Origin of the sequence: Paenibacillus sp. YPG26, from assembly GCF_023704175.1 — a bacterium.
Taxonomy (GTDB): Bacteria; Bacillota; Bacilli; order Paenibacillales; family Paenibacillaceae; genus Fontibacillus.
The window spans coordinates 240,172-297,842 of the sequence record NZ_CP084530.1; the positions used below are offsets into that span (position 1 = coordinate 240,172).

33 protein-coding genes, 1 other RNA gene and 1 pseudogene (2 of these 35 only partly in view) are annotated in these 57,671 nt (G+C 55.0%); 28 read left to right on the forward strand and 7 right to left on the reverse strand.

All coding sequences use genetic code 11. The features are described from left to right. The 6 genes from rnr to LDO05_RS01275 all read left to right on the forward strand — a co-directional run. Positions 1-1,653 carry the 3' portion of a ribonuclease R gene (gene rnr / locus LDO05_RS01250; protein WP_251377087.1) on the forward strand. Its footprint begins 1,020 nt before the window's first position, so only the last 1,653 of its 2,673 coding nucleotides appear in the window; the start codon falls outside the window, past its left edge; the stop codon is at positions 1,651-1,653. A gap of 149 nt (positions 1,654-1,802) precedes the next feature. Next, positions 1,803-2,234: an SRPBCC family protein gene (locus LDO05_RS01255; protein WP_251377088.1), complete on the forward strand. Its 432-nt coding sequence runs from the start codon at positions 1,803-1,805 to the stop codon at positions 2,232-2,234. A 161-nt stretch (positions 2,235-2,395) separates the two neighbouring features. After that, positions 2,396-2,875 carry an SsrA-binding protein SmpB gene (smpB, locus tag LDO05_RS01260; protein WP_251377089.1) on the forward strand — a complete coding sequence of 160 codons (480 nt, stop codon included), beginning with the start codon at positions 2,396-2,398 and terminating at the stop codon, positions 2,873-2,875. A gap of 228 nt (positions 2,876-3,103) precedes the next feature. Then, positions 3,104-3,468: a transfer-messenger RNA gene (gene ssrA / locus LDO05_RS01265) on the forward strand. 406 nt (positions 3,469-3,874) lie between these two features. Then, on the forward strand, positions 3,875-4,072 hold the full coding sequence (locus LDO05_RS01270) for a hypothetical protein (protein ID WP_251377090.1): 198 nt from the start codon (positions 3,875-3,877) through the stop codon (positions 4,070-4,072). Then, entirely contained in the window at positions 4,065-4,643 is a 579-nt protein-coding gene (locus LDO05_RS01275) for an ATPase (RefSeq protein ID WP_251377091.1), read from the forward strand. Before LDO05_RS01270 ends, LDO05_RS01275 begins: the two co-directional genes overlap by 8 nt. Before the next feature lie 154 nt (positions 4,644-4,797). Here the strand turns inward: LDO05_RS01275 and LDO05_RS01280 are convergent, their stop codons facing one another. Then, positions 4,798-4,983 carry a hypothetical protein gene (locus LDO05_RS01280; protein ID WP_251377092.1) on the reverse strand — a complete coding sequence of 62 codons (186 nt, stop codon included), beginning with the start codon at positions 4,981-4,983 and terminating at the stop codon, positions 4,798-4,800. 154 nt (positions 4,984-5,137) lie between these two features. Next, positions 5,138-5,446, reverse strand: a complete 309-nt coding sequence (locus LDO05_RS01285; RefSeq protein ID WP_251377093.1) for a hypothetical protein — start codon at positions 5,444-5,446, stop codon at positions 5,138-5,140. A 460-nt stretch (positions 5,447-5,906) separates the two neighbouring features. Between LDO05_RS01285 and LDO05_RS01290 the strand changes: the two genes are divergently transcribed. The 9 genes from LDO05_RS01290 to LDO05_RS01330 all read left to right on the forward strand — a co-directional run bounded on the left by LDO05_RS01290 (position 5,907) and on the right by LDO05_RS01330 (position 40,490). Then, positions 5,907-9,785 carry an amino acid adenylation domain-containing protein gene (locus LDO05_RS01290; RefSeq protein ID WP_251377094.1) on the forward strand — a complete coding sequence of 1,293 codons (3,879 nt, stop codon included), beginning with the start codon at positions 5,907-5,909 and terminating at the stop codon, positions 9,783-9,785. 23 nt (positions 9,786-9,808) lie between these two features. Beyond that, positions 9,809-10,879, forward strand: a complete 1,071-nt coding sequence (locus tag LDO05_RS01295) for a BtrH N-terminal domain-containing protein (protein WP_251377095.1) — start codon at positions 9,809-9,811, stop codon at positions 10,877-10,879. Between the two features lie 200 nt (positions 10,880-11,079). After that, positions 11,080-14,532, forward strand: coding sequence for an amino acid adenylation domain-containing protein (locus tag LDO05_RS01300; RefSeq protein WP_251377096.1), 3,453 nt, complete (start codon positions 11,080-11,082; stop codon positions 14,530-14,532). A gap of 64 nt (positions 14,533-14,596) precedes the next feature. After that, positions 14,597-16,507 (forward strand): cyclic peptide export ABC transporter, encoded by a 1,911-nt coding sequence (locus LDO05_RS01305; protein WP_251377097.1) that lies wholly within the window; start codon positions 14,597-14,599, stop codon positions 16,505-16,507. Beyond that, positions 16,504-17,220, forward strand: a complete 717-nt coding sequence (locus tag LDO05_RS01310) for a thioesterase II family protein (protein ID WP_346657603.1) — start codon at positions 16,504-16,506, stop codon at positions 17,218-17,220. The genes LDO05_RS01305 and LDO05_RS01310 overlap by 4 nt, the downstream gene beginning before the upstream one ends. 68 nt (positions 17,221-17,288) lie before the next feature. Further along, positions 17,289-26,573 carry a non-ribosomal peptide synthetase gene (locus LDO05_RS01315; protein WP_251377099.1) on the forward strand — a complete coding sequence of 3,095 codons (9,285 nt, stop codon included), beginning with the start codon at positions 17,289-17,291 and terminating at the stop codon, positions 26,571-26,573. Next, positions 26,570-28,135, forward strand: coding sequence for an ACP S-malonyltransferase (gene fabD / locus LDO05_RS01320; RefSeq protein WP_251377100.1), 1,566 nt, complete (start codon positions 26,570-26,572; stop codon positions 28,133-28,135). Before LDO05_RS01315 ends, fabD begins: the two co-directional genes overlap by 4 nt. Continuing rightward, on the forward strand, positions 28,132-29,760 hold the full coding sequence (locus tag LDO05_RS01325) for a type II CAAX endopeptidase family protein (RefSeq protein ID WP_251377101.1): 1,629 nt from the start codon (positions 28,132-28,134) through the stop codon (positions 29,758-29,760). The genes fabD and LDO05_RS01325 overlap by 4 nt, the downstream gene beginning before the upstream one ends. Before the next feature lie 50 nt (positions 29,761-29,810). Beyond that, positions 29,811-40,490 carry a non-ribosomal peptide synthetase gene (locus LDO05_RS01330; RefSeq protein ID WP_251377102.1) on the forward strand — a complete coding sequence of 3,560 codons (10,680 nt, stop codon included), beginning with the start codon at positions 29,811-29,813 and terminating at the stop codon, positions 40,488-40,490. A gap of 87 nt (positions 40,491-40,577) precedes the next feature. Here LDO05_RS01330 and LDO05_RS01335 read toward each other — a convergent pair whose 3' ends face one another. The 3 genes from LDO05_RS01335 to LDO05_RS01345 form a co-directional block, all read right to left on the reverse strand. Beyond that, on the reverse strand, positions 40,578-41,096 hold the full coding sequence (locus tag LDO05_RS01335) for a hypothetical protein (RefSeq protein WP_251377103.1): 519 nt from the start codon (positions 41,094-41,096) through the stop codon (positions 40,578-40,580). Between the two features lie 76 nt (positions 41,097-41,172). After that, positions 41,173-41,766, reverse strand: a complete 594-nt coding sequence (locus LDO05_RS01340; RefSeq protein WP_251377104.1) for a uracil-DNA glycosylase — start codon at positions 41,764-41,766, stop codon at positions 41,173-41,175. Between the two features lie 266 nt (positions 41,767-42,032). Beyond that, a complete protein-coding gene (locus LDO05_RS01345; RefSeq protein ID WP_251377105.1) occupies positions 42,033-42,527 on the reverse strand; it encodes a DUF6022 family protein in 495 nt (164 codons plus the stop codon). 174 nt (positions 42,528-42,701) lie between these two features. On the opposite strand from LDO05_RS01345, the gene LDO05_RS01350 reads away from it, so the two are divergent. The 10 genes from LDO05_RS01350 (at position 42,702) to LDO05_RS01395 (ending at position 52,439) form a co-directional block, all read left to right on the forward strand. After that, complete coding sequence (locus tag LDO05_RS01350) at positions 42,702-43,406, forward strand: MerR family transcriptional regulator (protein WP_251377106.1); 705 nt, start codon at positions 42,702-42,704, stop codon at positions 43,404-43,406. Positions 43,407-43,468: 62 nt separating this feature from the next. Next, entirely contained in the window at positions 43,469-44,077 is a 609-nt protein-coding gene (locus LDO05_RS01355) for a TetR/AcrR family transcriptional regulator (protein ID WP_251377107.1), read from the forward strand. Positions 44,078-44,100: 23 nt separating this feature from the next. Further along, the gene (locus tag LDO05_RS01360; RefSeq protein WP_251377108.1) at positions 44,101-44,865 is read left to right on the forward strand and encodes a prolipoprotein diacylglyceryl transferase; all 765 of its coding nucleotides are present in this window, start codon (positions 44,101-44,103) and stop codon (positions 44,863-44,865) included. A gap of 188 nt (positions 44,866-45,053) precedes the next feature. After that, a complete protein-coding gene (locus LDO05_RS01365; protein ID WP_481857008.1) occupies positions 45,054-45,380 on the forward strand; it encodes an ArsR/SmtB family transcription factor in 327 nt (108 codons plus the stop codon). Positions 45,381-45,401: 21 nt separating this feature from the next. Then, the gene (locus LDO05_RS01370; RefSeq protein ID WP_251377109.1) at positions 45,402-46,694 is read left to right on the forward strand and encodes an arsenic transporter; all 1,293 of its coding nucleotides are present in this window, start codon (positions 45,402-45,404) and stop codon (positions 46,692-46,694) included. Positions 46,695-46,725: 31 nt separating this feature from the next. Continuing rightward, positions 46,726-47,148, forward strand: a complete 423-nt coding sequence (gene arsC, locus LDO05_RS01375; RefSeq protein WP_251377110.1) for an arsenate reductase (thioredoxin) — start codon at positions 46,726-46,728, stop codon at positions 47,146-47,148. Between the two features lie 277 nt (positions 47,149-47,425). Then, positions 47,426-48,076, forward strand: coding sequence for a TetR/AcrR family transcriptional regulator (locus LDO05_RS01380; RefSeq protein WP_251377111.1), 651 nt, complete (start codon positions 47,426-47,428; stop codon positions 48,074-48,076). After that, positions 48,069-49,340 carry an MFS transporter gene (locus LDO05_RS01385; RefSeq protein WP_251377112.1) on the forward strand — a complete coding sequence of 424 codons (1,272 nt, stop codon included), beginning with the start codon at positions 48,069-48,071 and terminating at the stop codon, positions 49,338-49,340. Before LDO05_RS01380 ends, LDO05_RS01385 begins: the two co-directional genes overlap by 8 nt. A 16-nt stretch (positions 49,341-49,356) precedes the next feature. Next, positions 49,357-51,675, forward strand: coding sequence for an ABC transporter permease (locus LDO05_RS01390; protein ID WP_251377113.1), 2,319 nt, complete (start codon positions 49,357-49,359; stop codon positions 51,673-51,675). Positions 51,676-51,680: 5 nt separating this feature from the next. Beyond that, positions 51,681-52,439, forward strand: a complete 759-nt coding sequence (locus tag LDO05_RS01395; RefSeq protein WP_251377114.1) for an ABC transporter ATP-binding protein — start codon at positions 51,681-51,683, stop codon at positions 52,437-52,439. Between the two features lie 4 nt (positions 52,440-52,443). Here the strand turns inward: LDO05_RS01395 and LDO05_RS01400 are convergent, their stop codons facing one another. After that, positions 52,444-53,115, reverse strand: coding sequence for a DUF2306 domain-containing protein (locus LDO05_RS01400; protein WP_251377115.1), 672 nt, complete (start codon positions 53,113-53,115; stop codon positions 52,444-52,446). Positions 53,116-53,951: 836 nt separating this feature from the next. On the opposite strand from LDO05_RS01400, the gene LDO05_RS01405 reads away from it, so the two are divergent. Both LDO05_RS01405 and LDO05_RS01410 read left to right on the forward strand, forming a co-directional pair. Next, the gene (locus tag LDO05_RS01405) at positions 53,952-54,188 is read left to right on the forward strand and encodes a hypothetical protein (RefSeq protein ID WP_251377116.1); all 237 of its coding nucleotides are present in this window, start codon (positions 53,952-53,954) and stop codon (positions 54,186-54,188) included. Positions 54,189-54,390: 202 nt separating this feature from the next. Continuing rightward, positions 54,391-54,921, forward strand: a pseudogene (locus LDO05_RS01410) (DUF3267 domain-containing protein). Between the two features lie 75 nt (positions 54,922-54,996). Here LDO05_RS01410 and LDO05_RS01415 read toward each other — a convergent pair. Beyond that, on the reverse strand, positions 54,997-55,818 hold the full coding sequence (locus LDO05_RS01415) for an AraC family transcriptional regulator (protein WP_251377117.1): 822 nt from the start codon (positions 55,816-55,818) through the stop codon (positions 54,997-54,999). Positions 55,819-56,038: 220 nt separating this feature from the next. Here LDO05_RS01415 and LDO05_RS01420 point away from each other — a divergent pair, with 220 nt between their 5' ends. Beyond that, positions 56,039-57,671, forward strand: the 5' portion of a protein-coding gene (locus LDO05_RS01420; protein ID WP_251377118.1) for an alpha-galactosidase. The gene runs 542 nt beyond the window's last position; only the first 1,633 of its 2,175 coding nucleotides appear in the window; it begins with the start codon at positions 56,039-56,041; its stop codon lies beyond the right edge, outside the window.

Sequence of the window (57,671 nt, forward strand, 5' to 3'; positions counted from 1 at the left end):
CTGTCCTGCGAGATGGAATTCAACGAACAGATGCGGGTAGTGAAGCATGATGTCTTCACCAGTGTGATTCGGACGAAAGAGCGGATGACTTACACGAATGTACGCAAAATTTTGCAAAATGAAGACCCTGAGGTTACAGAGCGCTACAGCGATCTGGTGCAGAACTTCAAGGACATGCAGGAGCTCGCGCTGAGACTGCGCGGGAACCGGATCCGGCGCGGAGCGGTGGACTTCGACTTCGAGGAATCCAAGGTGATCGTGGACGAGACCGGTAAAGCGGTAGACATTGTCAAGCGGGAACGCTCGATTGCGGAGCAGATTATCGAGGAGTTCATGCTTGCCGCGAATGAGACGGTAGCTGAGCATTTCCACTGGCTGAAGGTGCCGTTCCTCTACCGGATTCATGAGGACCCGGATCAGGAGAAGCTGCAGAATTTCATGGCGTTCATCGCCAATTTCGGATACTCGGTGAAGGGCAAGGGCAACACGGTTCATCCGCGTGCGCTGCAGACTCTTCTTGAGGATATTAAGGGAACGAAGGAGCAGACGGTTATCAGTACGATGATGCTCCGCTCCATGAAGCAAGCGAAGTATGACTCCGAGAGCACCGGGCACTTTGGTCTGGCTGCCGAGTTCTACTCCCACTTCACCTCGCCGATCCGGCGGTATCCGGACCTTGTCATTCACCGGATTATCCGGGAAGTGATTGAGGGTGGGGGAGCCCTGACCCCGGCGCGCCAGGAATATCTGGCCAGCCGGATGCAGGACATTGCGCAGCAGTCCTCCGAGCGTGAGCGGGTCGCTGTTGAGGCTGAGCGGGATACCGAAGCGCTGAAGAAAGCGGAATTCATGCTGGATAAGGTCGGGGAGGAGTTCCCGGGTATTATCAGCAGTGTGACCAGCTTCGGCATGTTCATTGAGCTGGAGAACACGGTAGAAGGTCTAATTCGTCTGAGCGCGATGACGGACGATTACTATAACTTCCACGAACAGCATATGGCGCTGATCGGCGAGCGTACTTCGAAGATCTACCGCATCGGTGATGAGGTGAAGATCCGCGTTGTGCGGGTGAACATGGACGACCATACCATCGACTTCGAGATGGTCGACATGAAGCCGCGCCGCGAGGGCGGTAGACCGCGCGGCGAGGGCTTTGGCGGCGGCCGTGGCGGCAAGGCCGGCGGCAGGGATGACCGCGGCGGCGGCTTCGGCGGCCGCGGGGATAAAGGCCGCGGCAAGGACAAGGGCCGCGGCGGCTCTGGCGGCTCCGGCGAGAGCTTCGGAGCCGGTGGCGGCACTGCGGCGCGCGGCAAGCGCCGCGGCGGGGATGCGGCTTCCGCGCAAGGCGGGAAGCCGGGCAAGGGCGCGTCCGGCGTACGGACGGACGCGAGTGCCGCCCCGGCCCGAAGCTTCGGCTTCGGTTCGGGCAAGGGCGGCTATGGCGGCGGCTCGTCTGCGGGAGCGACGGGCCAAGGCGGCTCGCGGCGGAAGCATACGACCGCGAGCGGGATCTTCACCCCCGGCGGCAGTGAGGCCGGGGGCGAGGGCGGCGCGCCGAAGCGCAAGAAGCGCAAAGGCGGTGGCAAGAAGAACGGCAGAAGCAAAGGTGACGCGAACAATGCGACGGCCGCTTTTGTGAGGAAGAAGAAGTAAGGTGTAACTTGAGTTAGATTAACCGTCAGGGTTTGCTTGTTGAGCTCTGGCGGTTTTGATTTTTTTGCGATAAGTAATTAATTGAAAGTGTATACTGTCAAATGATTAGGCAGGCAGTCTCACTCAGTGTAGGGAGGGCATGATAGAGGATGAACAATGTAACCAAAATGAGAATATCCAGGCCTGCACAGGAGGTGTTCGATGCTTTCGTTGAGCCTTCAAAGATCGGGAACTTCTGGTTCTCTTCCAGTTCTGAGCGCTGGGAGCAAGGCAGGACGATCACCTTGAGATATGATGAGTATGACGCGCAAGGGGATATTTATGTGAAGGAGATGGAGTTGAATAGAAGGATTGTGTTTGAATGGGGCGCTAGTGGAGAAGGGCATGTAGTGATAATTACCCTAAGTCCCACTGGTAACGACGAGTGTATAATTGAAGTCATTGAAGAGGGTTTTGACGCGGGTGATCAGGATGTGATCCCTCAAATGCTGGACAACAAAGAGGGCTGGGTCTATATGCTGACTTGCTTGAAGGGATATTTGGAATACGGTGTTAATCTCAGAGCAGCTTTGGTGAAATAAGTAGAGGAACCAGTGGTCACGGCGCACTGGCAGATGTCGGCTTGATTTTGACTGGGCACATTTGATACAATGATTTAACCTGTATGTATGCTGCAAGTGAGCAGGCATGTGCTCTGCAGCTGCATCATAGGATGCCGAGTAACGTTTGAAGGAGTGAGAACATGGGTAAGAAAAGTGACGGGAAGGTTCTGGCCCAGAACAAGAAAGCTTCCCATGACTACTTCATTGAGGATACTTTTGAAGCGGGAATGGTGCTGACGGGAACCGAGATCAAATCCATCCGGAATGCCCGCGTCAACATTGGGGATGCTTTTGCCACCATACGGAACGGTGAAATTCACATCCACAACATGCACATCAGCCCGTTCGAGCAGGGCAACCGCAGCAACCCTTCGGACCCTACACGGACACGCAAGCTGCTGATGCACAAAGCCCAGATTCATAAGCTGCTTGGTCTGTCGAAGCAGGAAGGCTATTCGATCGTGCCGCTGAAGATCTATATCCGCAACGGTTACGCGAAGCTGCTAATCGGTCTTGGTAAAGGTAAGAAGCAGTACGACAAGCGCGATACTGCGGCCAAGAAGGATGCTCAGCGCGATATCCAGCGCGCACTGCGCGAGAGGCAGAAGGTGGCTCGCTAAGAGCTTTAGGCAAGGGACGACGCGTCGGTCCTACAGTACAATCCGGCAACATGCACCTTAGCAGTGAATGCATTACCGGGGATTGACTTGATTAGGTGAAACTGTACGCTTTTCCAACAAGTCCATAAGCCATTCAGCATGAAGTTATGCTATACTAATTCATGTAACACAGGATTACAGCACTTGTGCTTGCTAATCCGTTAATCCAGGCACCACCCTTTCTATTGAGGGGGCGTTTATGGATTCGACGGGGGTAGATCGAGCATGGGTAGCGGGTAGTGGGGACGCGTCCACTTCATCAACGCTAAAGCCAATTAAACGGCAAACAATCAACTAACTACGCTGTAGCAGCTTAATAACCTGCTCACGTGCTCCTCTCCTGCATCGCCCATGTGCCGGATGTAGGGGCTAACTCTTAGTGGGATACGCTGTCACATCTCCGCCTGGGGTGTGCTGAAGAAGACAATCAGGCTGACCCAACGTATAGCCGGTTACAGGGCGATACTCGGGTGACATCAAATCTGTGACTACACCCGTAGAAGCTTATGTGGCGTTGCCTTCGGACAGGGGTTCGACTCCCCTCGCCTCCATATGTAACATTTAAAAAAGCGACCTTAGTAGGTCGCTTTTTTCGTAAGCAGATTTCTTCAAATTGAATGGAAGCAAGTTTACCCTTTATGGAAATCATCACAGCAGTAATAACAGTCGTATCCTGAATTATGGATTAATGGCTAGAATCTTTAATGCGGAAGAAGTGAAGAGTTACTGGGAGTACTCGAAAGGGTTAGGAAAACGATGGAAGCAAGATGAGGGACTACAGTTATCTTTTTTTAATTGAGAATGCAAAGATCTACACACTGGATTAAATTAGCTTGGAGCTGCGGAGCAATTGTTTTAGACAGGAGTCTAAGGCATTTACATCATCAACCTGTGTACTGGTCGGTGGTAATTCATTTTATGATATAATAAGTTTAATTTTAAAGCTGGAGGGGATTGAGGATGTTTGCGAATCGAGAACAACTCCAAGAAGTTTTGAAAAAAGCGAATCAACAAGCCCGGAAGCAAGCCAGAGAGTCAGGTGCCTCTATTTATTATATAAAGAATAACAAGCGTGTTCGTGAAGACGCAGAAGGTAATAAGTTTGTGATCGTTTTTGATGCAACCGGAAAGCGTCAGGAATTTGAATATCATGAGTGATATCAAACCTATCATGACGGTTTTTGCTGGTACTAATGGAGCTGGCAAAAGCACGATTAGTTTGCAAATGAGAGAGTGGATCGGCGAACTGGTTGACCCGGACCAGATTGCACGAGAATTAAGACCAGATGACCCGCGTAGCGCTGATCTGTCTGCTGGAAGGGAAGCTGTGAAAAGAATCCGTTCTCTCATCAAAAGCGGACAGCACTTTGCCATTGAAACTACATTATCAGGTACCTTTGTTTTGAAGCATATGCAAATTGCCAAAGATACCGGTTATAGCGTTGTCGTGTACTATATCGGTCTGCAAGACGTTCAAATGCATATAGATCGTGTAGCTTCTCGTGTTGAGCAGGGTGGGCATTGGATTGCAGAAGAGGATATTCGCTTTCGATATGGTCAATCATTGCAAAATCTAAAGCCTGCTTTAGCTATCGCAGACCAAGTTATCATCATTGATAATACATACGAGCCTTCTATTGTGGCTGAAATTATGAATGGGAAGATGATCTATTGTGTTGAGTCGATACCTGCTTGGTCTGAGACTGTTCTCTTGGGATACCCTTCCTAGTGTGACATTAAATCTGTGATTACATCCGTAGAAGCTTATGTGGCGTTGCCTTCGGACAGGGGGGTGGGCTCCCTCGCCTCCATACATTAAATCCACAACCGATCCGGTTGTGGATTTTGCATTTCAGGGATATGGGTCACAAAATACCTGACTTTTAGTCCGTCTCCCCGCTCAGTTCCCGCATGACCGTCTCGTATGGAACGTAGTAGAGCTTATAGTAATAGAACACTCTGTGATTGGGGTATTCCTTCTCCAGTTGTGTGATGATGTGGAACCATTGATTCTGTGCCTCTTCAGGCGGCAGACGGACAAACTCCTCCTCATTTATCGCGCCATCCATAACTTTAAGCATACTTATGATGGTCGCTGCGCGTTCCTTATAACCTGATTGTCTGCTGTATTTAAAATTTGGTTCGGGATATCGTTGTTCACATACTGTCTGACCGCCTCAAAAAAGTGCTCCGCATAATCAAAACCATGATGTCCCCTTGTAATCAGCCCCGGATTGCTGACATGTATATAATTTCACCGTCTCCTAGGACACCTAGAATCCTCTCTTTGTGAAGCTGCATAGCCTCTTGACTTGCTCCGGGTGTGAGGTGTAGTAACTGATTGTCAATTTCATCCCTGGCATTAATAAGTCCCTTCTGTAAGCCAAAGACGGCATAGTGTCTGCTTTGACCCAAATAGTCGCTCTGCAGGTTGTGATAACGGAGGTATGTCCAGATACTGGATACTACCAGAACGCTAAAGAGGACATAGCCTACATACTTATATCTTTTTCCCCGACCAGACTCCTTCATCCAATAAGGTCCTCCTTTATCAATGGGTAGTGAGCTTGTTAACTGGCTGTCCTTGGCAGCAGTTAATGTTGTACACCCTTGAATTACTCTTCGGGAATTCTGCAAAGTACTGCATACTCGGTGGATATCATAGCACTGAAAGGTAGTGGTATGCACCCTGCCATCTAATATTACATAGCCAAACCCCATGCTTGGCAAGGGTAAATAAGCCCAATAAAACTTCCATAAAACAGGTGGATTCGCGGCCAATGGTCCTGCAATTCAGCCGCTTAGATTAACAAAATTGCACTATTGACCGATAACCAAGGCGGTGTTAACCTGAAAAGAGAAAACGATTTACGTAAAATATCCAATTGAGTATATTATTATGGAAAATGTCACTTCGTGTAATTATTTGTCGAATTACGTCAGTTTTATCGTCAGTTCAATTCCTAATCGAATAGTAGGGAGATGATGTCTGGTGTCATCCAACACGGTAGAAGAGCGGTTGTCTGAACATGAAGCGTTCGGATTTTGGGACAAGGTGTTGGCTGAATGGGCTGGGGAGCCCCCTATACAGCCAGACGGGATTGAAGGGGAAGTCCGGAAGACCAGGCTGGAGATGCGAATTCCCGCACAGGTTACGGAGAAGCTGGGCGTTTATGACCGCTTTCGCGACGATCTGCGAATGATTGTATACTTTGCTGTTTGGGCCGCAACGCTAAGAGCCTATTCCCGCTCGGAGAGCAGGTTCGCAGTGATGCTTCCGCCGCTGGATGATCGTGCTGGCGCCCGGAACGTGCCTGTACTGATCGGGAAGCCGGACAGAGACAGGAGCTTCAAAGCAGCGCTTGGTGAATGGCGCGAGACATTACGGGAAGCCTATCGGGCTTCGAAAGGATGGGATACGGGTCCGGGTGATCCGGCATTGCACAATAAGTGGAGAGAACTTGAACAGTTTGCTTATTCATATGAACCGATACATGGGAGGGAATTTGTAAGATCGTTCGCGCAGACGAACGAAAGGAAAGTGTTATTACATATCGGGAAAAGCCCGGAAGGGGAAGCTGCGCTTGCCCTGCATTATGACGAGAGCTTGTATGGAACGAAGCTGATGCAGGCATTGGCGGATAGCTTCATCATCCTGCTGGAGCAAGCCGCTGAGCAGCCTGACTGCGACATGTCTGCACTGGAGCTGAGAACCGGCGAGGAGATCTCAAGACAGCGCGCATGGAATGATACGCAGGCGTCTTATGCCCGGGACATGACCATCCACGGTTTGTTTGAACGTACTGCGGAGAAGCTGCAGGACCGGATTGCCGTAGCAGCCGGAGAGGACAGGCTGACTTATCTGGAATTAAGCCAGCGGTCGGATGGCTGGGCCCGGCGGCTGCAGGAGGAAGGAATCGCTCCAGGTGACCGCGTTGCGGTCATGATGAGCAGATCTGTTGACTGGCCGGCAGCTTTCTTGGCTGTCCTCAAATCGGGTGCTGTCTATGTGCCGATCGATCCAGCATATCCGGCAGAGCGGATCGCTTATATGCTGTCCGACAGCATGGCATCTGCAATAATTGTGTCCGACAGCAGCAAATGTAATGAACTCCAGCAATTTGAAGGCGCTATCATTGACATATCTGGAATTTCTAGATTGAGTGAAGACAACTTATCCGGACCGTTGCCCGTCACATCTGCGGACGATTTGGCCTATCTATTGTATACGTCTGGTTCAACGGGAATGCCTAAGGGTGTTATGGTTGAGCATCGAGGGGTCAGCAATTTGTTATGTTATTTCGAGAACAGTCTTGGCGTTAACGCCAATGACCATGTGCTGCAATTTGCCAGTACTTCCTTCGACGCATCCATATGGGAGATGGCGATGGCTCTGCTCACCGGAGGCGAGCTGCATATTGCCACACCGGATATTGTGGGTGATCTTCGGCGGTTTGAGCTATGGACGCAGGAACAGGAGATTACGGTGGCTACGCTTCCGCCAACCTATGCGGTCCATCTGAATCCGGAGAGGATGCCATCCCTTCGGCTTCTCGTAACGGCAGGCTCCGAATCGGGAAAAGAGCTGCTGGATCTATGGCATGATCGGGTGACTTATGTGAACGCTTACGGACCGACCGAGACAACGGTCTGCGCCACTGCCTGGGACGGCAGTGCTCAGCTGCTGCCTTCCTCGGCGCTTGTGCCTATCGGCGGACCGCTGCCCAATATGCAAGTACATATCGTGAACGAGCAGCTGCAGCCGCTCCCGGCAGGGGCGGCAGGCGAACTCGTTGTGTCAGGCACCGGTGTAGCGCGTGGCTACTGGAACAAGCCGGAGATGACGGCCGACCGGTTCGTCCGTCTTCCTTCGGATGGTACAAGAGTATATCGGACGGGCGACTTGGCTCGTTGGACACCGGACGGCCAGATTGTATTCTTGGGGCGGGTCGACCGGCAGGTCAAAATACGCGGATTCCGGATTGAAACGGAGGAAGTGCGGCACGCGCTTGTCTCGCAGGCAGGAATCAAAGAGGCCGTGGTGGCTGTGCGGCCTGATGCGCACGGGGAACCCGCGCTTGCTGCCTTCTATTCGATTCATCCGGATAGCCAGGTTGATGCCGAGCTGCTCAAGGAGCAGATAGGAAGCCGCTTGCCGGCTTTTATGATACCCGCTTATTGGTTGGAGGTCCCAAGCATCCCGCTTACGCCGAACGGCAAGCCGGATCTCGCGGCACTTTACGCTTTACCGCTGCAGTCGGCCGGAGAAGAGTCGCCAGAAGACAGCACACCGCTGAGCGATACCGAAAGCCGGTTGGCCGCGATTTGGACTTCGCTGCTTGGCATTGAAGCGGTGGGACGAGATGACGACTTCTTCAGAATCGGCGGCCACTCTATGCGAGCCGCGAAGATGTCCGGTCTGATCTATGAGACTTTTCAGGTTAACTTGCCGCTGGAGCAAGCCTTCCGGTATGCCAGACTGTCGGAAATGGCGGCGCGCATCGATGAGCTTCGGTTCACGGAAAGTGTAGACGTGATCATGCCGGCTCCCGCGAGGACGGGCTACCGTCTGTCTCCCGCACAGACGAGGGTGTTCACCATCGAGAGCGTAAGGCCCGGCAGCACGCTGTACGTAATGCCATTTGCTTTCTGGCTGTCTCCCGCGCCAGAATTCGAGCAGCTGGAAGCCGCATTTGTCCGGCTAATTGAACGCCACGAGCCGCTGCGAACATCGTTCGGCTGGGAAGGGTCCGAGCCGGTGCAGATCGTGCATCCGTCCGTGACATTCCGCCTGGAGAGGGTTCAGGTATCCCCGGAACAGCTGACAGAGCTGACCGGAAGATTCGAAGAATCCTTCGCGCTGGACAAGCCGCCGCTGCTTAGGGCTGCGCTGGCGGAATGCACAGATGGCCGCAGCCTGCTGCTTCTCCAGCTTCACCATATTATTGCGGACGGTGTATCGCTTGGCCTGCTGCTGGACGACCTGAACGCATTCATGACCGGGCGCGAACCGTCGGCACTGAAGCTGCAATACAAGGATTACTGCGAATGGCTGCATCAGAGGGAGCCATCCCCTGAGCATGAAGCGTATTGGGCGCACCGGTTCGAGAATTACACGGGAACACCAGACTTGCCGATTGACTTTCCGCGAACCGAGCAGCGCAGTTATGAAGGCGGGACGCTGTCCATCCAATGGGACCTGGAGGCAGCGGAAGCTGTGCGCAAGCTGGCTGAGCGGTGCGGAGCTACCGTTCACTTAACCATGCTCGCAGCCTACTGTGTCCTTCTGTCGAAGGTGACGGGTTCGGAAGAGGCGGTCGTCGGTTCGCTGCACGCGGGTAGAGATGTTCCGCACACGCGGGATATGGTCGGCATGTTCGTGCATACCTTGGCCCATCGCTGCCGGGTAGACGGAGAACTGACGTTTGAGCAGTTCGCCCGGAATGTGAAGGAGGAGGTAGCCGGGGACTACGCGCATGCAGACTATCCGTTCGAGCGTCTTGTCCGCAGCTTGAAGGTGCACGGGAAATCGCGGAATCCGCTGTTCGATACGATGTTCGTGCTGCAGAATCTGGAGCCGCAGCTCAGCCGGGAAGGGCAGATCGAATGGAGACCGCACGTCCTGGAGGAGAAATGGTCGCGATTCGATCTTGTGTTCCAGGCATGGGAGCATGCAGAGGGCATGATGCTATGGGTGACCTATGCGAGTGCCCTGTTCAAAAGAACAACGGTGGAGCGTCTGGCGGAGGACTTCCGGAAGCTGCTGGTCAAGCTTTCGGAGCAGCCGAATGATCCGCTTGCCGAGGTGGACTTGACGGAAGGGTACCGGGCTATCCCGGCTTCCAGCCATAAGCTCGATTTTCAATTCTAGTCTATTAAATGGAGGAATAGTGGATGTCTAATCGTAAAGTTTTGCCAATCGCCACCCCGGACCTGACTTCCTACGCGCATTTGTCTTACTTTCTATCGATCATGTATACGGACAAGGATGCGCTGAGATGGGTGTATAGCCACTATATCCAGCTGCATGTAAGACACTGGTCCGACACATCCATGGTAGATTATTTCACGCAGAATCCCGACGTTCACCTGGTGCCGACTGTAGGCGGCTCCCCGCGCTTGAACCGGGGATTTGTCAAGCGGTGGGCCCCGAGCTTTGGCGAGTTCGTCCGCCGAAGCATTGATGACGGTCAATATGTGGTAACTTTCGTAGACGACTACTATATTCCCGGAACTGTCGCTTATCAGAATCGTTCCAATCCACATGGCTTGATGATCTATGGTTACGATGACGACAGCCGTATGTTCCATGTCTCCGCCTATTTGGCGAACCAGAGCTATGGCAATACACTGGTCAGCTATGACGACATGGAGATGGCGTACCAGGGGATCGACCCGGATCCGTTCAACTATACGGGATACTTGCACCTGTACCGTCTGAATGAAACCTTCAAATCTCTCTATCCGTTTCAGGTGCCTTGGGTGATGGAGCAAATGGAAGATTACCTGTACGCCAGACCTTCGAGTCGAAGATTGCTGGCGTTTGAAGAGCCTCACGACATTCCGCCTACTTGGGGAATTGAGACATATGACTGGATGATCCATGAGTCCGAACGTCAACTGGCGCGCCAGACCTTTGTGGATCACCGTCCTTTCTATGTGCTGTGGGAGCATAAAAAAATGATGAACCGCCGCTTGGCGTACATGGAGGAGGAAGGTTACTTCACGTTCTCCGGCGAGGTTGCCGCTGAATACCGCGAAGTCGAACAATCCGCGATGCTCGCCCGCAATCTGAAGCTGAAGCATATGATGAGCAACGACGACAGGCATATGGTGCAGCTCATCGACCGTTTGAAGGCACTGAAATCGGCGGAATCGCTCGTTATCGAGCGCATGCTGGAGGAATATGAGCGTTCAATCCGCACCCAGGACGAGAACGCAAGACGATTGGAGCATACCCGCTAGGCGAAGGCACGGCCATTCTGCAGGCAATGCTGTTACCTTAAGCTAAGCCATTTAACTCACTTATAAAAACACACAGGGATACGTAACGAGGCGAACGACTCCAATGCTGTAGAAGCAGTCACGGACGGCCGTTGCCTCAAGACTTCAATCGTATAGAGAAGTACTGGAACTACATTGCAGCCAATAGGGAGGAAATTGAAATGGATGCGTTAGAAATTCGCAAGCTGTTATCAAGCGGAAAATGGGATAAAGAGAGGCAGTTCTGGTCCGAACTGCTTGAAGGAGACCGCGAGCTGACGCGCTTGCCCGAGGATCTCCGGCTCGGCGATCGGGAGCAGCCACAGACCGCGGAATATCGGACAACGTTCGGGGCTGAGCTGTCCGGCAGAATCCACGCTTTGTCAGGCGGATCGGACATCGCTGCCTTTCTGGTATTGCTAAGCGGCGTTCAGCTTGTGACCAGATTATACGCTTATGTGCAGGAGGTACTGCTTGTGACTCCCGTCTTCGATGGGCCGGCGCAAGAGGATGCTCAAGTTATCAATCAGCTGCTTCCATTCCCTTTTACCCTGGATCCGGAGCACTCTGTTCGTGAGAATCTGAACGCACTGAAGAACCGCTTGGCGGAAATTCTGGATCATCAGAACTACCCGTTCGCCCAGCTCGCAGCCGATCGGGGCTGGAGCACTCTGGAGGAGGCTGATAGCTTCCCGATTCCCATCGCTGTTGGATGCGAGCGCTTACATAAGAGCGGGATACTGGAACAGGCGACAGCAGATGTCGTGTTCTGGTTCGCACAGCAGGAAGGGAACTGGACGTTGGAGGTCCGCTTCAACCCGCGGCGCTACTCAGACATGTTCGCACAACAGGTGGCTTCCCGGGTGCTGCTGGCCCTGAATGGTCTGCTCGGCAATCTGGATGCCCCACTCTCGTCAATCCGGCTGCTGGATGAATCCGAGCGGGATGAAGTGATACGGGTGTTCAACGATACAGATGCCCCCTTCCCTAGTGACCGCACGCTTCATCGTTTGTTCATGGAGCAGGCATCTCAATCCCCGGATGCTGTCGCAGCGATGTATGGCGAGAGTACAATTACGTACCGTGAACTGGACGAGCGGTCGAGCCAACTGGCAAGGCTGTTGCAAAAAGCGGGCGTCGGCCCGGAGACCCGAGTTGCGCTGCTGTGCAGACGCTCATTCGATATGCTCGTGGGTGCGCTCGGAATTCTGAAAGCCGGCGGGGCTTACGTGCCAATTGAGACATCCTGGCCGAAACGCCGGGTGCAGACGGTACTGGAGCAGGTTCAAGCTGCCTGTATCGTGACCCAGCGTGATGTGTTCACTTCTTTGGCAGACCTTCCATGGATGATCTCGCCGCTCCGCCAAGTGGTGCTCCTTGATGATGAAGGGGATACACCGGGCATCTCCCATCCTGAGCGGGAGTCGGTTGTCCGGATGTTTGATGATCTGGCGGCGAAGGCCCATGACCGGGTGTCAGCAGGCGGCTTCATCAGCTCCTATACCGGGCTGTATTTAACTGAGACGGAAGTGGACGAATACCGGGATCGGGTTGTCGGATTAACAGCCCCGTTCGCTGGCGAAGGGAAGACGGCGCTGGAAATCGGCTGCGGCTCCGGTCTCATTATGTTCGAGCTGGCAGAGCGCTTTGCCGGATATACGGGTCTTGACCCGTCTTCGCAGACACAGGACAAGAACCTGAGTCAGCGGGACACACAAGGGTGGGATGCCGGACGGCTTCAGCTGCTAACAGGCTTCGCTGATGAGATTTCAGGCATGGCAGACGAGTCTTATGATGTCGTGCTGCTTCCAAGCGCCATTCAGTTTTTCCCGGACTATATGTATCTTGAACACGTGCTTCGGGAAGCGGTACGGATCGTTCGTCCAGGCGGGGCCATCATTGTGGCGGACGTACCGGACGAGTCGGCGAAGGAGGAGTTCCGGGCTTCACTGGAAGGCTTCAAGCGCAGCCATGGCACTTATTACAATACCCGCGTCGGATTGGATCAGCATTTATATGTGCATGAGCAGTTTTTCGCCGGTTTTGCCGGGCGGTTATCCGGCTTGAAGGCAGAAATTCACAAGCGGACGGAAGGGTTCAAGAACGAGCTTCGCTTCAGGTATGACGTCGTGCTGACGAAGTCTGCTGTGTCTGATTCGAGTATCGCCACACCAGAGGGGTTCGTTCCTGCTGCTGATTTACAGCAAGAAGGCATTATCTACTATACCAAGCGTCATATAGAGCTGGAGGATGCAGCAGGTCTGCCCGAAGCGGCCGATCCATCGGGAACGGCGTATATCATCTTCACCTCCGGCTCGACAGGAACGCCAAAAGGCGTCATCGTGTCCCATCGTCCGGTTGTCAACACGATCGACTGGGTGAACAAATCCTTTGGCATAGGTGCTGAAGACAGGCTCTTCTTTATAACCTCGCTCTGCTTTGACTTGTCTGTGTACGATGTGTTCGGCACGCTTGCGGCAGGTGGAGCGATCGATATTGTACCTGAAGAGGATGTCCGCAGACCGGAGACGTGGCCTCAGCGAATGGCGGCCCGCGGCATCACGATATGGGACTCCGCTCCGGCGGCGCTTGTTCAGAGCCTTCCCTTCTTCGATAAATACGAAGGCCAGGCGGCTCCGGTACGCAGGTTCCTGCTAAGCGGGGACTGGATTCCGCTGACACTGCCCGAGCAGCTTCGGCGCTTGTTCCCGGGCAGCCGGGTAGCCGCGCTGGGCGGTGCGACCGAAGCCTGTATCTGGTCGAACTATTACGAGGTGGAAGAGATCGATCCGCAGTGGCAGAGCATTCCGTACGGCAAGCCGATTCGCAATGCCAAGTATTACATTCTGGACCGGGAGATGCAGCCTTGTCCGGTCGGGGCCCGCGGAGAACTATTCATTGGCGGGGCGTGTCTTGCGAGCGGTTACCATGACGCGGGGCTGACAAGAGAGCGGTTCATAGCTGATCCGTTCGGGCAGGCAGAGGGTGCGCGTATGTATCGCACAGGCGATATGGCCAAATGGATGCCGGACGGCAACATAGAGTTCCTTGGCCGTGTGGACCGTCAGGTGAAAATCCGCGGATTCCGGGTCGAGCTCGGGGAGGTTCAGGCGAAGCTGCTCCGGCATCCTGACATTAGCCAGTGCGTCGTTCTTGACTGTCCGGACGGCTCCGGGCAGCGGGCGTTGTGCGCCTATTATGCGGCAGCCGAGGAGCTTCCGTATCGCGCGCTTCACGATTATCTGAGCCAGGACCTGCCGGGCTACATGATTCCATCTTATTTCGTCCGGCTGGACGCGATACCCGTAACGTCCAACGGCAAGGTGGACGCTGCCGCGCTGCCGAATCCACTGACAGTTGTCCATTCGGATGCGGAATATGAGCCTCCGGCGAATGAAGTAGAGGCTGAGCTTGTCGAGCTCTGGAAGGCACTGCTGGAAGTGGAGACGGTGGGCGTGAACGATAACTTCTTTGAGCTTGGAGGCCATTCTCTGCTCGCGGTCAAGCTTGAAATCGAGATGGAGCAGCGGGGACTTCTCATCTCACCTGAAGACTTCCTGAAGTGCTATACCATACGTGAGCTGAGCCAATATACAACAAAAGCGGCAGCTGCCACTGCCGAGACTGCAAGCTAGTGCTGGTGTATGGTCTGGCGCCGGATCGGTGCATCTATGGAAATTGGGAAAGGTGGGGCCATTCATGCCGAATGCGGCACTAATCTGGTTAGTCATTCTGGGAGCAGGGCTGCTCGCTGCCATGGGATCCATTGTTATCGCCCTGGCCGGCATTCGCTCAGGTAAGCGGCAGCGAATAGCGGATGCCCGCGGAGTCACAGGCTCCTTATTAATCGGAGCTGGATTCTTCGGCTGGTTCGGGTACTGCGTGTACGATTCTGCCTGGCTGTTCTCTTCATCCGGGCGCTCCGCCGCGAAGCTCTGGGCAGATGCTTCTCTGACGGAAGTATTCGTTGCGGGATCGGTATTTGCTCTGGGGCTGCTGTTCGGCGTCTATCTGGCTCTGACGTTCCGCTATCCCAAAGCAGGAGAGCGGCCCTATGCCGCGCTTCTACTGCTTAGCATCATCAGCGGCGTCGGTAACGCCTCGATGATCTTTGTGCTTAACGCGGCGATAGCCGCACAAGGAGACGCCCGGCTTCAGCTGCTTCCCTATTTTGTCCTGGGCATGCTTGTGTTCATCTGCGGACAGCGTCTGCTGCGTTCCCGGCTTATCCGGCTGACGAATGAGATGGTGTACGAGAAACGGATGCAGATTGTGGACACCATTCTAGGCGCCCCTTACGAGAAGATGGAAGCATTGGAGCGCGGGAAAATCGAGACGAGCCTGAACAACGATACGGAAATCGTCAGTGCTTTTGCGAACAAGCTGGTCAGCATCGGGACCTGGACGGTTACGATTCTAGCGGGATTCGTCTACCTGGCGCTTATTAACCTGGCAGGCTTTCTGCTGTCCATCGGCGTTGTAACGTTGGCGTCGGCGGGTTTCTATGCTGTGCTGCGCTCGGCCGACAAGCTCTGGGGACAAGCAAGAGACATTCAGAACGTATTCTTCAAATTTATTCACGACCTCATTCATGGCTTCAAAGAACTCTATCTTCACCGCAATAAGGCGACAGCATTCCGGGACGACATGGGGGACACCTGCGGGTCCTATCGGGACAAGCGGATGAAGGCGGAGAGCAAGGTGGCTGGCGTCATTGTCTTCGGCGACATGCTGTTCGCGGCCGTTATCGGTACTGTTGTGTTCACCTTCCCTCTGCTGTTCATCGGAATCGGGGGCGGCGAGCTGCGCAGCTTCGTGTTCGTCTTCCTCTATATGGCGGGACCGCTGACGTCGATTCTCAACTCGATGCCCGAGCTTTTTCAGGCCAGAATCAGCTGGAGCCGGCTACGTAACATCTCCGAGGAGCTGTCGGCGCTGCAGGAGAAGAGAGCTGTTCCGGATGTGCCGGATCCCGCATTGGGACTCGAGCTGCGTCTGGAAGAAGCCGTCTACGCTTACGGCGGACAAGACGGAGACAAGTCGTTCGCTGTCGGTCCGGTCGATCTGGCCCTGCGCTCAGGCGAGCTGATATTCATCGTCGGCGGTAACGGCAGCGGCAAATCAACGCTTGCCAAGCTGCTTGTGGGCCTGTACGAGCCGAAGGGCGGGAGTATGAGACTGAATGGCGTACCGCTGAATGCGGGTGAAATCGGGGATTATGTATCAACGATTTTCAGTGATGCTTACTTGTTCGACCGCCTCTACGGGATTGATTTCGCGGAGAAGGAAGAGGAAGCGCAAGCTTATTTACAGCTGCTAGGCCTGCAAGAGAAAGTTACGATTCGCGACGGGCATTTCAGTACGACCCGGCTGTCCACCGGGCAGCGGAAGCGTCTGGCTATGCTGGTCAGTTACCTTGACGATAAGCCGATCTGCCTGTTCGATGAGTGGGCGGCGGATCAGGACCCGGAGTACCGCGCCTATTTCTATACCACACTGCTGCCGGATCTGCGGAGCAAGGGCAAATGTGTCATCGTCATCACGCATGACGACCGTTATTTCGACATGGCCGACAAACTCATCAAGCTGGAAATGGGGAAGATTGCATGAAGTTGATCTGCTTGCCGTATGCGGGAGCTTCGGCTGCTATTTATATGAAGTGGAAAAGAATCCTCGGTCCACACCTATGCTGTGTCCCTCTCGAGCTGGCAGGACGCGGCGTTCGAATGGGCGAGCCATTCTACAAGGATATGGCAGAAGCGGCCGAGGACATTGCCGCACGCCTGGTCCAGGAGAGCGGGGGCGCGCCCTACGCCGTCTTCGGCCATTCGATGGGCGCCATGATCCTGTTCGAAGCACTCCGCTTGCTGCGGGACCGGGGACTCCCAGCGCCTGACGCGATCTTCTTCTCAGGCAGGCCAGCGCCAGATCTTGCCCCGCCTGAAGATCCAATCCATGAGCTTCCGGACGATGCATTCGAGAGCCGGATTCTGGAGATGGGAGCAACTTCACCCGAACTATTCGCAAGCAGGGGGCTGAAGAATGTGTTCATGCCGATCCTGCGCGCGGATTTCAAGCTGGTGGCAACTTACAGGTACGAGGAACGCGAGCCGCTGCCATGGACCTTCACAGCTTTGGCCGGTGCTGAAGAGAAATGGACGGATGCGGAGATGGCAGGCTGGCAGCGTCATACGGAGGCAGACTGCCGGATTGTACGCATGCCGGGCGGCCACTTTTATTGGCAGCAGGGCGAGGGGGCCACATTGCTGCCTGAATATCTTCGCGGTGAACTGCACAGAACGGAATTGCTGGAAGCAAGATAAGTTTAGCTTTTGCAGGATAGCATGAATGCCGATTGACGGCACTATACCCGCTTGGGAGGAGTTGTACGATGAAGCCGTTCTGCAATTTGACGGAGGTGCTGGCCCATGGAGCCGGTACCGGGAAGAGCATAGTGTTCATTCAAAAAAAATCCGAAGCCCGTATGACCTACCGCGAGCTGTACGCCCGTAGTCTGCGTGCAGCATCCCGCTTGCGGGCCCAAGGCTGCCAGATTCAGGATGAGGTCGTCATTCGGGTGGAAGATCCGCGGACCTTCGTTATCGCATTTTGGGGCTGTGTAGTTGGTGGAATGGTGCCTGTACCGCTGGCTGCGGGCGGCAGCGAGGAGCATCTTACCAAGCTTCGGCAGGTCTGGGGACGGTTGAACCGTCCTTGGCTGCTGTCGGAGCCTGACTTCGCCGAGGTTGAAGATGAGCCTTGGGCAGCTGGGCGCAGTCTGGCTCTGGAAGATGTCCTGTATACGGAAGAAGAGATCACGGATGCGGTGGCTGACGAGCTTTTGGCACAAGGACTGGCCGGCGGGCAGAATGACGAAGACAGGCTTCCTTACCGGCCTGCTTCGGGAGCCACTGCCTTTATTCAATTCTCGTCGGGCTCTACCGGCGACCCCAAGGGGGTCGTGCTGACCCATGCGAACCTGCTGTCAAATATGGCGGCGATTGTGAACTGCTCGGGAACAACCGAGCATGATTCTTCTCTTAGCTGGATGCCCCTGACGCATGACATGGGGTTAATCGGCTTCCACCTGACTCCGATCTATGCAGGCATGGATCAGTATATTATGCGTCCATCACAGTTCATGCTGGACCCGATGCTCTGGCTCTCCAAGGCCCATGAGCACCGGATTACGTCGCTCGCCTCGCCGAATTTCGGTTACAGGCATTTTCTTGCCTCTTATAAATCCAAGCGGGTGGAAGGCTGGGACTTAAGCTGTGTCCGGCTGATCTTCAACGGTGCGGAACCGATATCAGCGGAATGGGCCGAGATGTTCGTGTCAGAGATGGCGCCGCATGGTCTTTCTCCAGGGGCTATGTTCCCGGTGTATGGGATGGCCGAAGCGACACTGGCAGTTACTTTCCCGCCTGCCGGGGAACGGCTGACCTCTGTCCGCCTGCATCCGGAATCGCTCCGGATCGGCGGGGAAGTCCGCATGGCCGAGGAGGGAGATGAACGTTCGGTGTCGTTCGTGGATGTCGGGAGTCCTGTTCAGGACTGCGAGGTTCGGATCACAGACGAATCGGACAAGCCGCTGCCTGACGGGCGGATCGGTCATATTCTCATTCGCGGACTGAATGTCACCGCAGGCTATTATAACGCTCCGGAAGCGACCGGGCGGGCAATAAGTCCCGAGGGCTGGCTGCGTACAGGCGATATCGGATATATGTCTGGCGGCAGGCTGGTTATTACCGGCCGTCACAAGGATATTATTTTTGTTCGGGGCCGCAATGTATATCCGCATGATCTTGAACAGCGGGCTGAAGCGGTCGAGGGTGTTGGTTATGGAAAAGCGGCCGCGTGCGGTGTTCCGCATCCGTCCAAGGGAGAAGAGGAGGTTATTCTGTTCGTGCAGCATCGCGGCAAGCTTGAGAAGTTCGCCGCGACGGCCGAACGGCTTCGCCGGCAATTGAACCGCGAGACGGGTCTTGATATCGGACGAGTCGTACCGGTGCGCCAGCTGCCTCGGACAACGAGCGGCAAAATCCAGCGTTATAAGCTGGCCGAACGGCTGATCGCCGGGGAATGGGATGAGGTGTTAAGTGAGCTGGAATTGCTGCGGTCCGAAGCGGAGGCAGCTGCGGCTGCGACTGCGGCGCAATCTGGTTCGTCAGCACCGTCCGCTTCAATCGCAGACAGCGAACACCCTGATATGCATCGCCTTGCGGCGTTATGGCGCGAGACTCTGGGCATGAGCTTTGTGGGAGCGGACGATCATTTTCAAGAGCTTGGGGGGAATTCATTAAAAGCTGCACAAGCGCTGGCGGGCATTCGCAGGGAATGGGGCGTCGAGCTGTCGTTCCGCGACCTGTACGAATGCCCCACACCGCGGCTGCTACTGGCGCGAATTCAGCGTGAAGTTCACCAGGCGTCTCCGGGGCCGGACAGCTTGCCGTCCGCAGCACTTCGTGCCGATGGCCGCTACCCGGTGACGGTTGCGCAGCGGCGAATGGCGCTGGCAGAGCAGGCGGAGGATATTGGCTGCGCTTATCATATTCCGGTTGCGCTGACGGCTGAAGGGCCGCTTGTGCCGGAACACCTTAGAGAGGCACTTCAAGCGTTAATTGACAGGCATGAGATGCTGCGTGCTTCTTATCATTGGGATCAAGGAGAGCTTGTACAGCAGATACACCCTCCTGGAGAGATTGACGCTGACTGGAAGGTGTATGCGTGCGAAGCGGCGGATTTTCCTGATCCAGGCACACCGGAGCACATCGGGCTTGGTGATTCGCTGGCTCCATTCGATCTGTCCCGTCCACCTATGCTCCGGGCTAGATTGTGGACGGACGGGGCGAGCCGCCATCTGCTGCTGCTGAACGTACACCATATTGCGGCTGACGGTATCGGCATGAATGTGCTGATGCAGGAGTTCGCCGCTCTTCTTGGGAGAGAGTCACTACCGGCTCCGGGCCAATCGTACATTGACTATGCGGTATGGGAGCACAGTCAGGCTCCGTTCTGGAAGCCTGAATCCGAGTCGTTCTGGAAGGAACAGCTGGGTACGGCATTCCCTGCGCTGCAGTGGCCGGATATGGCGTCCAGGCCTGCCCGGCGCACTTACAAAGGCGGCACAGTAAGATTGGAAGTACCCGCGGATACGGTACAGGGATGGGAGCGCCAGGCACGGCAGGACTCGGCAACGATGGCTTCGCTGCTGCTGAGCTTGCATGCACTTACGGTAAGCAGGTATGCCCGCCAGTCAGAGTTGTCGATTGGCTTGCTTGTAGCAGGACGAACCCTCCCGGGTACGCTTGGGATGGTCGGCATGTTCAACAATTTCATCCCGATCCGGCTGTTGGCGGATGGGAACATGTCCTTCATTGAGCTGCGCCGTCTAGCACAGGACAAGCTGTGGGATGCGCTTAGCCATGCGGAAGTTCCGTATGAGCGGCTGATTGAACTGTCGGGCGAGCGGACGGAACTGTCACGCAATCCTTTGTTCGATACCATGCTTGTATACCATAATCAGGCGGAGACGGCGAATGTCCGGTTCGAAGCGGGAGGCTGCCATTTCGCTCAGCTTCAAGTAGAGACAGGAACGGCGAAGCTGGATCTCAAGCTGGACGTATTCCCGGAGCCCTCCGGCGCGCTTAGCTGCGTGTGGGAGTACAATGAGCAGCTGTTCCACCGGGAGACGGTCGAGCGGCTGGCGGGTCACTTCGTCCGGCTGGCAGCAGCGGTGCTGCAGGAGCCGGAAGCGAGATTGGCGGACATCGACCTGATGTCCGAGGAGGAGCGGCAGGTCGTGACGGAGCAGTTCAACGCGACGGAGGCGGCGTTCCCGGACGAGCTGACGCTGCCGGACATGTTCCGCCAGCAGGCGGAGCGAACGCCGGAGCGGATCGCGGCGGTGTTCGGGGACGGCGAGTCGCTGACCTACCGCGAGCTGGACGCGCGGGCGAGCCGGATTGCGCGGACGCTGCTGGATAGCGGCCTCGTGCCGGAGGAGCCCGTGGGCCTGATGGCCGAGCGTTCATCGGCCATGCTCGCCGGGATGCTCGGCATCCTGAAGGCAGGCGGCGCGTATGTGCCGCTGCCGCCAGCGTTCCCGGCGGAGCGGCTGCGCTACATGGCGGACGACTGCGGTCTTCGCATCGTCTGCACGCAGCGGCAGTGGCTGTCCGCGGCAGAGCAAGCGGCACCGGAGGCGCGGTTGCTGGATCTGGATGATGCGGGTTCGCTGGAAGACGCGACAGAACCGATGGAACAGACGGGTAAGGTGGAATCGAACCAAGCTGCAGCCGGATCAATAGAATCGGCTGGACCAGCCGGGAATAAGACGCAAGACAATGATGTCTTGCCGGATCGCCCAGGCTTGGCGGCTTCGTCCGCCAAGAATATCGGCGCAGCTGCCGATCTTCCCGCAGGCTTGGCGAAGCCGGAGGGACTGGCTTACATCCTGTACACGTCCGGTTCAACAGGACGTCCAAAAGGCGTCATGATCCGCCATCGGTCGGTGATCAACCGCCTGAATTGGATGCAGAAGGCTTATCCGCTTAGAGCGGAGGACGTCATCCTGCAAAAGACCCCATACAGCTTCGACGTATCCGTATGGGAGCTGTTCTGGTGGATGCTGGCGGGGGCCAGTGCGGCGTTCCTGGAGCCGGATGCGGAGAAGGATCCGGGAGCGATAGCCGAAGCGATCGCGAAGCATAAGGTAACGACGATGCACTTCGTGCCGTCGATGCTCGCAGCATTCCTGGAAGCCGTGCAGCAGGAGCCGCAGGAGCAGCTGCGGGAACGTCTCGGAACACTGAAGCACGTGTTCGCGAGCGGGGAGGCGCTGCACCGGTCGCATGTCGACCGCTTCTACGCGCTGCTTCGCCCGCTCGGCCTGACTGATGTGAAGCTTATCAACCTGTATGGCCCGACCGAAGCAACCGTTGACGTTACCGTCCACGAATGCGAAGCGGAGAGCGAGCTGGACCTTGTTCCAATAGGCCGCCCGATCGACAACACGTCACTGTATGTCATCAGTGATGGCGGACAACCGCTGCCGGTCGGCGTGCCAGGTGAGCTCTGCATTGCGGGTGTGCAGCTGGCGGCGGGATATGTGAACCGCCCGGATCTGACGGAGGAGAGATTCGTACCGCATCCCTATAAGCCGGGTGAAGTGATGTACCGGACGGGTGACTTGGCAAGATGGATGGCGGACGGCCAACTTCAATATCTGGGCCGGATCGATGATCAGGTGAAAATCCGGGGTTACCGGATTGAACTTGGAGAGATCGAACGGACACTGCTGCTGCATGATGCGGTATCCGAAGCGGTCGCAGCGGTGCGGGAGGATGGCCGAGGCGGGCAGCGCCTGGTCGGCTACATCGTAGCGGACCGGTCATGCCCGGTTAGTGAACTGCGGAAGCACTGTGGAGACAGGCTGCCGTCCTACATGATCCCGGAGGCGTTCGTGCAGCTAGAAGCCATGCCGCTGACAGCAAGCGGCAAAGCGGACCGCAAGTCGCTCCCAGAGCCGGAGCGCGAGCTGTCAGCCGGAACGGCATATGCCGCTCCGACAACGGATACGGAGGCGAAGCTGGCTGATCTGTGGGCCGAGCTGCTCGGCCGTGACAAGGTCGGCACCCAGGACAATTTCTTCGAGCTGGGCGGTCACTCGTTGACGGCGGCATCGCTGATTGCCGTTATTCATCGTGAGTTCGGTTACTTGTTCGCGCTGCGTGAGCTGTTCGCGCATCCTACGGTGCGCGAATTGGCACAGCAGCTTGAAGCGCGGCGTGCGGCAGGTCTGGTCAGCGGTTACATGCCAATTCCTAAGGCACAGGCGAAGATGAGCTATCCGCTGGCATCCGCGCAGAACCGCTTGTTCATTTTGCAATCGATGGACGAGAACGCTACCGTGTATCATCTGTCCTTTGCACTGAGGATCCGTGGTCCGCTAGATCAGGAGCGGCTGCTGGCTGCAATGAAGACAATCTTGCAGCAGCATGATGCGCTGCGGACATCGTTCCAATGGGAAGATGGACAGCCGATACAGCGCATTGCGCCGGAGTCAGTCATTGAGATTGAACACGAGGATGTAGCGGCTTTGGACCCGGAAGCCTGCATGCAAGCATTTATTCGGCCATTCCGGCTGCAGGAGCCGCCATTATTACGCGTGAAGCTTGTACGGCTCTCGGGTGAGATTGCCGCATCGGCTGTGACACATGCTGCTAACGAACATTTGCTGTTGCTGGATGCGCACCATCTCGTAACAGATGGTGTCTCCATGGCTGTACTGGCACGTCAGTTCATCGCCCACTATGAGGGAGCGCCTGCTCTATCACTTCCGGTTCAATATCCAGATTACGTGGATTGGCAAGCAAAATGGCTTCAGTCTGATGCCTGCCAGGCACAAGAGCGCTACTGGCTGGATACGTTGTCCGGGGATATCCCTCTACTTGAGTGGCCGAGCGATTTCCCAAGGCCGCAGCGGATGGATTACGCGGGCGATGAAGTGACGGTGGCTCTGGATGCCTCCATGACCCGTGCGTTGACTGATTTCGGCACCCGTTCAGGCGCGACACCGTACATGACCCTGTTAGCCATGTTCTCGGCATTGCTCCATCGGTACACGAGACAGACGGACATCTGGATTGGCAGTCCGGTTGCGGGCAGGCCGCATCCTGATCTGGCGGAATTAATCGGTATGTTCGTCAATACCGTCGTCATCCGCAGTGAGCTTGCGGGGGATTTAACATTTAGCGACCTGGTAGACCATATGAAAGATCGTGTGCTCGGCGCATTGGAGCATGACCGCTATCCGTTCGAGCTGTTGGTGGACAAGCTTGGAGCGAGCCGGGATGTCGGCCGTAACCCGTTATTTGACGTTATGTTCGTTCTGCAAAATACCGGTATTCCAGAGGTTGCAAGCGGCGATACGATATTCGAGCCCTGCACGATCCGCAGCAACACTTCCAAATTCGATCTGCTGCTGGAAGTAACGGAGCAAAAAGGCGAGTTGATCTGCCGTTTTGAATACCGTACATCATTATTCCGCCGGGAGACGATCGAGCGGCTTGCGGGTCACTTCATCCGGCTGGCAGCAGCGGTGCTGCAGAAGCCGGAAGCTAGATTAGCCGACATCGACCTGATGTCCGCAGCGGAGCGGCAGGTCGTGACGGAGCAGTTCAACGCGACGGAGGCGGCGTTCCCGGACAAGCTGACGCTGCCGGACATGTTCCGCCAGCAGGCGGAACGAACGCCGGAGCGGATCGCGGCGGTGTTCGGGGACGGCGAGTCGCTGACGTACCGCGAGCTGGATGCGCGCGCGAGCCGGATTGCGCGGATGCTGCTGGACAGCGGACTCGCGCCGGAGGAGGCCGTAGGCCTGATGGCCGAGCGTTCATCGGCCATGCTCGCCGGGATGCTCGGCATCCTGAAGGCAGGCGGGGCGTATGTGCCGCTGCCACCAGCGTTCCCGGCGGAGCGGCTGCGCTACATGGCGGACGACTGCGGCCTTCGCATCGTCTGCACACAGCGGCAGTGGCTGTCCGTGGCGGAGCAAGCGGCACCGGAGGCGCGGTTGCTGGATCTGGATGATGCGGGATCGTCCGCGGAGGACATCGGCGCAGCTGCTGATCTTCCCGCAGGCTTGGCGAAGCCGGAGGGACTGGCCTACATCCTGTACACATCCGGCTCAACAGGACGTCCAAAAGGCGTCATGATCCGCCACCGGTCGGTTATCAACCGGCTGAACTGGATGCAGAAGGCGTATCCGCTCGGGAAGGAGGATGTCGTTCTGCAAAAGACCCCATACAGCTTCGACGTATCCGTCTGGGAGCTGTTCTGGTGGATGCTGGCAGGAGCCAGTGCGGCGTTCCTCGAGCCGGATGCGGAGAAAGATCCGGGAGCGATAGCCGAAGCGATCGCGAAGCATAAGATAACGACGATGCACTTTGTGCCGTCGATGCTCGCAGCATTCCTGGAAGCCGCGCAGCAGGAGCCGCAGGAGCAGCTGCGGGAACGTCTCGGAACACTGAAGCACGTGTTCGCGAGCGGGGAGGCACTGCACCGGTCGCATGTCGACCGCTTCTATGCGCTGCTTCGTCCGCTTGGCCTTGCGGAAGTGAAGCTTATCAACCTGTATGGCCCGACTGAGGCAACGGTAGACGTTACCGTCCACGAATGCGAAGCGGAGAGCGAGCTGGACTTTGTCCCGATTGGCCGCCCGATTGACAACACATCGCTGTATGTCATCAGTGATGGCGGACAACCGCTGCCGGTCGGTGTACCAGGCGAGCTCTGCATCGCGGGTGTGCAGTTGGCGGCGGGATATGTGAACCGCCCGGATCTGACGGCGGAGAGATTCGTACCGCATCCCTATAAGCCGGGTGAAGTGATGTACCGGACGGGTGACTTGGCAAGATGGATGGCGGACGGCCAGCTTCAATACCTGGGCCGGATCGATGATCAGGTGAAAATCCGGGGTTACCGGATTGAGCTTGGAGAGATCGAACGCACACTGCTGCTGCACGATGCGGTATCCGAAGCGGTCGCAGCGGTGCGGGAGGATGGACGAGGCGGGCAGCGCCTGGTCGGCTACATCGTAGCGGACCGGTCATGCCCGGCTAGTGAACTGCGGAAGCACTGTGGAGACAGGCTGCCAACGTATATGATCCCGGAAGTGTTCGTGCAGCTTGAAGCCATGCCGCTGACAGCAAGCGGCAAAGCGGACCGTAAGTCGCTGCCGGAACCAGAGCGCGAGCTGTCAACCGGAACGGCATATGCCGCGCCGACAACGGAGACGGAAGTGAAGCTGGCTGATCTATGGGCCGAGCTGCTCGGCCGGGACAAGGTCGGCACCCAGGACAATTTCTTCGAGCTCGGCGGCCATTCCTTTCTGTTGGTGCAGCTGCACCAACGGCTGGAAGAAGACGTACGCGGAGTGGTCAGCGTAACGGATCTGTTCGCTTATCCAACCGTGGCCAAGCTGGCTGCCCATATCGACCGGACAATTGGAGATCAAGCTCACACAGCTTCGTCCAAAACGCTGGTTCCGCTCCAAATACCGGATGTACTGCGGCCCGGCGCTGGGCAGCAGCCGCAATCGCGGGCGTACCTGCGTCTCACGCTTGATGAAGCTACGGTGCGGGAACTGCGCGAAATTGCCGAAGGCGAGCGCATCCAGCCGGCTTCGGCGGTGCTCGGCATCTGGGTCATACTGGTTGCCCGAATGTTCCGCCAGCCGCGCTTCGATCTGCCGGTCGCCGGTTTCGGCCAGGGCATTCGCCTAGCCGAAATTGATCTGAGTACAATGGACGGGTTCTCGGGGCTGATCGATTACATTCGAACACTGCCAACAGCCCACCCGGAAGGGTCAATTATGATTCCGCCAGGCAATGAAGCTGCCACGCTGCTTCTTTTATACCGAAATGGATTGTTCGGGGAGCTGCCGCGGGAATGGACGGAAAGGTCAGATCTCATAATCGCTGCTGAGACGGGCGGCAGAGCATGGGCCATAGAACTTGAGTATAACGCCGGTAAAATCCGCAGTGAGAAGCTGAAGGAGCTGCTGCAGTCATTTCCGGTATGGTGCCGCCGTATGGCACAGGAATCGCAGGCCGGCAGAGTATCGGCAGCTGCTCAGACGGACACCGCTGAGCCAAGGGAGGGACTGAAATGAACGGATTCGCGATGATGTTTCCCGGCCAGGGCTCGCAGTACGTAGGCATGGCCAAAGGTGTGTCCGCCCGTTCACGAGCCGCGAGGCTGACATTCGAGGAGGCGGGTGACGCGCTTGGATGGGATGTGCAGCATCTGTGTAATGAAGGCGATTTGACCCGGCTTACACAGACCGATAACGCCCAGCCGGCTATTCTGACTTGCAGTGTCGCCGCATACCGGGCCTGGATCGAGCTAGGGGGGCCTGAGCCGCTGGTGGGGGCGGGCCACAGCCTCGGCGAATTCTCGGCGCTCGCCTGCAGCGGCGCCCTTGGCTTCGCGGATGCGGTCAAGCTCGTCCGCGAACGCGGCGGGCTGATGCAGGAAGCGTCCCGGACAAGTCCGGGAGGCATGGCTGCCATCGGCGGCATCGGCATCTCCGATGAGCAGCTGGAAGAAGCGCTGGCAAGGGCAAGTGAGCCGCAGTCGATCGTTGTCATTGCCGGGATCAACTCACAGGAACAACGAGTCGTATCAGGGCATCCGGACGCGCTGCTTCGCCTGAAGCAGATCTTGGCGAAGCTGGATCCTTCGGCCCGCTTTATTCCGCTGCAGGTTAGCGCGGCTTTCCACAGCCCTTTGATGGGGGAAGCGGCGGAGCGATTTCGGGAGCGCTTGGAGAGCTGCAGGTTTCACACGCCAAAATGGCCAGTGCTCTCCAACGTAACCGGACAGCCTCATGAGAGCGTGCATGAAAGCTATATCCGGCTGCTGGCTTCGCAATTGACGGAGCCGGTTCGCTGGGCCGCATGTATGGACGCGATTCGCTCATTCGGCGTTAGGCAAGCGGCCGAGCTGGGTCCCGGCCGCGTTCTGACCGGCTTGCTGCGGTCTTATGCGCCGGACCTTACCGTGTGGTCCAGTGATGACGAGCCGGGCCGGCTGCCTTTGGCGTCTGCCTTGCCGAGCCAAGAGCATCTCCCCGGCGCGAAGCCGCAGGGGAACACCGGCGCGGCAGCTTCCAAGAGCGGGTCCGGTGTTCAAGACCACGCAGTCACTCGGCCGGAAGCGGAGGGCACCGAACCGGTGCTCTCCGCCCAGCGCCGGGAAGACAGCGGTGCCACTGGCCCGGCGCTCTCCGGCCAGCGCCGGGAAGACAGCGGTGCCACTGGCCCGGCGCTCTCCGGCCAGCGCCGGGAAGACGGCCGTGCCACTGGCCCGGCGATCTCCGCCCAGCGCCGGGAAGGCAGCCCGGCGTCAGGCCCGGCGCTCTTCCTGCCGCGCTGCCTAGGCATCGCTGTCGCTACGCCAAATGGCTGCGCGGAGCTTGAAGCTTACCGCCTCGGCGTGCTGGAGCCTTACCGTAAGGTGGAGGCGCTTGTGCAAGAGCTGCGGCGAACGGGTCTTAAGCCGACCGAGGAGCAGCTTCACCTAGGCTGGGAGATGCTGCTCAGCCAGTTTGATACAAAAGGAACGAATTTCGAGGAGCGCAGATTGCGGCTGTCCCGTCTGCTGGAGGAGACGGGAACATCGCACCTGTTCGAGGTGCCTCAACTACTAGTTGAAGGAGGCGTTGCACAATGACAACCAAAGTGTTCTCAATTGGCCGGTCGCTGCTATATGCGGCGGTGTATCTGGTTACTTTTTTCGCAATCTATACTTTGCACGAAAAGCTGGTCATCCAATCGTTCGCCCCTTATCGGGAGTATATGCAGCGTAATATTCCGGTCTTTTTAAGCTTCGTCATGGGTATCGTGTTCGTTGTGTTCCTGATTATCTCCCGCGTGCATACGGCAATTACCGGCGGAAGGCAGCCGGGCATTATCCGCACAGCGAGATTTACCGCCTTGAACAAGAGTCAGTGGCTGCAAGTCGCAATCATGGGGCTCGGAGGTACGTTCCTGTACCTGTCCTTGATGAATCTGGACTTCGTCCGCAGCAACACTCAAGATTTCGAGAATTATGTCAACTTGTTCGGCACAGCCGACAATTTCCTGTATGTCCTGGCGGGTGTGGGCTTTCTAGCCGTCTTCTTCGAGGAGCTGCTGTTCCGGGGCATTGTGTTCAATGCCTTGAAATCCAAGATGCCGGTATGGGTATCCGTGCTGCTGAGCTCAGCCATCTATGGTTATTTTCAGCCAAATTTCTGGGTGTCGGTAACGGCCTTCTTCCTCAGCATTCTCTACTGCCTTGTGTATCACCGGATGCAGTCGCTCTGGTCTACGATCGCGATCGGCGCTATCGTCAACTGCCTTATTATGATCGCGGATCGGGCCGGTATGGTGGATGCGATGGCCAAGCTGCCGACATTTGTGCTTGAAGTTGTGCTCGTGGCCAGCTTGCTGCTCATTGTAGGGACGCTTCTGTACATGTACAAAGGAGGCGCCTACGTCAAGCCGTACGCAATCATGGTTGGGAATCTCGCGGTATATGTGGTGATTTACTATGGTTTGCTGCAGGTGCTTGTCGAAATCTGGGAGCGGGCGGTGCTGCCGAAATATCCCGAGCTCAGCAATCACGGCATTATCGGCTTGTATGCGAACGCATTGCTAGCCATGCCGATTTACTATCTGGTACTGAAGCTGTTTTATAAAAAAGACCTGATCGCGATCGCCCAGTTCAAAAAGACGACCGTCTCCGCTCAGGTGCTCAGCATTCTGCTCGCGGTATGCATGGGACTGTGGATTATGAGCGTGTTCACCATTCCCCAGGTCGCGAAGGCCGCGCCTGGATTTGATGGGATTGTAGGCTTCTTCCTTAGGTTGGAACCCTGGGTATTTTTCAGCTTTTTTGTAATCAACTCGCTGTATAAGGAAGTGCTCTTCCGCGCATTGATCTTTAACGAACTGCGCCGGGCGGTGCCGCTGCCTGTAGCGATGCTTGTGACCGGTATTCTGTATGGCATTCTCTTCTTCTCGGGAGATTTACCCCTTATGCTGTACGGAACGGCGGGCGCGGTCATTTTCGGTCTGCTCTATGTCTGGCACCGTTCGATTTGGCTGACGATTGTGAACGAGTATGTGTTGTTCGCGTCTTACTACATCATTTGGAACAGCGGCGGTCTGCCGGATGGAAGTCTCCGGTATGTCATTATGGCGGCAAGCTCGGTGGGCATTATTGCGCTGATGTATACGCTGTGGAGAATTAGCCGTCCCGCTCCTGCCAGCCAGCAAAAGCAAGAGCAGCCGAAGATGGGTATCGGCGCCTAACTGGAGGCACTGAAGAGAGTAGAATATAGCTAGAACGAGGAGGGTTCCGATTGCAACAAAAAGCTTGGTGGGAAGAGGATGAAATGCCGTTCGAGCTTGAGGATGCGGCTGTGGAGTCAGCTGGGACTGCGGAGCCTTCAGGCGTCATGGAGGAGACCTCCGGCCGGGATATCGCCATTATCGGTATGGCGGCCCATCTGCCGAATGCGGAGGATGTAAGGCAATTTTGGGAGCAGCTGATGTCGTCCTGCGACGCGGTCGGCCCGTTCCCCGAATCGCGTCGTGGCGATGTGGAGTCGATGCTCGCCGGCACGAAGCTGCCTAAGGGCAAGGTTTCGTACTACGATGGCGCTTATTTGGAGGGGATTGACCGGTTCGATCACCGCTTTTTCCGACTCTCGCCCAAAGAGGCGGCTCTGATGAGCCCGAATCAGCGTCTGTGGCTGGAGACGGCATGGAGCGCCATCGAGGATGCGGGTTACGGCGGGCGCAAGCTCTCCGGCAGCCGAACCGGCGTGTATGTCGGCTATAACGGAGATGCGTTCCACGATTACAAGCGGTTGATCGCGGAGAGGGACCCGGCTGCGCTGTCAACGGCTATTCCGGGCAACCTGTCGTCAATCGTTGCGGGTAGACTGTCCTATCTGCTCGACCTCAAAGGGCCGGCTATGACGGTAGATACCGCATGCTCGTCTTCACTGCTTGCGCTTCACCTTGCAGTGCAGGCGCTGCGCAGCGGCGAGTGCGAGATGGCGCTGGTCGGCGGCGTCAAAACGTACCTGCTTCCCGTCGATATGGGCATTCGGATCGGCATTGAATCCTCGGACTCCCGCGCACGGACATTCGATAACTCATCGGACGGCACTGGCGGCGGGGAAGGTGCGGGAGCGGTGCTGCTCAAGCCGCTCGGCCGGGCGCTGCGCGACCGGGATGCGATCTATGCGGTGATCAAAGGCAGCGCGGTGAACCAGGACGGTGCATCTGTCGGCATTACGGCGCCGAACGTGCTGGCGCAGGAAGAAGTCATTATGCAGGCTTGGCGGGATGCCGCAGTTGAGCCGGGGACGATCGGTTATATCGAAGCTCACGGCACCGGGACCCGCCTGGGCGACCCGATTGAGATTGCCGGCATAACGCAGGCTTTCCGCCATTACACGGATCGGAGACAGTTCTGCGCGGTTGGCTCCATCAAGACGAACTTTGGCCACCTGGATACAGCGGCGGGTATTGTGGGTCTGATCAAGACAGCGTTGACACTTCATCACGGCACAATTCCTCCGATGCTGCATTTCCGCGAGCCGAATCAGGCGATTCCGTTCGTTGACTCTCCGGTGTACGTCAACGACCTGCCGCGGGAATGGCACCAGGAGAACGGCAATCCGCGCCGGGCGGGGATCAGCTCGTTCGGTATGAGCGGGACAAATGTGCACGCGGTGCTGGAGGAGGCACCGGGAGCTGAAGCTCTGTATGAAGCGGAGCCCGAAGGTACGGACAGAGACGCGCTGCGGGTGCTGGCGCTGTCCGCGAAGAGCGGGGCGGCTCTGCAGCGTCTGGTAGAGCGGTATGCTCTGTTCCTGGAGGAGGAGGGACCCGGTCGTATTCGGCTGCGCGATATTTGCTATACGGCGAATACGGGCAGAGGACATTACGACTATCGCGCCGCGCTCACGGCGGATTCCGTAGGCGAACTGGCAGGCAAGCTCCGCTCGCTCGCTGAGGTTCTAGCCGCAGCACAAGCATCTGGCGAAAGCGGGTACGCTTGCCGAAGCGTCTCTTCTGACGTTTGGACCGGGCGGGCTGACGAGCCGGGAGCGGCGGGATATACGGAAGATGAGCTTAAGGGGCTGTCACCCGGGGATCTGTGCCGGGCTTACGTGTCTGGCGGAAGCTGGGATTGGACGCCGCTGTATCAGGAATCAGACTGCCGAAAAGTCCATCTTCCCACGTATCCGTTCGAGCGGACCCGCTGCTGGGTGGCAGAGCCGGCAGGGGATGAGGACTACCGCTTGCCGGACGGATGGGCGGACGCCTCTGTATCCGCCTATTCTGCCCAAACCGCAGCGGAGCAGCCGGAGCAGGACTTCATACGCCTGACCGGCCGTTCCTCGAGCGACGGCGGTTACTCGGATACCGAGCGCATAGTCGCTGAAGTCTGGGGACGCGTGCTGGGCTTCGCGGAGATCGGCGTACAAGAGCATTACTACGAGCTGGGCGGCGACTCGATTCTGGCGCTGCAGATTGCCGAGCAGCTCTCCCGGCGGCTAAGCAGGGAAGTCAATGTTGCCGGGCTGCTTGCATATCCGACAATCGAGACGCTGTCCGCTCATCTGGATGAGAGCCTTCTGGCGGCTGAGGCCGTGCTGGATACGGCTTCAGTCGGCACTGATGCTAATAGTGCGGTGGCCGCATCCCACGAGGGGAGCGGACAGGCGGGAGCGGACCAGGCTGATTGGATTGAGCACCCATTATCGCGGTCCCAGCTCCGTATCTATCTGGCGAGCCAGCAAGCGGAAGCCGATCTTCATTTCAATATGCCAATGGCTTATGCCATAGACGGTCCGCTGGACGTGGAGCGGCTTCGGGCTGCTTTTGTCCGGCTATCCGAGAGGCATGAGAGCCTGCGTACCACATTCGGATGGTCGGACGCCGGTGAACCGGTGCAGCTGATACATCCGCTGGCGGTTGCGGAGGTGGAGCAGCAACAGGCGGTATCCGAATCCGATTGGGCCGGCAGTGCAGCGGCCTTTGTCCGGCCGTTCGACGTGTCGCAGCTTCCGTTATTCCGGGTTGGAGTCGTCTCGGCGTCCGGGGATCGGCATCTGCTGCTGCTGGATACGCATCATCTTATTGCGGACGGAGCTTCTCTCGCTCTGCTGCTTCAGGAGCTGACTGCTTTGTATGGCGGTCTTGCCCTTCCTTCGAGCACGGCGGATTACCGCGAGTATGTAAGCTGGCAGCGGGAACAAGCAGAATCTCCCGCGCTGCTGAAGCAGCGGGACTACTGGCTGGGGGAAGTGCTGACAGGTACGCTTCCACAGCTTCGCCTGCCGCTCGACTATTCCCGTCCGAAGACGAGAACCATGCAGGGAAGGATGTATCGTTTCACAGTGGGGGCGGAGACGGTGGAGTCGCTTCGGGATTTGGCCAAAAGACAGCATCAATCGCTGCACACCGTGCTGTTCTCACTCTATACCCTGCTGCTGAGCCGGTATACCGGTCAGGATGACCTGATCGTCGGCTCGCTTGTGAACGGAAGGGAGCAGGCGGAATTCCGGCGTACGATTGGATTGTTCATCAATTTCCTGCCGGTGCGCATCCGCGCGCGGGCCGGGATGACATTTGCCGAACTATTGGAAGAAGTCGGCCGGAGGACGACCGAAGCCTATACCCATGGCGGATTCCCGTACGATGAGATGGCAGCGGCTCTGAACGCGGTCGCGAACCGGTCGCGCAACCCGCTGTACGACACGATGCTCGTGTATCACAATCACGCTGCGGGCAGTGAGCGTTTCGAAGCGGGCGGCCTGACATTTGCCGAATATCCGCTTGAGCGGGACTCCTCCGCACTGGATGTCAAAATGGATCTGTTCCCCGGAGCCGATGGTACCCTGCGCGGCGTGATTGAGTACGACTCGGCGCTGTTCCAGGAGGCGACCATTGCCCGGATGGCGGAGCATTATTGCCGCCTTGCGGCGCTTGCGGATTCAGGTACTGGTACGGCGGTTGACCACTTCGAGCTGTTCGAGCCCGAGGAGGCGGATGAGCTGGAACGCAGACGCCGATTGAACGACGGGGCAGCTTCCGCTCCAAAGCGTCATCTGGCAGTTCGCGTCGCGTCAACGTTCACGGCAGAACCGGTTGCCAAGCCGCTGCGGGATTGGCTCGCCTCGTTTGGCTTTGCGCCAGATGTGAGTTTTGCGCCGTATAATCAGGTCTTCCAGCAGTTGATGACCGATGCCGATCCGGAGCAGTGGCCAGCCGGCGGCGCGAGCGTTGTGCTTGTCCGTCCAGAAGACTGGCTTGCGGCAGGTATAGAGGCGGAGGCTGGGCTGGTACGCCTGGAGGATGACTTCGAGCGGCTGTTCACCCTGCTTGGCAGCCGGTCCGGTCAAGGGCCGCAGCTCGTAGCGGTCATGCCTTTTGACCGGAACGGCCCGCTTCGCGGTATCTCACCGGAGGCAGCCGAGGCCTGGCACAGCCGGCTGCGCACGCTTGCCGCGGCGGCGCCGACCGTGCACCTGCTGGATGTAGAAGATACAGCTGTACGCTACCGGGTGCGGGAGATTGAAGATCCGGTGGCGTTCGAAGTGGGGAGGATTCCGTATACGGAGCCGTATTTTGCGGCCGTGGGAACGGAGATTGCCCGGGCATTGATCGGGTGGCAAGGCCATCCATTCAAGGTTATTGTCGTTGATGCCGACCACACGCTGTGGCGCGGGGTAGTCGGGGAAGACGGCGTAGCGGGGCTTGTGGTATCCCCGCCATTCGCCGCATTCCAGCAGCTGCTGCTGCGGAAGCGAAGCGAAGGGCATTTGCTGGCGCTGTGCAGCAAGAACAATGAGGCTGATCTGTGGGAGGTGTTCGAGCAGCATCCGGATATGGTGCTTCGCAAGGAGCATTTCTCTGCATGGCGGGTCAACTGGCAGTCTAAACCCGTGAACATCCGCGAGCTGGCGGAGGAGCTGAACCTGGGACTAGACAGCTTCATGTTCATCGATGACAATGCGGCCGAGTGCTTGGCAACGATGTCCGTATGCCCGGAGGTGCTGACGCTTAAGCTTCCACAAGAACACGAGATCCCGGCGTTCCTGGAGCATGTGTGGGCTTGGGACCGGCTGCGCGTAACCGAGGAAGACCGGATGCGTGCAACTGGCTACGATGCGGAGCGTAAGCGGCAATCGGCGGCTAACGCAGGCGAGACGCTGGAGAACTACCTGCAGAGTCTGGAGCTGAAAGTCGGCATGCGTCCACTTGCGCTGGAAGAGACGGAGCGGGCGGCGCAGCTGACGGTGCGGACGAACCAGTTCAACCTGAACGGCATCCGGCGGACGGAAGCGGATATTCGTGGCTTCCTGCAAGCGGAAGGCTCGCATGTATGGATTGTTGAGGCGGCTGACCGTTATGGCGAGTACGGCCGGATCGGCCTCGTGGCTGCGGAGGTGCAGGGGGAAGCGCTTGTGCTCAGTCAGTTCCTGCTAAGCTGCCGCGTGCTGGGCCGGGGGGTTGAGCAGGCGGTATCGGCAGGACTGAAGCGGATCGCACTGGAGAACGGCTGCACCGAGCTTCGCGCTGCCTTCCGGCGAACCGCCAAGAACAAGCCGTTCGAACGCTTCTTAACAGAAGCAGGCTGGAATCCGATCGGAATCCGGGCAACTGGCGGAGAAGGGATTGAAGCTGCGGCTTCAGGAGACGGAATTGCGGCTTCTTGCCATATCGTACTGTCCAGTGTGCCTGATGTCCCGGCGCATATTGACTTCCTTGAAGGTGTACGGCTTGGCTCAGATGAGGCTTATAGTGAAACGGCGGCTGCGAACGGAGGACCTGCGCCGGGAGCGGCGGTGGCCACGCTGGAGCACTCGGCTGCGGCTGCCGTTACGGCTACGGAAGCTGCAATGTCCACCGTCGCAGGTACCGCTGTTAGTCTCCCAAGTAACACTGCGGATAGCGACAGCCCGTTCAGCGAACAGCCATACGATTGGGTAGTGCCGTATGAGAATGAGGCGCTGCTTCTGCATCAGTCGTACGTGCTGCCGCTGCGCTACGCCGATGCTTCGGCTATAGTGTCGATGCCGAGCGGAGATAGGGAAGGCTCAGATGCGGGTGGCGTCACGAAGCTTCCATACGAGCCTCCGGCCAACGAGACGGAAGCCGCGGTTGCCGAGCTGTGGGAACTGCTGCTCAGCGGAGGGCCGTACGGCCGCAGCGACCATTTCTTCGATTGCGGAGGCAACTCGCTGCAGGCTGCATCGCTCGTATCGCATTTTGTGCGGACATTCGGTATTCGGGTCTCCTTGGTCGACCTGTTCGAGCATGCGCAGTTGAAGCAGATGGCGAAGCTGGTGGCTGGACCGCGTACGCAGGCTAGTCCTGAAGAGGCCGCTATGATTAAGGCGGCACCTCAAGCCGAGTTGTACGGGGTATCCTCGGCCCAGCGGCGTATGTATTTCTTGCAGCAATTTGATCCGGCAAGCACGGCGTATAACATCCCGGCGGTGCTGCGGCTTCATGGAGCCCTTGACCGGAACCGGCTGCGCCTGGCGTTCCGGCAGCTTGCGGAGCGGCACGAAGCGCTGCGGACCTGCTTTGTGCTGCAGGACGGCGAGCCGTGCCAACGGATTAACATGGAGGCGGTTGTTCATCTTGAGGAACAAGCGGCCTCTGGTGATGAGCAGCTGCAGAGAGCGATTCGCGGCTTCGTTCGGCCCTTTGATCTTGAACGTGGGCCGTTGTTCCGCGCAGGGCTGATCATAACGCCGGACGGTGAGCAGACACTTGTGTTCGACATTCATCACATTGTTGCGGATGGCGTGTCTGTGAATGTGCTGCTGGATGACTTCCTGGCACTGTATGAGGGAGTGAAGCTGCCTCCGCTGAAACTGCAATATAAGGATTATGCGGTATGGCAGCGGGCTGAGCAGGCGTCCGGCCGTTATGAGGAGCCGCTCCGCGGCTGGCTGCGGCGGTTCGAAGGCGCGGTTCCGAAGCTGGAACTGCCGGTCGATCGTACAAGACCCGCTGTCAAAAGCCAGGAAGGAGCCCAGCTTGTCATCAAGCTGGGCAGGGAACAAGCCGACGGGATCACAAGGCTTGCCCAGCAGGCTGGGGCAACACCGTTCATGGTGCTGCTTGCGGCATATGCGGCCTGGCTGATGAGGCTGTCCCGGCAGACCGATGTCGTGATCGGGACGCCGGTTGCAGGCCGCATGCTTCCCGAGACGGAGCGGATGGTGGGTGTGTTCGTCAATCCACTGCCGATGCGGTTATCGGCAGAGCCTGAGCATACGTTCGTACAGCTGCTCGCATCTGTGAAGGAAGAGGTGCTGCAGGCGCTTGATCGGCAGGATGCACCGTTCGAGGAGCTTGTGGATCGACTGGGACTAGCCCGGGATACGAGCCGCAGCCCGCTATTTGACGCGATGTTCTCGATGCTGAACATGGCTCACGGAGGATTGTCGTCGGCTAATCTAAGCGCCACTCCTGTTTCCTTCGATTTTGGCGTGACCCAATTTGACATCGGCTTGTCGGCACTGGAGGAAGCGGATGGGCTGACATTGACGGTGCAGTATGCAGCGGCCATCTATCGGCCGGATACGATGGAGCGCTGGATAGATGCGTTCCTTGCGATTGTGGACAGCATCCTTCGCGATTCGGGTGTGAAGCTGGCGGACATCGACCTGATGTCCGAGGCGGAGCGCCAGGTCGTGACGGAGCAGTTCAACGCGACGGAGGCGGCGTTCCCGGCTGAGCTGACGCTGCCGGACATGTTCCGCCAGCAGGCGGAGCGAACGCCGGAGAGGATCGCGGCGGTGTTCGGGGACGGCGAGTCGCTGACCTACCGCGAGCTGGACGCTCGGGCGAGCCGGATTGCGCGGACGCTGCTGGACAGCGGACTCGCGCCGGAGGAGCCCGTGGGCCTGATGGCCGAGCGTTCATCGGCCATGCTCGCCGGGATGCTCGGCATTCTGAAGGCAGGCGGCGCGTATGTGCCGCTGCCACCAGCGTTCCCGGCGGAGCGGCTGCGCTACATGGCGGACGACTGCGGCCTTCGCATCGTCTGCACGCAGCGGCAGTGGCTGTCCGCGGCGGAGCAAGCGGCACCGGAGGCACGGTTGCTGGATCTGGACGATGCGGGTTCGTCCGCCAAGAATATCGGCGCAGCTGCCGATATTCCCGCAGGCTTGGCGAAGCCGGAGGGACTAGCCTATATCCTGTACACGTCCGGTTCAACAGGACGTCCAAAGGGCGTTATGATCCGCCATCGGTCGGTGATCAACCGGCTGAACTGGATGCAGAAGGCGTATCCGCTCGGGAAGGAGGACGTCATCCTGCAAAAGACCCCATACAGCTTCGACGTATCCGTATGGGAGCTGTTCTGGTGGGCGCTGGCAGGAGCCAGCGCGGCGTTCCTGGAGCCGGATGCGGAGAAGGATCCGGGAGCGATAGCCGAAGCGATCGCGAAGCATAAGGTAACGACGATGCACTTTGTGCCGTCGATGCTGGCAGCGTTCCTGGAAGCCGCGCAGCAGGAGCCGCAGGAGCTGCTTCGGGAGCGTCTCGGAACACTGAAGCACGTGTTCGCGAGCGGGGAGGCACTGCACCGGTCGCATGTTGACCGCTTCTACGCGCTGCTTCGTCCGTTGGGTCTTACTGATGTGAAGCTTATCAACCTGTATGGCCCGACTGAGGCAACGGTAGACGTCACCGTCCACGAATGCGAAGCGGAGAGCGAGCTGGACTTTGTCCCGATTGGCCGCCCGATTGACAACACATCGCTGTATGTCATCAGTGATGGCGGACAACCGTTGCCGATTGGCGTGCCGGGCGAGCTCTGCATCGCGGGTGTGCAGTTGGCGGCGGGATATGTGAACTGTCCGGATCTGACGGCGGAGAAATTCGTGCCGCACCCTTATAAGCCGGGTGAAGTGATGTACCGGACGGGTGACTTGGCAAGATGGATGGCGGACGGCCAGCTTCAATACCTGGGCCGGATCGATGATCAGGTGAAAATTCGGGGTTACCGGATTGAGCTTGGAGAGATCGAACGAACACTGCTGCTGCACGATGCGGTATCCGAAGCGGTCGCAGCGGTGCGGGAGGATGGCCGAGGCGGGCAGCGCCTGATCGGCTACATCGTAGCGGACCGGGATTGTCCGGCGGTTGAACTGCGGAAGCACTGTGGAGACAGGCTGCCAACGTATATGATCCCGGAGGCATTCGTGCAGCTTGAAGCCATGCCGCTGACAGCCAGTGGCAAAGCGGACCGCAAGTCGCTCCCAGAGCCGGAGAGCGAGCTGTCAACCGGAACGGCATATGCCGCGCCGACAACGGAGACGGAAGTGAAGCTGGCTGATCTGTGGGCCGAGCTGCTCGGCTGTGACAAGGTAGGCACCAATGACAACTTCTTCGAGCTCGGCGGTCATTCTTTGAAGGCGGCTGCGCTAACCGCGGCGATCCAGCAGCACTTCGCTGTTCGTCTGCCGCTGAAGGATATGTTCGTGTACCCGACCATCCGCGAGCTGGCTGCCCATATTCAGTCAGGTAGTCTGGAGGCTGCCACCGCGCCAATTCCGCGAGCTGGATCGAAGCCATATTATCCGGCAATGCCGGCACAGATCCAAATGCTGATGGATGAGGCCCGTACGCCTGGCTCACTGGTCTACCATATCCCGACAGTACTTGCACTTACGGGCAGACTGGATGCGGACAAGCTGAGAGCTTCGCTTGATAAGCTGATCGAACGCCATGAGGCGCTTCGCCTCACATTCGTACAGGTGGAGGGAACAATCGCGCAGGTTGTCCGTGACCGCATTGAAGCACCTTTTGAAGTCATTGCGCCTTCGGACTTCTTCGGTAGCGATACGACCGGGAACGAGGTGGATGCTGTGCTGCGTTGGCTGAAGCCGTTCAATACGGCAGAAGGCCCGCTGTTCCGGGCATGCCTTGTTCCTCGGGGGGAGGAGCGTTATCTGCTCCTGTTCGATATTCACCATGCTGTCTCTGACGGAACATCGGTTGCACTGCTGATGTCGGAGCTGATCGATCTCTATGAAGACCGCACGCTGCCGCCTGTGCAGGCTCAGATTACTGATTACAGTGAGTGGCTTGCTCATTCACTGACGGCTCAGGAACGGGAGCGCCAGCGTGCTTATTGGCTGCAGCAGTTCGAAGAAGCCGTTCCGGTACTTGCTTGGCCGACAAGGAGAGGACGCGAAGAGCTGGCTGATCCGTCTGCGAGAACGGAAGCCGGGCGGTATCGCTTCAGCATAACCGGAGAGCGTCTGGGTGCGGTGGAACGCTTGGCGCAAGACTCTGGTGCGACCCTATCCATGGTGTTGTTCGCCGCTTACCAAGCACTGCTTGGACATTGGAATGGAACAGCAGATGTCGTTACTGGCGTGCCAACGGCAGGGCGTTCGCACCCGGATTTGGCAAGAACATCCGGTCTGCTGCTTCAGACGTTCGCTGTTCGGAACCGGCCGCAAGTAGCGCTTGCTTTTGCCGATTGGTTGAAGGAAGTGAAGGAAAGCATGCTTCAGGCATTCGATCATGCGGGGCTGACGACGGAAGAACTGATCGGGCTGCTGGATGAACGGGGACAGATTACTTGGGACCCGACCCGTCATCCGCTGTTCGATACAATGTTCGTGATGCAGAATATGGACACTCCGCCGGCACAGAGCGGCGATATGTTATGGGAGACGCTGGATTATCGCTTCACCGGGGCGAAGCTGGATCTTGTGCTGGAAGCCGTGGAACGCGGCGGGCGGCTTGAGCTTGTCTTCGAATATCGCAGCCGATTGTTCCCGGAGGAGACGATCATCCGTATGGCCGAGAACTTCCTGCAGCTTCTGGAGCATGCAGCATCAGAACCTCAGATGACGCTAGAATCACTGGCGGGGATGCTTCCGAGCGTTCTTCCAGAAGGTACGAAGCCTACGGATTCGTCAGCGGCTGTACATGATGGAGGGCAAGAAGAGCTGGATTTATTTGCGGAGGATTTTTCGTTCTAACAAGCTATTATATCGGGAGAGGATGAGCGGCAGCCGCTCATCCCCTCCCTTTCTCATTATGCAGGCGGGCTAACATTCAGTGCCGATTCAGATCAAACCGTTCTTGTGCAGAACGCCTAAATAAGCTTCATATGACTTGTTCCCTATGTAACCTTTCTCTGGCGGAATACCCTTAAGTATGATTAACTCGTGTAATAGCTTTTCGCTTATGCCTTGTAAAGTAAATGAAGAAACATGCTCTCCATCCGCACTTTCGAGTACTAGTTGAAGGAGCCTTCCCTCTTGAATATCTCTCCAGAACAACTCCGATTCCGTAATTCCGGATTTAGAAATGGACTTATCAGCATTCAACTGTCGAAGCTCGGCATGCATACTCCGGTCGCTATCATTAAAGAGAGTGGACAGCACATTACTATCATTTACCCTATAGCATTTAGTAATGTGGTCATAGTTAACAAGGGGGTCTTTCATCAAATCGGCTACGACTTCCTTATCAATCTCGATAACATTGTATTTATCTCTAAGTCTTCTATCCGCCTCTTCGACTGAATACCTGAACGGCAGTGTGGACTTCTTAAAAAGCATATCAAGCTCATTTATCCGCATTAGAACCTCCTGCTAGGGGTTGGTAAATTGTGGTATAAAATCATTTTAAATGATTCATTACCTCTCTGCAAAATGATCAGCTTAATCTGCTTTTTTCTTCAAGTTTCTCCCATTTCTTCTTCAGACTTATCAAGTCTTCCACAAAGAACCGAAGTAGATTAGGTCGTCTCCTTACTGCAAGCGGATGATAGGTGAAGCCAATGGGTGTAGCCTGGAACTCCTGCCAGCTGCCCCGTAATTCCTTGACACTGACACCTTCCCGGCCTGGGAGCAGTGCTTCCGCTACAACATTGCCAAATCCGAACAATACCAGTGGCTCCTTCTGAGAAATCTGAGAATTTAAATGCGGGAGACACGCCGCTCTAGCCTCGGGTTTATGGTAAGCACGGAGAGGCCTGCATTTCAGCAAATAGGTGACATACACATCATGTACTTCAATTCCGGCTTCCCGCAAGCCGAGTTGGAGGGTCTCCCGGGTCCCGCATAAAAAAGAGTTCCCTTCCCGGTCCTCCCGGGCTCCGGGATTGTCCAGAATCAACATCAACGGGGCAGCCGGATTCCCTTCACCCCAAATGACACGGCTCCGCTGCTTGGATAATTCACAGCTTTCACAATGCTCTATACCCTGGGGCGCTGGCTCCTCAGGCAAAATTACATAGGAATGCTCCATCGTCTTGTTCTTGCAGCTCCTTCCCTTTCACAGTCAATGAATCTATTATGCCCATCCGAGGCAATAATTTGTCCCCGAAGAGAAGAAGCGCTTGCCCACTATGAAATCGAAGCAGCAGCTTAAGATAATGGAACTTAAGCATGCTGCTTCAGGATAGAAAAGTAGAACTGCCTGCAACTGCAGCCGGGTTAGGATAAAGGCTGGGGTACGGACAGCCTCCGGGAGAGTTTGTCTGCGGCATTCCGCATAACTGATCAGAGCTGAATTCAGGATGAACCCTTGATCCGCTGAATCCCTTGCACGAGATGTACCTTCTCACACTCATTCAGCGAATAAAGCACAGGTGCCGACGGAATATCAAACTTCAGATGGGAATGAGGCAGCTCCGTTATTAAAGTTCCAATGGGCTGCTGAGTACTTTTGATGCGGATTACATTCCAGAATATTCTCGATCTATTATCCTCAGCACCCCATTTTTCAAGTGAGTTGCGGAAGAGTAGATTTTTCCCGATTATGAAGTCTTGCTCCTGAGGCGGCTCTGCCGCTTCGAATCCGGCATCATCAAGGGCATCGAATAGCGGGGGCATAAGCTGATCCAGATAGTGCCCATAGGCGGCATCCTCGATTTCACGAAAAGCTGCCGTCAGCTCATCAAGCATCGAATCATATAAAGTCTTCCATACTGATTGGATATACGCGTTACCTGCTTCGCCGATTTCCTGGATGGTCATGCCTTGATGAAATAGGGGTTTCTGTGTCATATATATTCCTCCTTGAATTGGACTGTCTCCATCATATAACATGGAGGCAAATGGAAGGGTTAATCGAATATTATTGAGGTGTATCAAGGGAAGATAGCGGATAACATTACATCGAGTTGAATGTTTTTGGCATTGGATTGAATGTTCACGTACTTCTTCTAAGGGTGGGATCACATGAGCTTCCGGTCAAAAGAATTAGCAGAGAAATACGGGTTAAGCGCCAGCACCTTGCGTAACTACGAAGCAAAGGGGCTGCTTCCCCCCGCGGAACGGTCGGCAGGTGGATACCGGATCTACACAGAGCGGCACGAGGCTTACCTGGCATGTATTCATGCCATGGCGGCTGCGTTCGGTATCGAAATAACGGGCGGGGTGATGCACTGCCTCAGGCGAAATGAGCTGGGTGAAGCACTGTGGATCGTTAGGGACAGGGAGGTTAAGTTTCACCAGGAGAAAGAGAAGCTGGACCAGCTGATAGGGGAGTTGAGATTGTATTCTGAAGGGGGCCAAGCTTACGACTTGAACCAGCAATTCAGCATTCATGAGGCTTCCAGACGGACAGGGGCTCCCAAATCGGCAATCCGGTACTGGGAGGAATGTGGTCTGCTCACAACAGATCGGAACCCTGAGAACAGATACCGACTTTATGGTGAAGCCCATCTTTTTAAAATTGGACTGATCCAGACGCTGCAAAGCGCTCTCTATTCCAATGACACTATAAGCTTGAAGCAGTCCATTGCAAGCCTGGACTTAGAGGACACCCAGCGTACAATACAGCTCGCGGACAATATCCATGCTTATCTGAACAGAACGATCAAGCTTCAGGTGAAGGCCCTATACTTTCTACATCGATTGGTTGATTTGGAAAATATTGATTGACAGGCAATATATTAATCCCGCAGAATATGGACAGAGCGTTGCTCTGTTAAGGGGGGTTCCCGGTGACAAGAGTCGTTAAACAACCCGAGGAAAGAAAAGAGGAATTACTGGGCGTTGCGATCAAGCTATTCCTGGAGAAGGGCTATGTCCATACGTCGGTCAAGGACATTTACACCGCGGTAGGTGGCTCTTTCGGGATGTTTTATCACCATTTCAAGTCGAAGGAGGAGATCTTTGAGGCAGCGATGAATAGGTACACAGACCAGTTCGTTAAGGGAATATCGGATATTTTGCAAAACGCAGAAATTCCCTTTGAGCAGCGGTATCAGCTTGTTTTTTCGCATTGGCTGGGGTTAATTCGCGGGCGTGATCAAGTGCGCGGTACGCAGCATGATGTGGACGTCTTTCGAGCCTTGTCGGGGAAAATGTTAAGTGGAGCCATCCACCCAGTTACACTTTATATAGATGAAGGTGTAGAGAGGGGATTGATGAGCACCGATAACAGCCGTCAGTCTGCCATTGTATTGGTCTATGGCCTGTTCGGGTTGACCCAGGAGGAACGGAACCGCCTGGCATGCAGTGCCAATGCCTCTCACATTTTCGCTCAGGCATCAAGGCTCGTCTCTCTGCTGCTTGGCGCCAATGAGGACACTTTCGCTTTTACACAATGAGGATATAGGAAGGGGTAGAACGTGTGCATAATGACTTGTTAACCATTGGTCCGCTCACGATTCACGGTTATGGATTGATGATTGCGCTGGGTATCCTTGCAGCTTATTCCGTCGCTGTATACCGGGCCAAGCGTCATCAGCTCGAGGGCGATCATATATCATCGCTGACTATCTGGTGCCTGATGGGTGGAATATTTGGTGCCAAGCTGTTGTACTGGTTGACTCAAATTAACAGCATCATTCAAGATCCATCGTTATTGCTAAACTTCGCAGATGGTTTTGTCGTATATGGAGGTATTATCGGGGGAATCCTGGCAGGATATTTATACTGCCGCAGGACTAAGCTTCCTTTCATGCAGTATTTCGATCTGATCATTCCATCGGTTGCGCTCGCGCAAGGATTTGGACGAATCGGATGCTTTCTCGCGGGCTGCTGTTATGGTCTGGAGACATCGAGCTGGTATGGGGTTGTTTTTCCAGAGGACTCTTTTGCCCCGGGCGGCGTCGCATTGATTCCTACCCAATTGATTGCAAGCGGCCTTGATTTTCTTCTCTTCTTCGTATTAGTGCTCTTTGCTAGAAAGAAGAAAGTTCATGGACAAGTCGCCGCATTGTACCTGTTGTTATATAGCGCTGGGAGATTCGTTCTCGAGTTTTATAGGGGGGATCTCATTCGCGGCAATGTGGGCGCGCTGTCCACGTCTCAATTTATAGCCATCATTCTATTTGTGATTAGCATCGGGATGCTGGTGATCTCCTCGAAGGGACAGAAGCTGAAGACGCCTTAAGCGTCCTCTAGATTAAATGGTAATAAGGATAGATAAGATCAGATATTCTGATCCTTCTATCCTTTTTCTTTTGCCGCGATCAAAATAAAGGAATGGGCATTAAATAATCGATTGATTATATAAGTGGATCATTATATATTTATCAAGGAACAACAGACTCCTGCCTGCTTAAGAGAGGAGAAATAGCAATGACCATGGAGATTGAAAGGATGGCCGACATCCTGAAGCTGCTTGGAGATAAGACCAGACTGACGATTATGGCTTTACTTTATGAAAAAGAGCTTTGCGTATGTGAGATCGTTGATTTCCTTAAGACAAGCCAGCCCAACATCAGCCAGCATATGCGGAAATTGAAGAACGGCGGGTTGGTCAAAGAGGCGAAGAGAGGCCAGTGGGTATACTATTCACTGGATATCGAAGATAAGCCTTTTATCCGTGAAATTCTAAGGCATGTCCCTTCCCAGAAGGGGATGATTCAGCAGGCAAATTGTGAAGACAATGACTGCTGTATCTGATGATAACAACAGGAGGTTCATATGGTTTATGCTGCAGTTCTAATATTTCTGATTACCCTTGTGTTTGTTATTTGGCAGCCCAGAGGGCTGAACATTGGATGGTCGGCGCTTGGCGGGGCCGTGGTGGCCTTGATATGCGGGGTAGTTACACTCGGGGATGTGGCGGATGTCACGATGATCGTCTGGAATGCCACCTTGACCTTCGTTGCCATTATCCTGATCTCACTTATTCTGGAGGAGATCGGGTTCTTTGAGTGGGCGGCACTGCACATGGCGCGGGCGGCTAAGGGAAATGGGATTAGCATGTTCATCTACGTCATCCTTTTAGGCGCGGTGGTGTCTGCCTTATTTGCCAATGATGGGGCGGCCTTGATTCTGACACCGATTGTGCTGGCCATGGTTCGGGCGCTTAAATTTGATACCCGGATGGTCCTGCCTTTCATTATGGCATGCGGATTTATCGCGGATACAACCTCGCTGCCTTTCGTGATTAGCAATCTGGTCAATATCGTGTCGGCAGACTATTTTGACATTGGATTTATGGAGTATACGGTCCATATGTTCGTTCCCAATCTATTCTCGTTAGCTGCTAGTATTCTGGTACTCTATCTATTATTCCGTAAGAGTATTCCAAGACATTACCAGGTTGAACAGCTGAAAAAGCCCCGGGAAGCGATTAAAGACTTGCGTATGTTTCGATTCGCCTGGGTCATTCTAGGGGTGCTCTTAGCTGCTTACTTTCTAAGTGAATTCGTAGCGCTGCCCGTTTCGCTCTTCGCCGGAATTGCTGCGATAGCCTTTATATCAGCGGCTGGTTCAAGTAAGGCAGTGAATTTAAAGACCGTGATCCAGGGCGCGCCTTGGAATGTGGTGGTCTTTTCGATTGGCATGTATGTCGTAGTATACGGATTGCGCAATGTGGGGTTAACGGATCAACTGGGGAACTTGATTGAGTGGATTGCTGAGCAGGGGCTGTATGCGTCAACGATCGGGATGGGCTTCCTGGCAGCAGTGCTGTCATCTATCATGAACAATATGCCTACGGTGATGATCGATGCTCTCGCAATCAAGGGAACGCACACAGAAGGTGCGATTCGGGAAGCTCTTATTTATGCGAATGTGATCGGTTCAGATCTTGGGCCCAAAATCACGCCGATCGGGTCCTTGGCGACCTTGTTATGGCTTCACGTGTTGTCCGGCAAGGGCGTGAAAATCACGTGGGGTTATTACCTCAAAGTCGGACTTATTCTGACCGTGCCAACCTTATTCGTTGCATTAACCGGGCTGTATGTATGGCTGCGGTTAATTTCATAGATAACTAAGATGAAGAGAGGGTATGATGATCATGGATAAAAAACTAGTATATTTTCTGTGCACAGGGAACTCCTGTCGGAGTCAGATTGCTGACGGCTTCTTGAGCAGGCTTGGCAGCGAACGTTATGAAGTTCATAGCGCGGGACTTGAAGCTCATGGATTGAACCCGCGGGCTGTACAGGTTATGAAGGAAGCAGGCGTAGATATCAGCAGCAATACGTCTAACGTAATTGATCCTGAGCTTCTAAATCGTGCCGACTATGTAATTACGCTGTGCGGCCATGCCGATGAGCATTGTCCTGTTATCGCTAATCCGAGTGTAACGAAGTGGCACTGGGGATTCGACGACCCGGCCAAAGCTACAGGGACCGAAGAAGAGATCATGGCACAGTTCCGGAAGGTTCGCGATGAAATTAAGGGCCGGGTGGAGAAGTTCCTGGTGGAAGGTAGATAAACCTCCAGGGATAAGAGTGAATTATCGCCAACAAATCATATGCTGCTTGGACAGACAAGTGCTGTTTAGGCAGCCTTTTTTGATATAATCCACAACCCATACTGTCCCAATAATTTTCTGTTCATTAGATATGACAACAACAGTTCCAACAGTAGGGGTATACGGACTAGCCAACTATTCGAAAAAAATGAAAATCCACCCCTCTTGACTTCCAATATTTCCATGTTACCATATAACCGACAGGCAGTCGGTCGGTATAGAAAGGAGTTGATACATTATGAGAGTTAAAAAAGAAGCGGAAGAGCGCAGGAATGAAATTCTGGATGCGGCGGATGAGCTGTTTGGTAAGAAGGGCTTTGACAGCACGAGTACCAATGACCTTCTTGAAAAGGTCGGTATTGCCCGGGGGACGTTGTATCACCACTTCAAATCGAAGGAGGATATTATGGATGCGCTGATTGAGCGGTATAATATCCGCATTCTTACAGCGGCCCGGGAAATTGCTCTGGATACAAGCATCCCTGTCATCGAGCGTCTGATTCGCGCTGTGATGGCACTGAATCTTGGCGGCGGGAGCAGCAGTAAGGAAATTATGGAGCACATTCATAAGCCACAGAACGCGCTTATGCACCAGAAGATCCAGAAGAGCATCATTAATGGCGTTACGCCGATCCTGGCAGGAATTATCCGCGAAGGTACCGGGCAGGGACTATTCAGCACCCCGTATCCGTATGAATCCATGGAGATGATCGTGATCTATGCGAATACTATTTTTGATGGAGATATGGTGCCGATGACAGGCGAGGAGCGCACTTCGCGAATAGGGGCTTTTATATGCAATGTTGAAAGGTTGCTCGGTGCCCAGAGGGGAAGTCTTATGGAGGTTGTGCGGATGTTTGGCGGAGGTGATGAAGAGGGCCATGAGTAAGCCGGATAAATCCTTCAGGAGGTTTCTTCTGTTGTGGTCGGGACAATTGGTGTCGGCGATAGGAAGCGGGCTTACTTCATTCGGACTTGGGGTTTATGTATTCCAGCAGACGGGCATGGCCTCGGCTATGGCGCTTGTGACTTTGCTTGCATTTAGCCCATCGCTTCTCTTGAGCGCATTTGCAGGTGTGCTGGCAGACCGTTATGACCGCAGGCTTCTCATGGTTCTGGGCGATAGTCTTTCGGCACTCGGACTCGTATTCATCCTCGTATGCATGCTGAGCGGAGAAGCTATGTTATGGCAGATCTGTGTGGGGGTCACCATTAGCTCGGTGTTCTCGTCACTGCTTGAGCCCGCATACAAAGCTACGGTGACGGATTTGCTTACGGAAGAGGAGTACACGAAGGCAAGCGGCCTTGTACAAGTAGCAGGCTCGGCCAAGTTCCTGATATCTCCCGTCATTGCGGGCTTACTGCTCACTTGGGCGGATATCAAGCTGCTGCTTGTTATAGACATTGCTACAGTTATTATCACCGTATTGACGACTCTTGCCGTACGCAGCGGTCTGGCTTCCAAGACCCGCGAGCAGACCTCATCGTTCATCCGTGAATTCAGGGAGGGCTGGAACGCAGTCTCGGGAAATCGGGGTGTGCTTGTACTGGTGCTCATCACCTCGGTGCTGACTTTTTTCCTCGGATTTATTGAGACGCTCTCGATACCCATGCTGCTTAGCTTCACGACCAGCTCTTTGGCAGGTACGATTGTTACCGTCATCGCTTCAGGAATGCTTGTGTCCAGCGCGGTAATAGGGTTCATTCCCATCAAGAGGAACTTTGTGAGAATTCTCTCTATTTCGCTGTTCGGTATCGGTATAGGTATGGCGGGATTCGGACTGCGTGAGAACCTGATTATGGTCGGTATTTCTGGATTCTTCTTTTTTGCCATGCTGCCATTCGCCAATATGAGTCTGGATTACTTGGTACGCACCAACCTTGATCAGGCTGTTCAGGGCCGGGCGTGGGCATTGGTCGGAGTTCTATCACAGCTTGGATTCGTCGCGGCTTACGCACTTTCCGGAGTGTTGGCCGACTATGTGTTCACTCCATTATTAGTTGAAGGCGGAGCGCTTGCAGACAGTGTGGGCAGGATTATCGGCACAGGCGGCGGCAGGGGAACCGGATTTCTCATTATCATCGCCGGACTGCTGCTGTGCGTAACCTCGGTCCTTCTGCGCCGATTGAAATCGGTCGCGAAGCTCGAATAAGGAGGCGACTTATGTTATGTACCTCAGAATCATCCGCAACGATATAGTCAAGAGCAAGCTGATCACAGGGATAACCATAACCTTTGTGGCTGCCGCGGCTATGCTGGTTGCTCTGGCCGTGATTCTCACTGTAAATCTTGCCGGCGCAATAGATACGCTTATGACAAAAGCGAGAACACCGCATTTCATGCAGATGCATACAGGAGACCTAAATACAGCCCGGCTTGCTGAATTCGCGAAGCGGAGCAGTCATGTTGATCAGTTCCAGGTCCTCGAATTCCTCAATATGGACGGTGCTCAGATCAGATTAGGCGACCGTACGCTTGTGAACAGTGTCCAGGATCATGGACTCAGCACTCAGAGCGGACAATTTGACTATCTTCTCGATCTGGACGGAAAAGTCATTCATGCATCCGATGGAGAGCTGTATGTCCCGCTAAGTTATATGAAGGACGGTACCACGAAGGTTGGCGACAGGGCCCTTATAGGCGGGAAGGCATTCACTGTTGCGGGATTTCTCCGGGATTCCCAGATGAATTCCTCGCTCTCCTCTTCCAAGAGGTTCCTTGTCAGCAGACAGGATTTCGCGGACATCACAGAACTCGGCCATACCGAGTATCTGATCGAGTTCAGACTCAAGGATCTATCGGCGCTCGGCGCCTTCGAAGCCGCTTATGCCTCCGCGGGGCTTGAAGCGAACGGACCAACAATGACCTATCCGCTCTTCAAAATGATCAATGCCATCTCCGACGGAATCATGATTGGAGTAATCCTGCTGATTGGTGCGCTTGTCGTTCTCATCGCCCTGCTGTGCATCCGCTTCACGCTCTTGGCAAGAATCGAAGAGGATTACCGTGAACTCGGAGTGATGAAGGCTATAGGGCTGCGTGGATCTGATATTAGGAGGATTTACCTTGCCAAATATGCGGCCATTGCGGCGGGAGGCAGCCTGCTTGGCTTTGCGCTCTCAATCCTGCTTAAGGGAACGCTTCTGGAGAATATACGGCTGTACATGGGTGAAAGTGAGCATTCTTCTGTGGCGACAGCCTTGGGAATTATCGGCGCCTTGCTTGTCTTCCTTGCCATCATGGTCTTTGTCAGCAGAGTGCTTAGACGATTACGGGGAATATCACCAGCGGAAGCGATCCGCTTTGGCATTTCACAGGAACAGGCTTTGGGCACAAAGCGTATGAATCTGAGCGGCAGCAGGCTGCTTAACACGAATATTTTTCTCGGTGTAAGAGATGTTCTTGCCAGGAGGAAGCTGTATCTTACCATGCTGTCCGTGTTGATCATCTCTTCATTTATCCTGCTGGTACCGCAGAATTTGTACCACACAATTTCTTCAAGAGATTTCATCGAATACATGGGTGTGGCTAACGCCGACATGCGCATAGATCTTCAGCAGACAGACGGCATCTCCACGAAGGCAGCTGAAATTACACAAGTGATGAACAGTGACCCTGCTATCTCAAGGTCTGCTGTCCTTACGAACAGGAAATTTCAAGCGAAGTTGGAGAGCGGAAGGGGAGAAAGGTTGAGCATTGAGCTCGGCGATCACTCGCTCTTCCCCGTGAGATACTCCGAGGGGCGAGCGCCCGCCGCGGTGAATGAAATTGCGCTGTCAGCCATGAATGCCAAGGAGCTGGGTAAGAAGGTGGGCGATGTCATTACCCTAGTCATCCGAGGGGGCAGCCACAATCTTAAGGTAAGCGGAGTTTACCCCGACATTACCAACGGCGGCCGAACCGCAAAGGCTGTATTCACGGATACATCGGCAGACGTCATGGGCTACGTGATCTATGCCAAGCTTGCAGAGCCTTCTCTGATCGGCAGCAAGGTTGCGGAGTATGCGGACAGGTTCGAGGCGGCAAAGGTCTCGGATCTTGATGAATATATCGCCCAGACCTTTGGGTCAGCTATTAGCTCGGTCGGAAAAGCCGCGAAGTCCGCGCTGATCGCCGCGCTGCTGATTACGGCACTTGTCACACTCCTATTCATGAAGATGCTTGTCGCCAAGGACAGATATTCTATCGCGGTTATGAAAGCGTTCGGCTTCACCAGCTCAGATATCAGGACGCAGTATGCAGCGCGTTCCGTGTTCGTTCTAATGGCCGGGATCGTGCTCGGCACGCTTCTGGCCAACACGGTTGGGGAGAAGCTTGCCGGCGCGGTGATCTCTTCCTTTGGAGCGTCAGCGTTCCATTTTACGATCAATCCACTGACCGTGTATCTGCTTAGCCCATTGATGATGACAGGTTCAGTGCTAATCGCTACTATACTCGGCACTTCGGGTGCCAGACATATCCGAATTTCCGGAAATATAAAGGAGTAGGCCCTATGAAGAAGATCATTATTGCTGATCAAATCGTGAAATCCTATGGTGAGGGTGATGAGAAGCGCGATGTTCTTAGCAGTGTGTCTGCCTGTGTTCATGAGGGCGAGTTCGTTGCTGTCATGGGGCCATCGGGTTCGGGGAAATCCACACTGATGTATGCGCTGAGCGGGATGGATAGCGTGAATAGCGGGACAATCGTGGTTGACGGCAAGGATTTAGCGGGAATGGGGGAGAATGAGTTATCGGATCTGCGCAGAACCGGAATGGGATTCGTGTTCCAGCAGCCAACGATGCTAAGGAATCTGAATATCCTCGATAACATCATTCTTCCATCCATGCGGGATAACCGAAGAAATATTGCGGCAGTTACGGAGAAAGCAAGAAGGCTCATGAGGAGGCTCGGCATTTCCGGGTTGGAGAAGCGGGATATCACCGAAGTCTCGGGAGGACAGCTTCAGCGTGCGGGAATATGCCGTGCTCTTATGAATGGCCCCAGAATTATTTTTGGCGACGAGCCTACAGGAGCACTGAACTCCCAGACCTCGCAGGAGATTCTGGACTTATTCTCCGAGATCAACGCGGAAGGTACTGCGGTTATGCTTGTAACCCACGACGCCAGGGTGGCGTCGCGGACAGAGCGCGTCATGTTCATGTGTGACGGCAGCATTGTAAGCGAGTTGACACTGCCGAAGTACAGCGGAGTGAATCTGGATGACAGGACCCGAAAGATAACGGCCAAGATGCGGGAAATGGGAATATGACAGTTCACTTGTGGACTGTGCTATAAGAGCGGGACCACCTTGATGGAATGCGCCCAATAATCCATTCGGCGAAGATCAGATTGGGAATCCAGCAAATCCAGGCAATAACGCGGTAATATACGTTAAAGTGTTCCAATCCAAATAGGAGCATGCTTATGGGCAGGTATATGCGAAGGGTAACCGCCGCAAGGGTCAGAGCATAGTTGCGGAGCATCCAGTTTTTATGCTTACGCGGATCTTGTTCAACTATGATCGCGCGAAGGCCTTTAGTCAGCGTGAAGAGCCAGGACAGAGAGAGAAGCAGAAACGCGGCCGTAGACACCCATCCGCCAGTAGCTTTGAACGCAATAAATATTCCAGATGCCCCTGAGAAAATAACACAGCCGCTATAAATAATGCCGAGGGTCCGGTGCAGGCCGCGGTATTTCTCCCTGATGGAGTCGATAAATTGAATCCAGCCGATGGAAATGGCGATGATTCCTGCTGCTATATGAATGTAGAGAACTAAGAAATAGAGATCGGATAATGTCAGGTGCTGGTTGTTGACCTTATCTTGAATCAAACCTGATGAGGCTGCCCCGAAGCCAAAATATTGCACCCCTAAATATATGCTGACTCCTAAAGCAAGAATGGCGATCACTGCGCCCCATATCCGTTTCGTACGCTGCTGGAACATGAAATCCCTCCTGAACATGACAGATTAGCTACTCTGTTATTTTACATTAGTCCGGTAATTAGTCCGTTGGGCTGCAGATGGATTTAGGATCGGTCGGAGGACTGATGCGGGGGAATGCTAACGGGCAAAATTGGGGCGGGAGGGTTTGTATTCTAGTATTCAATAGTTTAACAAGGGCAGGACGCATAGTGCTCGAACGGTAAGCGAAAACCCAAGGAAGGCAAGGGACTTCTTGGGTTTTGTTATTTATATTTCTATCAATCATCTGCTCAAGTGCTTGCTTGTCCATGTAAATATTGTTCAAAAGCAGCACCCTGTTTTTCTTTGTTGTGCCGAATGAGACCTGACTTCATAGCATTGCGCATGTTATGCGGGCGATATAGTTATGCGCTTTTTGTTCGGCGGCTGATCTGTTTTGAGTGCGGGACATCGACCATCCGGTTTCTCTCCAATATTCGTGGAACTTGGCGACTGCAAGAGGGATGAATGCTCCGTTCGCTGATACTATGAACTGAATATTTTTAAGTGTCATCTTTCTCATATCGCTACTCTCCCTAATTGCCCTAAAATTCATCATATACGGGGACATGATGAATTTTACAGTGGAGTACTTAATCTCGCATCATAGAGAATGAATGCAGAAAAAAACCCAACTCTGCTAACGAAGCGGAGAAGGGTCTTTATTGAGTATAGTCAGCTCTAGCTAACAAAGCGGAGAAGACTGTACTCATCCGTATTATTTATTCATCATCATGATATTATGTATGTGGGTGAAAGTAAAGTCGATATCAATTTGGCTATTGGGATGTATGCAATGATTTATAATATCTATTTCGATGAAGCGAATAAAATTGACCAGCCGGGAAAATCGAATTCTTATTATGGTGCGCATATATAAGGCTCGTTACGATGTTTCAGAAATAACCAAGCTTCAGGCCATCATGTTGAAAAATCCAGGTTTACTCGCAAAAAAATATCGCAAGCTAATGGAATATCCTAATACGCTGGCACGTATGTTACTCGGCTACAAGGATGAAGTCGAGGGTAAAGGAAGAAACTTTTCACTGGTGTAGTAAATTAATGACCACTGTTGCGTGATTAGATAATTGAGAGGTATTTGATCTGGAGGTGCTTTTATGAGCGGGAAAAAAGGTGTGCTTATATTATTGTGTGCATGTTTGCTTGTGTTACTGCCTTGTATGTGGTTTTTTTGGGTCTTCGTTAATTTATAATTGGCCACCGGCAAGCCGGGGTTACCAGGAAGGTGGAGATTTAATGATTTTATGGTTCCGGCATCTGCCGCAGGCAGAGTTAAATATGTCAGAATGGAAGCCTTTTATTCAAAGTACCTGGTTTCGAGATCACTATATGAAGTTTGTCTACCTCTTGATGCTTATATTTATCGCCATACCAATCTGGCTTGGAGGACGGTCTTTATTTCCTGTACATGTTCCCCTACTGCTAGTCGGCGCACTTGTCTTTATCACACATGAAGCCCTACATATTCTCGTAATCTACAATAAAGGCGATATTAGCCTAACGTTGAGAGGAATATTCTTCTGACTTAATACGGATGCAGTTCTATCCAAAAGACGGTTCTGGGTGTTTATGAGTTTGCCGTTTATCGGATGTACCGTTGTCCCAGCTATAGCTTCGTTATTTGTAGCAGGGAATATCCAAGCCCTTCTCCTATTCATTAGTTGGGTGAATTTAATTTTCTCTTCCTCCGATATCGTGAATTCGTTCTTAATTCTTCTCAAGCCAGCTCAATCTGAATTTTGCAGAGGTTATTATCGGATTAAATAGTGTCACTACATAATTGCAGCAACAGTTGGTTTACTTCAATCCTCAATCTGTTCATGTGGCTGAGAAGCCCCCGCCTCAGAACCCACCTCCCCCCCGGTAATGCTTAGGAGACAGTCCCTTCAGCTTCTTGAACACCTTGGAGAAGAGCAGCGGGTCGCTGTAGCCGACGGAGCGGGAGATGTCGCCGATCGAGAGCTCGGCGTTGTCCATCATTTCACATGCTTTATTGATCCTGTAGCGCACCAGGTATTCCTGAATGCTGGTGTTCATTCGTTGTTTGAATAAGGAGCCCAAGTAGCTTCGGTTCAATCCAATAAAGTGCGCGATATCCTCGATCGTAATTTTCTGGGCGTAGTTCATTTCGATGAAATCCGTCACTTTCTCCACGTACATCTCCGTTAGGCTGTCCCCCTCGCTGGGGGAGACCACGGGACCGAACTCCACGATAAGCGACAGCATCGAGTACAAAAGTCCGGTCAGTCTGGCTTCCCGGGCTTTGAGGTAATCTTTCGACTCAGCCATCCAACGTACATATTGGTAGATCATGTCGTCTCTATCATACTGAAGGATCGGCGATCCCATCGTTAACCCCGCCTGCTTAAGGAGCAGTTCAGCCTGCGTTCCGCTAAAACCAACCCAGCAATAAGACCAGGGGGCCGCGGCGTCGGCCTCATAATACGTAACTACATTAGGGCAGATCAGGAAACCTTGACCCCTCCGCAGATGATATCTGCTGCCGCCCACCTCGAAGATTCCTTCCCCATCCAAAATATAATGCAGCAAATAATGCTCCCTTACAGCCGGCCCATAATAATGTCCAGGTATGCAGTCCTCCACGCCAAATTGAGTCAGATAGAGCTCTGAGCGGTGCTTGCTGCGCGGTAAATACTCAATCATGACATATCTCCCTCTCGTTAAGTATCTAGCATTATACCATGTTAATTAAGCATCATGCCATGTACTGAGTATCCAAAATAATATATATTGTAATCGAATACATTACCATTATACAGTGACATACAAAACAAGCTTTAAGACATATTTGGATTAGCAAATAGTTAATTTTTAGGGAAGGATATCCGCCTCGGATATCACTTCTAGAGAGAGGATGTTAATAGTGGGCGTAATTGTACAAGAACACACCGGGCTGTTTCACCTACAGTCTTCCGGCATGAGTTATATGATTCAGATCGTGGACGGGTACCCCCTGCACGTATACTGGGGAGGCAGGCTGAAGCACCGGGAATCCTTAGCTGATCTGCTGATTCATACCCCGGCGAATGCCGGCCTTGACCGGTTACCTCAGGAATATCCGCAGTATGGAAGCGGGGACTTCCGCAATCCGGCATACCAATCAGAGCTTGAGGATGGAACCCGTGTGACGGAGCTGAAATATGAGGGATACCGGATTATCAAGGGCAAGCCAGCCTTGTCCGGGCTTCCTTCCGTATATACAGAGGATGACGCCGAAGCGGAGACGCTGGAGCTGGAACTGAAGGATGCCTATTCAGGCCTCCAGGTTGTTCTTAGCTATACGATCTATGCGGATCGGAATGTCATCGCCCGCTCAGCCAGGCTGAATAATGCGGGAGAGCACAATCTTCGGCTTCGCCGCGCGCTAAGCGCCAGTGTCGATTTCCTCGGCAAGGATGATCTGGAGATCATGTACCTGTCGGGAGCATGGGCACGGGAAGCGAACATTATCCGTAAGCCGATTCATCAGGGTGAGACCCGGATCGATAGCAAAAGAGGCATGAGCAGCCACCAGTTCAACCCGTTCACCGCCTTGGTCACCCCGGAGACAACAGAGGACCATGGCGATGCGTACGGCTTCAGCCTCGTGTACAGCGGCAGCTTTGAAGCGGGGGCGGAGGTGGATTCCTTCGGTTCCACACGGGTAAGCATCGGACTGAACTCCTTCGATTTCGCCTGGCAGCTCAGTCCGGGAGAGAGCTTCCAGACGCCGGAGGCCGTTATGGTCTACTCCGGACAGGGACTTGGAGATATGTCGCGGACCTATCATCGATTGTACCGGACCCGGCTGTGCCGGGGGAAATACCGGGATGAAGAGCGTCCAATTCTGGTCAATAACTGGGAAGCCACTTATTTTGACTTCAATGCGGACAAGCTGGTATCCATCGCGGAAGAGGGCGTGAAGCTGGGGATTGAGCTGTTCGTGCTGGATGACGGTTGGTTCGGCAAAAGAGACTCCGACAATTCCTCCCTTGGAGATTGGTACGAGGATCGTCGGAAGCTGCCGGACGGGCTTGCGGATGTCGCGCGGCGCGTGAACGAACAGGGTCTGAAGTTCGGCCTCTGGTTCGAGCCCGAGATGATCTCGCCGGACAGCGAGCTGTACCGGAGGCATCCGGACTGGTGTCTGCATGTTCCGGGGAGAAGACGCAGTGAAGCCAGATGGCAGCTGGTGCTTGACTATACCCGTCAGGAAGTGCGCGATTACATCTATGACTCGCTGTCCGCTATTTTCACAAGTGTGCCGGTCGCTTACGTGAAGTGGGATATGAACCGCGCTCTGACGGAGATTGGTTCCGTGGCTCTGCCGCCGGAGCGCCAAGCCGAGACGGCCCATCGTTATGTGCTTGGCTTGTATGAACTGCTGGACCGCATCACTACCGCATTCCCGGATATTCTGTTCGAGAGCTGCTCAAGCGGCGGCGGACGCTTCGATCCCGGCATGCTGCATTATATGCCGCAGACCTGGACGAGCGATAATACCGACGCGGTGGAGC

What these genes read in the sequence shown, in the direction of transcription:
- LDO05_RS01275 (WP_251377091.1), top strand. Translation starts at nt 4,065, where the DNA reads ATGAGTGATATCAAACCTATCATGACGGTTTTTGCTGGTACTAATGGA.
- LDO05_RS01365 (WP_481857008.1), top strand. Translation starts at nt 45,054, where the DNA reads ATGACCATGGAGATTGAAAGGATGGCCGACATCCTGAAGCTGCTTGGA.
- LDO05_RS01345 (WP_251377105.1), bottom strand. Translation starts at nt 42,527, where the DNA reads ATGACACAGAAACCCCTATTTCATCAAGGCATGACCATCCAGGAAATC.
- LDO05_RS01390 (WP_251377113.1), top strand. Translation starts at nt 49,357, where the DNA reads ATGTACCTCAGAATCATCCGCAACGATATAGTCAAGAGCAAGCTGATC.
- smpB (WP_251377089.1), top strand. Translation starts at nt 2,396, where the DNA reads ATGGGTAAGAAAAGTGACGGGAAGGTTCTGGCCCAGAACAAGAAAGCT.
- LDO05_RS01370 (WP_251377109.1), top strand. Translation starts at nt 45,402, where the DNA reads ATGGTTTATGCTGCAGTTCTAATATTTCTGATTACCCTTGTGTTTGTT.
- LDO05_RS01305 (WP_251377097.1), top strand. Translation starts at nt 14,597, where the DNA reads ATGCCGAATGCGGCACTAATCTGGTTAGTCATTCTGGGAGCAGGGCTG.
- LDO05_RS01335 (WP_251377103.1), bottom strand. Translation starts at nt 41,096, where the DNA reads ATGCGGATAAATGAGCTTGATATGCTTTTTAAGAAGTCCACACTGCCG.
- LDO05_RS01285 (WP_251377093.1), bottom strand. Translation starts at nt 5,446, where the DNA reads ATGAAGGAGTCTGGTCGGGGAAAAAGATATAAGTATGTAGGCTATGTC.
- LDO05_RS01295 (WP_251377095.1), top strand. Translation starts at nt 9,809, where the DNA reads ATGTCTAATCGTAAAGTTTTGCCAATCGCCACCCCGGACCTGACTTCC.
- arsC (WP_251377110.1), top strand. Translation starts at nt 46,726, where the DNA reads ATGGATAAAAAACTAGTATATTTTCTGTGCACAGGGAACTCCTGTCGG.
- LDO05_RS01395 (WP_251377114.1), top strand. Translation starts at nt 51,681, where the DNA reads ATGAAGAAGATCATTATTGCTGATCAAATCGTGAAATCCTATGGTGAG.
- LDO05_RS01280 (WP_251377092.1), bottom strand. Translation starts at nt 4,983, where the DNA reads ATGGATGGCGCGATAAATGAGGAGGAGTTTGTCCGTCTGCCGCCTGAA.
- LDO05_RS01350 (WP_251377106.1), top strand. Translation starts at nt 42,702, where the DNA reads ATGAGCTTCCGGTCAAAAGAATTAGCAGAGAAATACGGGTTAAGCGCC.
- LDO05_RS01315 (WP_251377099.1), top strand. Translation starts at nt 17,289, where the DNA reads ATGAAGCCGTTCTGCAATTTGACGGAGGTGCTGGCCCATGGAGCCGGT.
- LDO05_RS01340 (WP_251377104.1), bottom strand. Translation starts at nt 41,766, where the DNA reads ATGGAGCATTCCTATGTAATTTTGCCTGAGGAGCCAGCGCCCCAGGGT.
- LDO05_RS01270 (WP_251377090.1), top strand. Translation starts at nt 3,875, where the DNA reads ATGTTTGCGAATCGAGAACAACTCCAAGAAGTTTTGAAAAAAGCGAAT.
- LDO05_RS01325 (WP_251377101.1), top strand. Translation starts at nt 28,132, where the DNA reads ATGACAACCAAAGTGTTCTCAATTGGCCGGTCGCTGCTATATGCGGCG.
- LDO05_RS01380 (WP_251377111.1), top strand. Translation starts at nt 47,426, where the DNA reads ATGAGAGTTAAAAAAGAAGCGGAAGAGCGCAGGAATGAAATTCTGGAT.
- LDO05_RS01385 (WP_251377112.1), top strand. Translation starts at nt 48,069, where the DNA reads ATGAGTAAGCCGGATAAATCCTTCAGGAGGTTTCTTCTGTTGTGGTCG.
- LDO05_RS01310 (WP_346657603.1), top strand. Translation starts at nt 16,504, where the DNA reads ATGAAGTTGATCTGCTTGCCGTATGCGGGAGCTTCGGCTGCTATTTAT.
- fabD (WP_251377100.1), top strand. Translation starts at nt 26,570, where the DNA reads ATGAACGGATTCGCGATGATGTTTCCCGGCCAGGGCTCGCAGTACGTA.
- LDO05_RS01405 (WP_251377116.1), top strand. Translation starts at nt 53,952, where the DNA reads ATGAAGCGAATAAAATTGACCAGCCGGGAAAATCGAATTCTTATTATG.
- LDO05_RS01400 (WP_251377115.1), bottom strand. Translation starts at nt 53,115, where the DNA reads ATGTTCCAGCAGCGTACGAAACGGATATGGGGCGCAGTGATCGCCATT.
- LDO05_RS01415 (WP_251377117.1), bottom strand. Translation starts at nt 55,818, where the DNA reads ATGATTGAGTATTTACCGCGCAGCAAGCACCGCTCAGAGCTCTATCTG.
- LDO05_RS01300 (WP_251377096.1), top strand. Translation starts at nt 11,080, where the DNA reads ATGGATGCGTTAGAAATTCGCAAGCTGTTATCAAGCGGAAAATGGGAT.
- LDO05_RS01255 (WP_251377088.1), top strand. Translation starts at nt 1,803, where the DNA reads ATGAACAATGTAACCAAAATGAGAATATCCAGGCCTGCACAGGAGGTG.